This window comes from Cellulomonas sp. NPDC055163 (assembly GCF_053607065.1).
Map to the genome: position 1 here is coordinate 452,653 of NZ_JBSGSU010000001.1, position 57,671 is coordinate 510,323.

The 57,671-nt window shown below is 75.1% G+C and carries 36 protein-coding genes (1 of these 36 running past the window's edge); 15 read left to right on the forward strand and 21 right to left on the reverse strand.

Annotation, left to right across the window (positions count from 1 at the left end):
• Positions 1 to 71: 71 nt before the first annotated feature.
• The 3 genes from ACWFNE_RS01995 to ACWFNE_RS02005 all read right to left on the reverse strand — a co-directional run bounded on the left by ACWFNE_RS01995 (position 72) and on the right by ACWFNE_RS02005 (position 15,099).
• Positions 72 to 4,349, reverse strand: coding sequence for an FG-GAP repeat domain-containing protein (locus tag ACWFNE_RS01995; protein WP_452120782.1), 4,278 nt, complete (start codon positions 4,347 to 4,349; stop codon positions 72 to 74).
• Between the two features lie 582 nt (positions 4,350 to 4,931).
• Positions 4,932 to 12,128, reverse strand: coding sequence for an RHS repeat-associated core domain-containing protein (locus tag ACWFNE_RS02000; protein ID WP_452120783.1), 7,197 nt, complete (start codon positions 12,126 to 12,128; stop codon positions 4,932 to 4,934).
• A 52-nt stretch (positions 12,129 to 12,180) separates the two neighbouring features.
• Positions 12,181 to 15,099, reverse strand: coding sequence for a LamG-like jellyroll fold domain-containing protein (locus tag ACWFNE_RS02005; RefSeq protein WP_452120784.1), 2,919 nt, complete (start codon positions 15,097 to 15,099; stop codon positions 12,181 to 12,183).
• Between the two features lie 449 nt (positions 15,100 to 15,548).
• Between ACWFNE_RS02005 and ACWFNE_RS02010 the strand changes: the two genes are divergently transcribed.
• Positions 15,549 to 17,105, forward strand: coding sequence for a class I SAM-dependent methyltransferase (locus ACWFNE_RS02010; RefSeq protein ID WP_452120785.1), 1,557 nt, complete (start codon positions 15,549 to 15,551; stop codon positions 17,103 to 17,105).
• A gap of 20 nt (positions 17,106 to 17,125) precedes the next feature.
• On the opposite strand, the gene ACWFNE_RS02015 is transcribed toward ACWFNE_RS02010, so the two are convergent.
• Positions 17,126 to 17,851, reverse strand: a complete 726-nt coding sequence (locus tag ACWFNE_RS02015) for an MBL fold metallo-hydrolase (protein WP_452120786.1) — start codon at positions 17,849 to 17,851, stop codon at positions 17,126 to 17,128.
• Positions 17,852 to 17,937: 86 nt separating this feature from the next.
• Here ACWFNE_RS02015 and ACWFNE_RS02020 point away from each other — a divergent pair, with 86 nt between their 5' ends.
• Positions 17,938 to 18,471 carry a TetR/AcrR family transcriptional regulator gene (locus ACWFNE_RS02020; RefSeq protein ID WP_452120787.1) on the forward strand — a complete coding sequence of 178 codons (534 nt, stop codon included), beginning with the start codon at positions 17,938 to 17,940 and terminating at the stop codon, positions 18,469 to 18,471.
• A gap of 95 nt (positions 18,472 to 18,566) precedes the next feature.
• Here ACWFNE_RS02020 and ACWFNE_RS02025 read toward each other — a convergent pair whose 3' ends face one another.
• Positions 18,567 to 24,200, reverse strand: a complete 5,634-nt coding sequence (locus ACWFNE_RS02025) for a DUF4011 domain-containing protein (protein ID WP_452120788.1) — start codon at positions 24,198 to 24,200, stop codon at positions 18,567 to 18,569.
• 410 nt (positions 24,201 to 24,610) lie between these two features.
• Here ACWFNE_RS02025 and ACWFNE_RS02030 point away from each other — a divergent pair, with 410 nt between their 5' ends.
• A complete protein-coding gene (locus ACWFNE_RS02030; RefSeq protein ID WP_452120789.1) occupies positions 24,611 to 24,925 on the forward strand; it encodes a hypothetical protein in 315 nt (104 codons plus the stop codon).
• Positions 24,922 to 25,980: a hypothetical protein gene (locus ACWFNE_RS02035; protein ID WP_452120790.1), complete on the forward strand. Its 1,059-nt coding sequence runs from the start codon at positions 24,922 to 24,924 to the stop codon at positions 25,978 to 25,980. Before ACWFNE_RS02030 ends, ACWFNE_RS02035 begins: the two co-directional genes overlap by 4 nt.
• A 40-nt stretch (positions 25,981 to 26,020) precedes the next feature.
• Here the strand turns inward: ACWFNE_RS02035 and ACWFNE_RS02040 are convergent, their stop codons facing one another.
• Positions 26,021 to 26,728: a M50 family metallopeptidase gene (locus ACWFNE_RS02040; RefSeq protein WP_452120791.1), complete on the reverse strand. Its 708-nt coding sequence runs from the start codon at positions 26,726 to 26,728 to the stop codon at positions 26,021 to 26,023.
• 264 nt (positions 26,729 to 26,992) lie between these two features.
• Between ACWFNE_RS02040 and ACWFNE_RS02045 the strand changes: the two genes are divergently transcribed.
• Positions 26,993 to 28,165: a DUF6310 domain-containing protein gene (locus ACWFNE_RS02045; protein WP_452120792.1), complete on the forward strand. Its 1,173-nt coding sequence runs from the start codon at positions 26,993 to 26,995 to the stop codon at positions 28,163 to 28,165.
• Positions 28,162 to 28,959: a hypothetical protein gene (locus ACWFNE_RS02050; protein ID WP_452120793.1), complete on the forward strand. Its 798-nt coding sequence runs from the start codon at positions 28,162 to 28,164 to the stop codon at positions 28,957 to 28,959. Before ACWFNE_RS02045 ends, ACWFNE_RS02050 begins: the two co-directional genes overlap by 4 nt.
• A gap of 162 nt (positions 28,960 to 29,121) precedes the next feature.
• Here the strand turns inward: ACWFNE_RS02050 and ACWFNE_RS02055 are convergent, their stop codons facing one another.
• The 4 genes from ACWFNE_RS02055 to ACWFNE_RS02070 all read right to left on the reverse strand — a co-directional run bounded on the left by ACWFNE_RS02055 (position 29,122) and on the right by ACWFNE_RS02070 (position 33,148).
• Positions 29,122 to 29,808 carry an LmeA family phospholipid-binding protein gene (locus ACWFNE_RS02055; RefSeq protein ID WP_452120794.1) on the reverse strand — a complete coding sequence of 229 codons (687 nt, stop codon included), beginning with the start codon at positions 29,806 to 29,808 and terminating at the stop codon, positions 29,122 to 29,124.
• An 85-nt stretch (positions 29,809 to 29,893) separates the two neighbouring features.
• Entirely contained in the window at positions 29,894 to 30,790 is an 897-nt protein-coding gene (locus tag ACWFNE_RS02060; RefSeq protein WP_452120795.1) for an aminoglycoside phosphotransferase family protein, read from the reverse strand.
• Between the two features lie 262 nt (positions 30,791 to 31,052).
• The gene (locus tag ACWFNE_RS02065) at positions 31,053 to 32,522 is read right to left on the reverse strand and encodes a flotillin family protein (RefSeq protein WP_452120796.1); all 1,470 of its coding nucleotides are present in this window, start codon (positions 32,520 to 32,522) and stop codon (positions 31,053 to 31,055) included.
• A gap of 158 nt (positions 32,523 to 32,680) precedes the next feature.
• Positions 32,681 to 33,148 (reverse strand): NfeD family protein, encoded by a 468-nt coding sequence (locus tag ACWFNE_RS02070; RefSeq protein WP_452120797.1) that lies wholly within the window; start codon positions 33,146 to 33,148, stop codon positions 32,681 to 32,683.
• Positions 33,149 to 33,375: 227 nt separating this feature from the next.
• Between ACWFNE_RS02070 and ACWFNE_RS02075 the strand changes: the two genes are divergently transcribed.
• Positions 33,376 to 35,070, forward strand: a complete 1,695-nt coding sequence (locus ACWFNE_RS02075; RefSeq protein ID WP_452120798.1) for an MFS transporter — start codon at positions 33,376 to 33,378, stop codon at positions 35,068 to 35,070.
• A 148-nt stretch (positions 35,071 to 35,218) separates the two neighbouring features.
• Here the strand turns inward: ACWFNE_RS02075 and ACWFNE_RS02080 are convergent, their stop codons facing one another.
• From ACWFNE_RS02080 to ACWFNE_RS02105, 6 genes are all read right to left on the reverse strand, one after another.
• Positions 35,219 to 36,181: an ATP-grasp domain-containing protein gene (locus ACWFNE_RS02080; protein WP_452120799.1), complete on the reverse strand. Its 963-nt coding sequence runs from the start codon at positions 36,179 to 36,181 to the stop codon at positions 35,219 to 35,221.
• Positions 36,178 to 36,993 (reverse strand): hypothetical protein, encoded by an 816-nt coding sequence (locus tag ACWFNE_RS02085; RefSeq protein WP_452120800.1) that lies wholly within the window; start codon positions 36,991 to 36,993, stop codon positions 36,178 to 36,180. The genes ACWFNE_RS02080 and ACWFNE_RS02085 overlap by 4 nt, the downstream gene beginning before the upstream one ends.
• A 2-nt stretch (positions 36,994 to 36,995) precedes the next feature.
• Complete coding sequence (locus ACWFNE_RS02090) at positions 36,996 to 37,361, reverse strand: hypothetical protein (protein ID WP_452120801.1); 366 nt, start codon at positions 37,359 to 37,361, stop codon at positions 36,996 to 36,998.
• 217 nt (positions 37,362 to 37,578) lie between these two features.
• Positions 37,579 to 37,893: a hypothetical protein gene (locus ACWFNE_RS02095; RefSeq protein WP_452120802.1), complete on the reverse strand. Its 315-nt coding sequence runs from the start codon at positions 37,891 to 37,893 to the stop codon at positions 37,579 to 37,581.
• Between the two features lie 103 nt (positions 37,894 to 37,996).
• Positions 37,997 to 38,890, reverse strand: coding sequence for a methyltransferase (locus tag ACWFNE_RS02100; RefSeq protein ID WP_452121128.1), 894 nt, complete (start codon positions 38,888 to 38,890; stop codon positions 37,997 to 37,999).
• 212 nt (positions 38,891 to 39,102) lie between these two features.
• Positions 39,103 to 39,717: a putative glycolipid-binding domain-containing protein gene (locus tag ACWFNE_RS02105; protein WP_452120803.1), complete on the reverse strand. Its 615-nt coding sequence runs from the start codon at positions 39,715 to 39,717 to the stop codon at positions 39,103 to 39,105.
• Positions 39,718 to 39,783: 66 nt separating this feature from the next.
• Between ACWFNE_RS02105 and ACWFNE_RS02110 the strand changes: the two genes are divergently transcribed.
• From ACWFNE_RS02110 to ACWFNE_RS02135, 6 genes are all read left to right on the forward strand, one after another.
• Positions 39,784 to 41,130 carry a multidrug effflux MFS transporter gene (locus tag ACWFNE_RS02110; protein WP_452120804.1) on the forward strand — a complete coding sequence of 449 codons (1,347 nt, stop codon included), beginning with the start codon at positions 39,784 to 39,786 and terminating at the stop codon, positions 41,128 to 41,130.
• A 139-nt stretch (positions 41,131 to 41,269) separates the two neighbouring features.
• Positions 41,270 to 41,656: a hypothetical protein gene (locus ACWFNE_RS02115; RefSeq protein ID WP_452120805.1), complete on the forward strand. Its 387-nt coding sequence runs from the start codon at positions 41,270 to 41,272 to the stop codon at positions 41,654 to 41,656.
• 269 nt (positions 41,657 to 41,925) lie between these two features.
• Positions 41,926 to 42,336, forward strand: coding sequence for an ATP-binding protein (locus tag ACWFNE_RS02120; RefSeq protein WP_452120806.1), 411 nt, complete (start codon positions 41,926 to 41,928; stop codon positions 42,334 to 42,336).
• A 72-nt stretch (positions 42,337 to 42,408) separates the two neighbouring features.
• The gene (locus ACWFNE_RS02125) at positions 42,409 to 43,542 is read left to right on the forward strand and encodes a TIGR03885 family FMN-dependent LLM class oxidoreductase (RefSeq protein ID WP_452120807.1); all 1,134 of its coding nucleotides are present in this window, start codon (positions 42,409 to 42,411) and stop codon (positions 43,540 to 43,542) included.
• On the forward strand, positions 43,539 to 45,215 hold the full coding sequence (locus tag ACWFNE_RS02130) for an alpha-amylase family protein (protein ID WP_452120808.1): 1,677 nt from the start codon (positions 43,539 to 43,541) through the stop codon (positions 45,213 to 45,215). Before ACWFNE_RS02125 ends, ACWFNE_RS02130 begins: the two co-directional genes overlap by 4 nt.
• 113 nt (positions 45,216 to 45,328) lie before the next feature.
• Positions 45,329 to 46,030 carry a GAF domain-containing protein gene (locus ACWFNE_RS02135; RefSeq protein ID WP_452120809.1) on the forward strand — a complete coding sequence of 234 codons (702 nt, stop codon included), beginning with the start codon at positions 45,329 to 45,331 and terminating at the stop codon, positions 46,028 to 46,030.
• Between the two features lie 92 nt (positions 46,031 to 46,122).
• Here ACWFNE_RS02135 and ACWFNE_RS02140 read toward each other — a convergent pair whose 3' ends face one another.
• The 3 genes from ACWFNE_RS02140 to ACWFNE_RS02150 all read right to left on the reverse strand — a co-directional run bounded on the left by ACWFNE_RS02140 (position 46,123) and on the right by ACWFNE_RS02150 (position 50,068).
• A complete protein-coding gene (locus tag ACWFNE_RS02140; protein ID WP_452120810.1) occupies positions 46,123 to 46,575 on the reverse strand; it encodes a response regulator in 453 nt (150 codons plus the stop codon).
• 104 nt (positions 46,576 to 46,679) lie between these two features.
• On the reverse strand, positions 46,680 to 49,247 hold the full coding sequence (locus ACWFNE_RS02145; protein ID WP_452120811.1) for an ABC transporter permease: 2,568 nt from the start codon (positions 49,245 to 49,247) through the stop codon (positions 46,680 to 46,682).
• Positions 49,244 to 50,068, reverse strand: coding sequence for an ABC transporter ATP-binding protein (locus tag ACWFNE_RS02150; protein ID WP_452120812.1), 825 nt, complete (start codon positions 50,066 to 50,068; stop codon positions 49,244 to 49,246). Before ACWFNE_RS02150 ends, ACWFNE_RS02145 begins: the two co-directional genes overlap by 4 nt.
• 242 nt (positions 50,069 to 50,310) lie before the next feature.
• Here ACWFNE_RS02150 and ACWFNE_RS02155 point away from each other — a divergent pair, with 242 nt between their 5' ends.
• A complete protein-coding gene (locus ACWFNE_RS02155) occupies positions 50,311 to 50,724 on the forward strand; it encodes a hypothetical protein (RefSeq protein WP_452120813.1) in 414 nt (137 codons plus the stop codon).
• A gap of 183 nt (positions 50,725 to 50,907) precedes the next feature.
• On the forward strand, positions 50,908 to 52,098 hold the full coding sequence (locus tag ACWFNE_RS02160; RefSeq protein ID WP_452120814.1) for a PP2C family protein-serine/threonine phosphatase: 1,191 nt from the start codon (positions 50,908 to 50,910) through the stop codon (positions 52,096 to 52,098).
• A 14-nt stretch (positions 52,099 to 52,112) separates the two neighbouring features.
• On the opposite strand, the gene ACWFNE_RS02165 is transcribed toward ACWFNE_RS02160, so the two are convergent.
• Together ACWFNE_RS02165 and ACWFNE_RS02170 are read right to left on the reverse strand one after the other, a co-directional pair.
• Positions 52,113 to 54,587, reverse strand: a complete 2,475-nt coding sequence (locus tag ACWFNE_RS02165; RefSeq protein ID WP_452120815.1) for a putative bifunctional diguanylate cyclase/phosphodiesterase — start codon at positions 54,585 to 54,587, stop codon at positions 52,113 to 52,115.
• A 202-nt stretch (positions 54,588 to 54,789) separates the two neighbouring features.
• Positions 54,790 to 57,671, reverse strand: partial view of an AAA family ATPase gene (locus ACWFNE_RS02170; protein ID WP_452120816.1) — the 3' portion only. 265 nt of this gene lie beyond the right edge of the window; 2,882 of the gene's 3,147 nt are visible here — the last part of the coding sequence; its start codon lies off the right edge, out of view; the stop codon is at positions 54,790 to 54,792.

The following is a 57,671-nucleotide window of genomic DNA, read 5'->3' on the forward strand; positions in this document are numbered from 1 at the left end:
TGGGGGGGGGGGTGGCGGGGGGGGGGGGGGGGCGGCCGGCCCCTCGGGGGGCCCCCCCCCCCGCGTCCGGGTCAGCCGGGCCAGTTGTGGTCGTTCAGGTACCAGCGGCGTCCGTCGACCGAGCCGGCCGAGGTGCCACCGGAGCCGTCCCAGTTGCCCGTGACCGGGACGTGGGTCGAGCGGCCGAACGTGAAGACGTTCTCGGCGTACCCGTCGAACTGGTCGTTCAGGTGCCACGTCCCCGCACGCCAGACGCCCACGGTGTCCCGCCGGTCGCCGTTCCAGTCACCGACCACCGGGACGTCGGTCGCGGTCCCGTAGAGGAACGCGTGGTCCGGGGCCGAGCCGTCGTGCTGGTCGTTGAGGTACCACTCGCCCGCCCGCCACACCCCGGCGGTGTCGAACCCGTCGGCGTTCCAGTCGCCGACGAGCGGGCGGTCCGTCCCGTTGCCGTACTGGAAGACGTGCTCGGAGGCCGATGCGTCGTTCTGGTCGTTGAGATACCAGTAGCCGCCGCGGAACACGCCGACGGTGTCGATGCCGTCGCCGTTCCAGTCGCCGACGACCGGGACGTCGTCGTGGTTGCCGAACAGGAAGGCGTACTCGACGGGCGAGTCGTCGTTCTGGTCGTTGAGCCAGAACTTCCCGTCGCGGAACACCCCGACCGTGTCGATCCCGTCGCCGTTCCAGTCCCCGGAGAAGCGCACGTCCGTCGTGAGCCCGAAGTCGAGCACCCGGCTCGCGTTCGCCGCGTTCTGGGCCGCGAGCGCGCTGACCCGGTCCTGGACCCGGAGCTGGTCCGCGGGTGTCGAGGCGCTGTTGAGCTGGGCCCACGCCTTCGTCCCGCCCGACGAGAACCGCCACCGGCCGCTCGCGTCGGCGAAGAAGACGTCGGTCTTCTCGTCGCCGTCGACGTCGGCGAGCTGGAGCTGGTCCGTCCGGACGCCCGGCTCGGAGATCAGCGGGTTCCAGCCCGTGACGCCGCCGTGCGAGACGTACCACCGGCCGTCCGCCGGGTTCGACCAGAAGACGTCGGCCTTGCCGTCACCGGTCAGGTCGCCGAGCGCGAGCTGCTCGTTCGGGACGCGGCCGGCCCCGATCTGCGCCCACGCGGAGGTGCCCGCCCAGGAGACGAGCCACCGCCCGTCCGGGTGTGCGTAGAACACGTCGTCCTTGCGGTCCCCGTCGAGGTCGCCGAGCCGCAGGTCGGTCGCCCGGACTCCGGCCGCCGAGTTCAGGCGGACCCAGGACGCCGTGCCTCCGCTCGAGAAGTACCACGTGCTGTCCGCGGGGTTCACCCAGAAGACGTCGTCCTTCTTGTCGCCGTCCATGTCGGCGATCACCAGGTCGCCCGTCGCGGCCTCGGCGTACGCGAGCGGCTGCCACGGCTGGGTCGCGCCGTAGGAGACCTTCCAGCGGCGCTCGGCCGGGTCGGCGAAGAACACGTCGTCCTTGCCGTCGCCGTCGAAGTCACCGAAACGCAGCGCGTCGCCGGGGGCCTCGCGCGCACTGTTGACGCCGACGTACGGCGAGACACCGCCCCACGAGATGCGCCACCGCCCGTCGGCCGGGTCGGACCAGAAGACGTCCGCGGTGCCGTCGCCGTCGAAGTCCGTGCCGTCCGTGTTCCGCTTGGGGACGGTGGGTGTCGTCGTGTCGAGCCCCGGCGCGATCGTCGACGGGTTCGTGCACGAGGTGAACAGCTTCCCGGCGATCAGCTCCGAGGTGTACGTACGCACCTCCGAGACGGCACCGCGCCAGCCGCGCGCGGGGGCACCGGCGACCTTGGCCTGGCCGACGCGGAACGCCCCGGCCGCCTGCCAGGGCGCGGGGGCCCGGACCGGTGTCGCGCCGATCGCGTCCGGCTCCTCGACGGGGTTCTCGGCCGAGCCGATCCGGCACACCGAGAGCTGGAGGTCCCCGGCGGCCGTGCGGCTGCCCGCGAGCTGGACCCACGAGCCCGGCGTCACGGGCTCCTGGGACATGACCGCGACCTCCGGGGCACCGCCGGCGTCGCTCGACGGGACCCAGAACGCCCAGCAGCTCCCGGTGCCCGTCGGGCAGCTCGGGTCCTTGCGGTGGCCGAGCGTGAACCCGCTGACCCGCTGCCCGTCCTGGCTGACCGCGGCGTAGGTGCCGTTGGTGTCGTCGAGCCGGGCGAACGCCATGACGGAGTACGACGACCCGGCCGTGCGGACCACCGGCCGGGAGGAGCTCGCGACCTCCCCGGCGGCGTCGAAGGCCAGTGCCTGGTCGGCCCTGTTCGTGAACCAGCCGAGGCCGGGCGTGCGGGTCACGCCGCCCGAGACCGTGAGCGGCGCGGTGCCGCTCATGCTCACCGCGACCGTCCCGTCGGCGTCGTCGAGCTTCCACGCCTCGCTGAGGGCCGCGGTGTCGACGACGATGCGGTACTCACGCTTGGGGCTCGCCCAGCCGGCCGCGTCGACCGACCGCACGAACAGCCGGTGCGGCCCGCCGGTGGGCGGCGCGTACGAGATGGTCGTCGAGCTCGCCGGGGTCGAGAGGTCGAACGCCTCCGAGTCGAACGAGTACTCGTAGCGGACGACGTCGGCCGAGCCGCCGTTGCCGAACGTGAGCAGGCCGGGGATGCCGGAGCCGCCCGCGAGCGTGTCCTCCTTGTACTGCGCCGGCTGACCTGGGCTCGACTGGACGGTCGGCTGCGCCGGAGCCGTCAGGTCGACCGCGAACTCGCAGACCGTCGTCGGCCCCGTCAGACCGGCCGTGTCGACGCCCGCGACGCGCCACTGGTACAGCCCGCCGTCGTTGAGCGGCCCGGGGAACCGGACCGCGTGCTCGGCCCCCGAACCCTGCGCGGGCGTGAGTCCGCCGTCCCACACGTGGTGCGCCGTGTTGACGGCGCTGAACACGTCGAACGCCGCGTGCACGGCGTCACCCTCGGGGTCGCTGAGCTGTGCGGCGAACGTCGGCGTCGAGGTGCGGATGTACGGGCGGCCCGCTCCGTTGACGCACGCCGCGCCGGGGTCGGTGATCCGCACCGCAGCGGGCGCGTTCGGCGCCCGGTTGTAGGTCACCGAGAAGCTCGCGTCCCAGCCGTACCGCTTCCAGTACGCCATGGACGACTCGTCGACGGCGATGCCGAACGACGCCTGCGCGGTGTTCGCGTCCGCGACCGCGCGGGCCTGCGCCGACGCGTCGAACTCGATGCGACGCGGCTCGGAGCCGCCGCCGCAGCCGGCGCGGTGGGCGATCACGTGCGTCTGCAGCGGGTTCCAGTAGCCGCCGCCCGGGTAGGCGGTGCCCTGGTCGAAGTCGGCGACCGCGTAGAGCGTCACGGGCTGCGGGGTGCAGCTGTAGGAGTGCGTGCCGGTGACCGCGAACGTGGCGCCCGTGATGTCCGACGACGCGACGTTGCCGATGTCCTGGAGGCCCGCGAACTGCCAGAGCAGGCGGGACTGGAACGTCGTCGAGCAGGTCGTCGACGTCGCCCGCGAGCACAGGCCGACGCCCTCGTCACCGGTGAAGTCGTACCTGGTGCCGACGGCGGTCCTGACCGCGGAGCGGCGGTTGAGCGCGCCGCTGACGCCGGGGTCGATGTACACCGGCCACACCGTCTGCGGGTCGGCCAGCATGTCGGCGTCCGGCGTGATCGTGACCTCGTCGGCCGTCACCTCGGCGGGCAGGACCGCGACGTCCTCGCCGCCCACCGGCTCGACGGTCGGGTCTCCCTCGGCGAGCTCCGCACCGACCGCGGCGTCGGGAGCACCCGAGGCCGCCGGCTCGGCGGCCGACGAGTCCCACATGGCCGGGGTCGGGCTCGCGAACACCGTGGCGCCCGCCCCGTCCGTGGCGACGAACCCGCCGTCCTGGGCCTCGACCTCGATGCCGTCCGACGAGACGACGGGGAACGTCAGGTCGGCCAGGTCGGGGTGCGCCGCGGCCTCCGGGGACTCGACCCGGAGGACCTCGGAGAACCCGGTCGCGTCCTCGTTGACCGTGACGACCAGGTCGACACCCGGCAGCACCTCGTCGTACGTGAGCTGCGAGCCGTCGACCGTGGGCTCCGGCAGATCGAACGGCATCCCGAACGCGAGCTCGTGACCATCGCGCTCGATGGCCGCGAACTCCTCACCGTCGCCGCCTGCGCTGAACGACATCGGCGCGACGGCCGACGCGACGGTGAAGCCGCCATCCTCGGCGGGCACCAGCGTGGGGTCGACGTCGGCCCACTCGCCCGACGCCTTCGTGCGGACGGCGCCGGTGGACACCTCGAGGCGCATCGACCCGTCCGGCAGGGCGACAGTGGTGTTCCACTCCGTACGCGCGGAGAGCACCTCGACTTCGGCGCCGCACCGCTGCGCGAGCGCCACGGCCGCGAGTCTCTCGCTCGATTCGCTGACGCACGGCGCACTGACAGCGTTGTCGAGCGGCACGAGCCCCGCCCCGGACGCAGGGATCGCCGTCGTGGTCCCTGCAATCATTATGCCAAAAGCTAGCAGCGCCGGCGGCGCGTTCCTACCGCGTTGGCGCCGCGCAGCCATGAACCGGAAGTGCACGTTAGCCCCCTGAGGGTTAGGAACAACATACGAGATTTTGAGAACGTCGGAGATTGACCCGTGCATAGCGACGACGAAGAGCCAGGTGTATCAGTCCCCGACGACCCAAAGATAGTCGAATCTACCCGCAAGCTGACATAATTCCCTCAGCGCGATCAAGGACTCGCGCTCGCTAGAGCGGAGCTCGTCGGTCAGGAGTGCGTCCACTTCCTCGACAACTCGCTTCATCTGGATATGGTTAAAAACAGTGTCGCCATACAAGTTGATACCCGAGAGCAACGGGAACCGGTCTATGTCGAAGCTCGCGATTGGCGGGTCATACGCCATAGGCGCGCGAGCTTTCAGATCGCGGTTCTCTCCGCGAAGGATCAAAGCGACAGGCATCACATTCCTCCACTAACGCCCAGGAAACAATGTCAACAGATACCCGTCGTACTGGTCGCGAATGACGGTGTAAACGTGCGTCGATTCACCCAAGGGGTTTGAAAGCGACCGATTCGTGACCCCAACAGGTCGAGGGCTCTCAAGGGTGTAGACGATGTTTCCGCTTTTCGGGCTCCGGCGCCCAATCTGCCCGACGGTTGAGGTCGCGAGCGCCTCCAGGTCGACGTCTGGGCCGAAGAGGCTCGAGGTATCGTCTACCTCTGCGCCTCCCGGCGTGTGCCGGCTAGTGGCGTGGGCGATTCCCTCGGCGGCTTCCTCGCATGCATTGTGCACAAGAATCGGTGTTTGACCCGCGTAGTACGTGTGCACATCGATGATCTCGAGGTTGTACGCGGTGAGGAAACGGTGATCCATCGTGCTGGCTGCGACGGTCCTGGGTCCATCGTTGGTCAGGACCTCGTCACCCACGGAGACGTCGATCGCCTTGATGAACGTCCTGTTGCCAGTCGTCCAGACGGGGTGCCCCGCGGTGGCGTCGATTTTCGTCCCGTCGGACAGTGTCAGCTTGACCATGACGTGTAGGCCGGAGTGCCGGATAGCAGTCTTGACCGGACGAGCGACGGTGATACCAGCCTCTGGGTCAGTCGCGATGATCGTGTCGCCGACCTTCACGTCCTCGATCGGCTTCTGCGAGCCGTTCGCCATCAGCACCGGCGTGCCTGCCGTGAAGCTGTTGACGCTGCACGACGACGCCTCGGTCTTTCCACTCGGCGCCGACGGCTTGTCCGGGCCTGCGTTCGCGTTTGGCTTCGCAGCGGGCGGCGAGCTCGACGCGGCCGGGGGCTTCGCCGAAGCGGGCGTTCCACGAGAGGCCGTACTCGCGCGCGCGCTCACCGCCGTCGACGCACGGCTCGACGTAGCCGTCGCCGCCTTGCTCGAGGAGGTCGCGGCCCGGATGGCACCTGGGATCTTCGTCGCCAGCTTTCCCGCACTGCCGCCGACCGCCCCGAGGATCCCGCCGATCGCCGTGTCACGGGCGAGGCTGCCCCACGAGAACTTCTGCGTCTTCTGGACCTTCGTCTTCCACAGGTTCGTCGCCGCGGCCCCAGCGGCACCACCGAGCGCGAGGCACCCGACGCTGCCGACGCCGCCGGTCGCCGCGAGGCACCCAGCCGTGACGAGCCCGCCGGCGACGAACCCGACGATGTCCGCCTGGTACTTCTTGACGAACCCGGCAGCCCCGCTCGCCGCCGACTTGGCGCCCTTCTTGACGGAGTTCCAGACGCTGCCCCACGAGAGCATCCCGGTGGGGTCCCAGTACGTCATCGGGTTGTTGTCCGCGTACGTGTACGCGGCCCACTGCTGCGGCTTGCCGAGGTCCATGACCGGGTCGACGGAGATGAACCTGCCGAGGGTCGCGTCGTAGTACCGCGCCCCCATCTGCGTCAGGCCGGTGGCGTCGACCGGCTTGTTGAGGAAGCCGTGGTCGCCGGGCCACGCCGGGGTGCCGCCGCGGGCGTTGCCGAACGGGTCCATGCGGCGGTTCGTGACCGCGTGCGTGGCGTTGTCGATCGACAGGCTCGCGGTGGCGTGCGGGTCGTTCACGAGGCTCGTGACGTCCGCCATGTCCGGGCCGGTGCGGACGGCGACGGTGTTGCCGCCGAACCCGTAGTACCGGGTCGCCTTGACTGCGCCGGTGCTCACCGTGAGGTTGAGCTCCTGGCCGCCGGGCAGGTAGACGGTCGTCACGCCTCCCTGGCGCCGGACGAGCCGGTCACCCTCGGGCGTGTAGACGTACGAGCCGGCCGTGGTGGTCCCCGACTCGGTGACCGTCGAGAGTCGGCCGTCCGCGTCCCACGTGAGGGTCTGGGCCGGCTTGCCCGCGCGATTGCGCGTCGTGGTGTTGCCCGACGCGTCGTAGCCGTAGGTGTCCGTCGTGACGCCCGTGGGCGCCGTGGTCGTCACCTTGGTCACGCCGTGCGGCCGCGCCTGACCCGGGGCCGGGTAGGTGTACGCCCGCGTCGTGTCGCCCGCGGCGGTGTGCTGGACCTCGCTCGTGCGGTTGCCGACCACGTCGAACGTGTAGTCGGTCCAGTACGGCGCGGGGCCACCGAGTCCGGCGACGCTCGGGGCCGTGGCGCAGCTGGCGTTCGCCGGCGTCCACGCCCGGCTCAGGCGCTGGAGCCCGTCGAACGTGAAGCACTGCGCGTCGACGGGCTTGCCGGTCGGGCGGTCGACGATCGACGTCGGGTTGCCCGCAGCGTCGTACGTGTACGTCGTGTCCGAGTCGTAGCCCGAGACCTTCTCGCGCTGCGTCCACGTCTTGCTGAGCCGGCGCGTGCCGGTCTCGTAGCTGTAGTTGACGAAGTCGACGTACGCGTTGCCGACGCTGTACTGCAGCAGCTCGCCGTACACGTCGTAGAGCGAGCTCGAGACGTACGCACCGAACCCGTTGGCGGCGAGCTTCTCCGGGACGGAGAGTGCGTCGTAGTACGTCGAGACGGTCTCCTCGCCGAGCCCACCGGCGGCCGGGAGCACGACGCGCTTCTGCTGGCCGTCGGGCGTGTAGGTGTACTTGGTCGTGTAGGTGCCGGCGACGGCACCCTCGGCGGCCGGGATGCTGACCGACTGGCCGAGCGGGCGGTACCCGTCGTCGTACGCGGTCACCGCGGTCGTGTACGCGGCGCCCGCGACGTGGCGGGTCGAGGACGTGAGCTGGCCCTTGGCGAGCGTGTCGTACGTCCACGACGCCTGGAGCGCCCCGGTCGCCGAGCCGTCGCGCTGCTCGACCGGACGGCCGAGCCCGTCACGCACCACGACCGAGGTGCGCGAGCGCGCGTCAGTGGTCGAGACGACCTGGCCCGCGTCGTCGTAGGTGGTCGACGACGCGCCCTTGTCGGGGTCGGTCGTCGCGATCTGGCGGCCGCGCAGGTCGTACGTGTACGTCCAGCGGTTGCCCGCAGCGTCGGTGACGGCTGTCTGACGGCCTGCACGGTCGTAGGTGTACGACGTCGCGACGAAGTCGCCCGCGGGCTGCGTGCCCGTGTACTGGCGCAGCTCGACCATCTGCCCGCGGGCGTCGGTGATCGACGTCTCGGGGACGGTGCCGTCGGGCGGGTCGACGCTCACGCGGTCGCCGCCGTAGGTGGTGCTCGTGCGCCACCGCTCCTGCTCGCTGACGTCGAAGATCTCCGCCGTCGGGCGCCCGGCTCCGTCGTAGACGTAGCGCGTGCGCGACGGGACCGCGACGGTCGCCCGGACGAGCGTCGAGCTGGGCTCGCCCGTGGTGAACCACGAGCCGTTCTCGTGGTCGACGAGACCGCGGCTGTCGTACTTGGTGTCCGTGACGATGCGTCCCGGGGTGCCGCGGGCCGCGGACACCGACTGCGTCTGGCGCGGCCGGAGCATGCCGTCGTAGAGCGCGACGGTCGACTGGTACGTCTCGTTCGCGGTCAGTGCCTGGGTCGTGACCGTGTTCGGCCCGGTGGTGGAGACCGTGTACGTGAACTTCATGTTCGGCGTCGCCGTCGCCTGCGGGCGGCCCGGGAGCCAGACCGCGGTGGTGCGGCCGAGCGCGTCGGACGTCGCCGACGTCACCTTGCCGTTCGGGTCGATCGACCGGACGGGCGCGCCCCACGCGGGGTTGACCTCGGTCGTCGACGTCTGCGCCGTGAGCGGGCCCGAGCCGTCGGGGTCGGGGCTCGTCTGGGACGTCGCCGTGAGCGGGCCGCCTGTGGCGGGCGTGTAGCTCGTGGTCGACTTCCGGCCGAGCACGTCGGTCGTGCTGGTCGGGCGGCCGTGCGCGTCGTACGTCGTGGTGCCGTCCGTGACGTAGACCGGCGTCGCGCCCGAGTAGCTGCCGAGGCTCTGGGTGGTCGTGACGAGGCCGCGGGTCGGTGCTGCGCCGACGGCGAGACTGTCGTAGCCGACGCGGGAGTCGCTGATGACGTCCGTGGGACGCGACGGGGCGACACCGCAGCCGACCCCGACGACCTCCGTGCGCGAGGACGTCGCGACGATGTGCGCCGCGGTGCTGCGCGCGTACTCGACGCGGGTGCAGCGGTCGTCCGCGGCGGTCGTCACGTCTCCCTGGTCGTCGACCTGCGTCGTCAGTCCGTACGTGGAGTCGTACGTCGTGGTGATCCGCGTCGTCCGCTTCCCGCCCGGCAGGGCCGGGGCGGCGGTGCGCTCCTCGACCGCACCGATCCCGACGAGCGTCGCCTTCGACCCGTCCGCACCCGTCGCCGTCGGCGCCGAGACCCACGGGGTGTTCACGGTGCCGGAGATCTCCGCGCCGCCGACGCCGTCGTACGCGACCTCCTCGCGCACGAAGCCGTTGAGCCGGTCCTCGTCCGGGATGCCGTCGATGAGCACCGACCGCGTCCCGCCGTTCGGGAGCCGGTCGCCGTGCATGCCGCGGAAGTACCGGGTGCGGCTCAGCGAGCGCTGCGGCGCCGTCGGGGCGCCGGTAACGACGTCGACCGTCGCGTAGCCGCGGAACTCGTTCCACGTGCGCTCCGCGACCGGGACGAGCGGGTTGTCGTCGAAGTGCCAGGCGGCGTCGCCGTGGTACGTGTACGCCGTCTGCACCGACAGCGACCCGTCGTCGTTCGGGTTCTCCACGACCGACGTCACGAGGTACTTGTGGAAGTACTCGCTGATCTGCGGGCCCGTGCCCTCGGGCTGCCACCGCACCGGGAAGCAGCGGCGCGTGTTGGACTCCGGGGACGCGGGCAGGTTCGCCGAGGTGCAGTCCTGCGGCGTGTAGTTGACCGAGACGCGCGCGCCGGTCTCGGTGTCGAGCGCGTTGAGGCGGAAGCGGTTCATCGGCGGGCCGAGGTCACCGAGCTTGTCGACACGGTTGGCCATCTGGACGCCGTAGAAGCGGATGTCCGGCAGCTGGATCGCGGTGCCGACCATGCCCTTGTGCCCGATGCGGTCGAGCCACAGCGCCTTGCTGGTCGAGTCGCCCGGGTCGGGGAACGTGTGCGTGAGCGTCCACGCGTCGACCGACTGGTACGCCGAGCCCGAGCGGACCTGCGTCGTCACGCCGGTGAGGCGCTTGTTCGTGAAGAACGCCGGCGACGTGACCCACGGGCACGACGTCGTCGACGTGCAGATGAGGTCCGCGGGGACGTCGGGCCACGACCCGGCCGTCGACGCGTTGAGCTGCGCCGGGTCGCACGTCACGCCGGAGGTCGGGAGGCAGCGCTCGGCGACGGCGAACTCGACGCGCATCGGCGCCGGGGCGGACGACTCGGTGCCGGCGCGCTGGCCGTACTCGATCGACGTCGGGTAGCCGCCGCGCACGTAGGACGAGACGGCGGTGTTCAGGTTCCGCCCGTAGGTGTTGGTCTCCTTCGCGTACGTCGTCGTCAGCGTGTTGCCCGACGTGTCGACGATGTACTCGAGGTTCCAGCGCCACGTCTGCATGCAGGACGAGGACGCGAACGCCGCGTTGTAGCAGGGCTCACCGGGGTGGTTGCCGAAGACGGGAACGGACCACGCCGAGTTCGTCTTGGTCGTGTCCGTCGCGGACCGCTGGCCGCGCCCGAAGAAGTACTGGGTGCCGTCGGTCGTCGTGACCTTCCAGTACTCGCCGTCGTTGTCGTCGTTGAAGCCGCCGGTCAGGCGCTCGACGCGCGTGCCGTCGTCCTCCTTGAGCCGCCACGCACCGGTCGCGGCGTCCTTGACGAGCTCGCTCGAGTGACCCGCGAGCGCGAGCGTCGCGTTGTCCGACGACCAGCACAGGTCCCCGGTGATCCGCGAGACGTTGTTCGCGCTGCCCGTGGCGTCCTGCCCGCACGAGACGTACTTGCGCTCGAGGAAGCCGGTCTGCAGGTCCCAGCCGTCACCGATCCACGAGGACTGGTTGTTGGTCGAGGCGACCTTGCCGTCGACCGCGCCCGACGAGTAGGACAGCGCCAGGTCCGGCTCGGGGCCGCCGACGCTCGGCGGGACGCGCATCGGGTACGACCAGCTGAACGTGCCGGTCTGCCCGGCGACCTGCCAGGACGACGACGGCGACAGCGACGTCGCACCGAAGTTGCCCGACGACCCGGACCCGCCGGCGGCGACCGCCATGACGCCGACCGACGCGGCCGAGACCTTCGCGGTGACCGTGGAGGACGTCGTGTCGTTCGTGGACTCGAGCGGCGTCTGGACGCGGCACTCGGCGCGGTTCGGGGTGGTCAGCGCGCAGTCGGGCAGGCTGACCAGGCGGAGCCGTGCGGACCAGCCGCCGCCGTAGGCCTCGGCGAACGAGGAGTAGTCGACGGCCACCTCGAGCGGGACGTCGACGGCGGGGGCCGGCTCGGGCTCGGTGGCGTCGGGCTGCGTCGCGTCGGGCTCGGCTGCGTCCGGGGCCGCCTTCTCCGGCTCGGACGTCTCCGGCGCGGCGGGGGCCGCCGGCGCGCCGGGCTGCGGGGTCGCGGGAGCCGACGGCGTCGCGGTCCCGGCTGCGGCGCTCGGGCTCGCCGACGGCGTGGACGCGGGGGTCTCGACCGTCGCGCGCTTCGCCTCGTCGCCGGCCCCGGCGGTGGAGCGCCGGGCGGAGGTCTGCGCGATGACCGCGCCGCCGCGCGGGGACGTCGTCGGGCGGACGACCGCTCCCGGCTTCGTCGGGGTCGCCGTGGGCGTCGCCGTCGGGGTCGCTGCGGGGGCCGGCTCCGCGGGAGCCGCCGCGACCGGGTCGCCGAGGCGGATCAGCACGCCCTCGACGCCGGCCCTCGCGGCGGCGTCCTGGTCGAGCACCTCGACCGGGACCTCGGTGGGCGCAGGGGCCTGCGCCGCAGCACCGGCGCGCGCGGCGGCGTCCGCCGGCGCAGCCGCCTCGGGCGCCCGGCCGACCCGCACGAACTCCGCACCGGCGCCGTCACCGGACTCGGCGGCAGCGTCCGCGCCCTCGCTGGCGACGGACTCGGTGCCCTTCCACGCCTTCGGGAACCGCGGCGGGGCAGGCAGAGCGATCGGCATCGGCTTGCGCGGGAGCTTCGCCGCCGCCGGGACGTTCTTCGCCGGAATCGGCTTGGTGACGTCCTTGCGCTCGGGCGCGATGTCCTCGGCGTGCGCGAACAGCTCGTCGAGCTCCCAGCTCGCGCGCTCCTCGTCGGCGTTCGCCGCCGCCGGCACCGTCGCCCCGAGCGTCGCGAGCAGCGCCGCCGTCACCACGCCGACGATCGTCCGTCGCATCCCGCTGCCTGCAGCCATCCGGCTCGTCCTCATCGTGAGTCGTCTCTCTCGTCGGTCGTACGTCGTCGGGTCAGCCGGCAAGGCAGGCGTTGAAGATCGTGCGCGTGTCGAGCACGCCGTAGGACAGCCGCACGTCGCTCACGGAGCCGGGCCACGCGCGCACGGGCGTCGAACCGGAGCGGGCCTGACCGAGGCGGAGCGGGCCGTCGGCGCTCCAGGTCGTCGTGAACGCGGCCGCTGTACCGGGCACGGGGTCGGGCTCCTCGACCGGTGCGTCCGCAGTGCCGAGCTTGCAGACCGAGACCTGCAGGGTGCGGTCACCCGCGGACTGCGTGCCGGTCAGCTGGTACCAGGCACCGGGCTCGACCGGGACCGACGAGCGCGCGACGACCGCCGCAGCCGTGCCGGAGTCGGTCGCCTGGCGCCAGAACGCGAAGCAGCGGGCCGTCCCGGCCGGGCAGGCGGTGTCCTCGCGCACCCCCAGCTCGAAACCACTGGTCGCGGTCCCGTCCTGGCTCACGGCCGTGGCCGAGCCCGACGTGGCGCCCGGGTCGAGCCGCACGAACGCCATCACGGAGAACGACCCCGTCGCCGAGATCATCGGTCCCGAGCTCGTCGCCACGTCCTGCACCGAGTCGAAGACCAGCGCGCGGTCCGTCGCCCTCCCACCGACCTCGGCCCGCACCCCCGGCCCACGACCGGTCGACGCCGTGACGGTCAGCGCCGCACCCGCGACGTTCGCCGCGGCCGTCGTCGTCCCGTCCGGCTCGTCGAGCATCCACCGCGCGCCGTCCGCCGCGAAGTCGACGGTGAACCGGTACAGCCGCTCGTCGCTCACGTTCCCCGCGGCGTCGACGGAGGTGACACGCAGCGTGTGCGGGCCGGCCGTGTCGGGCATGAACGGGACGACGATGCTCGCGCCGGGGACGACCGGGCCCATGCCCGAGCTGCCGAACGCGTACCGATAGCCCACGACGTCACCCGAGCCGGCGCTGCTGAGCGTGAAGCTCCCCGGGACGCCGATGCCACCGGCCGCACCGTCCTCGACGTACGCGGCGCGTCCGGCCGGGGCGGGCGCCACGGCGGCGACGCCGGGCACGGCGGGACGGGTCACGTCCACGGTGAACTCGCAGAACCCGTACGCGCTGAGCCGGCCGCTGGTGTCCTGGCTGCGGACGCGCCACGAGTACGTCTGCCCGTCCTTGAGCAGCCCGGCGGGCACACGCACCGCCTGGTCCGCCCCCGAGACCTGCGGCGCGCTCCAGCCGGAGCTCCAGAGCTCCGCGAGCGGTGAGGTCACGTGCATCTCGAAGACCGAGCGCAGGTTCTCGCCGTCGGGGTCGGCGAGCGTCGCACGCAGCACGGGCGTCGCGCTGCGGATCGACGGGCGCGCCGCGCCGATCGCGCAGCCGGAGTCCGGCTCGGTGGTCCGCACGCGCGTCGGCGGCGTCGGGGTGCGGTTGAGCTCGATCGAGAGCCTGGCGTCGTAGCGGTACCGCTTCCAGGCCGCCATGGTCGACTCGTCGGCTGCCAGCCCCACCGCGAGCACGGACGCGTCGTACTGCGCGACGGCCTGCGCCGCGCCCGTCGCACCGAACTCGATCCAGCGCACCGGCGAGTCGGCGCAGGCGGCCTTGTGGGCGACGACCTGTGTGCTCTGCGGGTTCCACAGCCCGCCGCCCGGCCACGGCGTCGTCGACGTGAAGTCGGCGGTCCAGTAGAGGGTCACCGGCTGGGGGGTGCAGCTGTAGGAGTGCGTGCCGACCGCGGAGAACGTCGCGGACACGACCTCGGACGGGTCGATCGCACCGATGGCCTCGAGGCCGGCGAAGCGCCAGAGCACGCGGCTCGCGAACGTCGTCGGGCACGTCGTCGAGGTCGCGCGGTTGCACAGGCCGACGCCCTGGTCGGGGTTGAACCCGAAGTCGGGCCCGTAGGCGGACCGCACCGCGGTCCACGAGTTGAGCGACCCGCTGACCGACGGGTCGATGTGCACCGGCCAGACGGTGTCGGGGCTCGTGAGCATCTCGGCGTCCGGGACGACGACGACCTCGTCGCCCGTGACCTCCGCGGGCATCCACGCGACCGACTCGCCGCCGAGCGGCGCGACCGCACGGTCGCCGCCGTCGGTGTCGGGCGCGCGCTGCACCCCGACCGTGCGGGCCGGAGCCGGGCGGCGTCCGCCGGGCAGCGCGAACGCGGGGAGGGTGACCACCGGCGCGTCCGCGGAGTCCCACATCGCCGGCGTGGGGCTCGTGAAGACCTCCTCGCCGCCCGCGTCGCGCGCCGCGAAACCACCGTCGTCCTCGACGACGTCGAGCCCGTCGGACACGACCACGGGGAAGGCGATCTCCTGGAGCCGCGGGTCTGCGGCGGCCTCGGGCGACTCGACGCGCAGCACCTCGGAGAAGCCCGTGGCGTCCGGGTTCACGGTGACCACGAGGTCGACGCCCGGGAGGACCTCGTCGTACGTGAGCTGCGACCCGTCGACCGCCGGCTCGGGCAGGGCGAACGGCACGTCGAAGGTGAGCTCGTGGCCGTCGCGCTCCATGCGCACGAGCGGCTGCCCGTCCGTCCCGTCGCTGAACGTCATGGCGGTGACCGGGGCCGCGACGCGCAACCCGTCGACGCCCGGGACGACCGAGCTGTCGACGTCGACCCACGCGCCGTCCTGCTGGGTGCGGACCGCGGCAGCCGACAGGTCGAGGCGCGTCGTCCCGTCGGGCTGCGCGTAGGTGGTGCTCCACTCGGTGCGCTCGGAGAGGACCTCGACGTCGGTGTCGCACCGCGTCGCGAGGGCCGCCGCGACGGACGCGTCGGCGGTCTCGGCGACCGCGTCGCAGCCGTCGTCCGCGCTCGCCACGGGTGGGTCGCCCAGCGTGCGGGGCGCCGCGGCGCCGGGCACCACGGTGCCGACCGCGAGAGCAGTCCCCAGGACGAGGACGAGGGCGCCACGGACCCCGGTGAACGCGCGCGTCGACCAGCCCACCTGCACCGTCGCCCCCCGGATCCTCCCGGGCACGGCGCCCGAAGTGAGGTCAAGGTAGCGACTGACGGCAGTCACGCGGGCGGGTTTGAGAGGCCAGTTTGGAGCCGCCTGTGAACACCCTGTGAAATGCGCGGATGTTGCCCGGAACCGAGTCACACACCTCGGTTCGTTGGCACCCGAACGGGTGAGACGCACCGCGGCGGGCCGCAGGGCTCGCTCGGGCTCGCTCAGCCGGGTGGGGAGACGACTGCGTCCTCGTCGCGCGCATCGACGGCAGGGTCGTCGACGTCGACGCGCCGAGCGTGTCCCTCCAGCCCGGCGAGCTCGGCGGCACGGCGTGCACCGCGCTGCCGGACGACCTCCGACCGCCGCACTGAGAGGGGGCCGCTGCTCCGCCGTCCGGGCGACGCCCGCCCGGACGGGTGTCCAGGAGTGGCATCCTGCTCGGCATGTCCGCGCGCGTGCGTCACGTCCTGCTCCCCGGCCGGCACCACCTGGTGACCCGGTTCCAGACGGCGTACCTGCACGCGCTGCTCGGTGGGGAGCTCGCCGACTCGGCGGGAGAGCGCGTCGTGTGCGACCTCGACGCGAACGTCGTCTGGGCCGTCACCTCGGCCACCCACAGCGGCACGCGGCGCAACCCCCTCCCGGCGCACCGGCGTGAGGCGATGATCGAGCGGGTCACGGCCGTCGAGGGGCTGCCCTCGGTCGTCGCACCCGTGGCCGACGTCCCGCCGAGCCCGCGGTTCGCGCGCACCGTCCTCGCGAGCGTCGAGCTGACGACGGGCGTGACGGCCACCCCGGTCGACACGGTCGTCGCGTGCTCGACCCCCGAGGTCGCCGCGATGTACGCCGACCTGGGCTTCCGCGTCGTCCCCGTCGAGGACGCGTGCGACGACGCGCCCGACCGGCCCTGGGACGTCCTCGAGCTGCTCGCCACGGGCGACGAGCGCTGGCGGGACCTCGCGCACCCCGAGGTCGTGCACTTCTACGACCGGTACCGGCTCGGCGACGCGATCACGCTCATCCACGAGGACCCGACCGTCTCGACCGAGGGTGACCTCACGACGACGCGCGACTACCGCACGTACACCGCGGCGTTCGACGACGCGTCCGACCGCAAGTGGGACCTCGTCGCACCGTTCGTCGTGCCAGGCCGCGTCGTCGACCTCGGGTGCGCGGCGGGCGGGCTGCTCGAGCGTGCCGCCCGCGACCCGCGGCTCGCCGAGTCGGACCTGTACGGGGTCGACATCTCCCGTCACCTCGTCGCCGAGGCCGAGCACCGGCGCGCGCAGGGCGTCTTCGCGAACCCGAACGTGTTCTTCGCGCAGCGGAACCTGCTGCGCTCCCCCGTCTTCCCGGCGGCCACGGTCAGCACGACCCTCACCGTGGCGCTGACCCACGAGATCTCGAGCTACGGCGCCGGGCGCAGCGACCTCGAGCTGCTCGCGAAGCGGATCTACGAGCACACCGCGCCCGGCGGGGTGTGGGTCTGCTCCGACGTGCTGGGCCCGCAGGGCGGGGACCGGACCGTGCACCTCGCGCTCGACGGCAGCGGCGCCGGGGTCCGGCCCGCCGACCTGGGCGAGCGGCCGCGGGAGGACGTCGCCGCGCACGTCGCCGCACTGTCCCCCGCGGAGCGGCTCGCGCAGTTCGCCCAGGACTTCCCGGCGCTGTCCGGCGGCGAGTGCGACGTGCGGTGGGTCGACGACTCCGTCGCGGAGCTCACGCTGCGGGCCGCCGCGGAGTACCTGTACACGCGCGACTACGTCGACTCCTGGCTGTCCGAGTGCCACGAGCGGTTCTGCGACATGACGTGGCCCGACTGGGTCGAGCTGCTCGAGGGCGTCGGGTTCGTGGTCGACCCCGCGAGCGGGCCGTGGCGCAACGAGTGGCTCGTCGAGAACCGGCTCTCGGTCGGGGCCGAGCTGCGCGACGCCGCGACGGGCGGGCCCGTCGAGTGGCCGGACACGCACGTCACGTTCGTGGCGCGGCGCCCGCTGTAGCCGCGACGGCGCGGCGCCCGTCAGCCCCGCGCGGCAGCGGCTGCCTGCCGGACCTCCTCCTGCACGGCCGCCAGGTCCCCGCGCCACGGGGTGCCGTGACCGGGCAGGACCCACGTCGCGGCCAGGCCGGCGAGTCGCGACAGCGAGTCGAGGGCCTGGTCGGGTCGGTCGGTGAAAGGGGCCGGCTGCAGTCCGGTGCGGCCGGTCAGCACGTGCCGCGTCGTGAGCGCGTCGCCCACGAAGACGGCGTCGGCGACCGGGACGTGCACCGCGATGCTCCCGGGCGAGTGGCCCGGCATCCCGACGACGCGCGGTGACCCGGGCAGCGGCAGCACGTCGCCGTCCTGCACCTCGACCACCTCGGTGAGGTAGGTCGTGCGCAGCCCGCCCTTGCGCAGCGCGTAGGCGAAGAAGCCGACGAGCGCCCTGACCCGGGTGGGGCCGAAGGACGCTGTGGGCTTGTCACCACCGCGAGCGCGCTCGGCGTCGGCGGCATGCACGTAGACGGGCACGCCGTGCTCGCGTCGGAGCCGTTCGGCGAAGCCGATGTGGTCCGTGTCGCCGTGGGTGAGCACGAGCCCGCGCACGTCCGCGGGCGTGCGGCCCATGGCCTCGAGCTCGGCCAGCAGCTCGGACCAGTGCCCGGCGAGGCCGGCATCGACGACGGTGACGCCCTCGTCGGTGTCGACCAGGTACGCGGCGACGACGTCGTTGCCGATGCGGTGCAGGTGCGGCGCGAGCTTCATGGGATGCCCCTCCGGGATCGTCGCGTGATGTAATGGCTACGGTACTTAGCCATCATGGCTAACGTCAATAGCCATGAGAGGCGCGCATGTCTCCGACCCCGGAACGCACCACGCTCGCCGAGATCGTCGCCGCCGGGCGCGACCTCCTCGAGTCCGGCGGGCCGTCGCGCCTCACCATGCAGGCCGTCGCGACGCGCGTCGGGGTCCGCGCACCGTCCCTCTACAAGCGCGTGCGAGACCGCGACGCGCTGCTCGGCCTCGTCGCCGCCGCCACCGTCGAGGAGCTCGGCGAACGGCTCGCCGCAGCCGACGCGACCGTCGCCGGCGCGGCGCGCGCCTTCCGGTCCTTCGCCCACGAGCGACCCGAGGGCTTCCGCCTCGTGCTCTCCGACCGCGGCGACCCCGAGGCGCTCCGGCGCGCGAGCGAACCGGTGCTGCGGATCGCCGCCGAGCTCGTGGGCGAGGCCGACGCGCTGGAGGCCGCCCGGCTGGTCACCGCCTGGGCGACGGGCTTCCTCAGCATGGAGCTCGCGGGCGCGTTCCGGCTCGGCGGCGACCTGGACGACGCCTACGAGTACGGGGTCGCGCGGCTGACGGACGCGCTCGCACGCGACCGCTGAGCACGCGGTCCAGCACGCCGAGCACCGGGTCGGCGAGCACCCGGCTCGCCGGGCGCCCGAACGACGGCCCTCGAGCAGTCGGCCGGCTACAGCCGTCAGCGGAACCTGGCCGGCCCCGGTGCGGCGGCCGTTCCGCCATCGACCCGGGCCGCCCGCTCCACCGCCCCCACGAGGTGGTCCAGCACGTCCCCCGGCGTCGCGAGCCACGCGGGCAGCCACACGCGCTCGACCGCCGGCCAGCGCAGCATCCGCGACAGCACCTCGGTGGGCAGCCCGTCGCGGTCGCCGACCGTGCGGCGCGCGGCCCAGCCCGGCCCGTCGAGGAGGACCGCGACGAGCGGACGCTCCGGCGCCGCGGCGTCGGCCAGCGCGAGGTCGACCCGGAAGTCGGAGAGCCCGACGTCGGTGCGGACCGCGACCCCCCGCTCGCGCAGCGCCTCCGCGACCTGCTCGCGGTGCCGGTCCACAGCGGACGAGCGCCGCGCAGGGACCGTCGTCGCGCGCGACCGGCTCGCCGCGAGGTCGAGGTACGCGCGCAGGTGCTTGATGCCGACGCTCTGGGTCTCCTCGGCGCGCAGCTGCTCCGGGTCGAACGAGGAGAACACCACGACCTGGCGCCGCGCCCGGGTGACCGCGACGTTGAGCCGGCGCTCGCCGCCGTCGCGGTTGAGCGGCCCGAAGTTCAGCGGGAGGTACCCGCGCTCGTTCACCGAGAACGCCGTCGAGAACAGGATCGTGTCGCGCTCGTCGCCCTGGACGTTCTCGAGGTTCTTGACGAACAGGCCCTCGTCGGAGCCGCCCGCGGAGCCGCTGCGCTCGAGCGCGTCGGCGAGCCGCTCGTCGCCCGAGTCCCGGAGCAGCGCCTCGATGAGCGCGCGCTGCGGGGCGTTGAACGTGACGACCCCGATCGACGGCAGGCCGTCCGGCGAGGCGTCGAAGCGGCGGCGGATCTCCTCGACCACCGCCTGGGCCTCGACCGGGTTCGTGCGGAGGAGCCCAGCCGTGGACTCCCCCGGGCCGCCCCGGCGCACCGAGCGGTGGAACGTCCCGTCGACCCGCACGAGGCTCACGCCGTAGCCGCCGGGCCCGGGGTCCGCGGCGCCGGACGTCGGTGCGGGGAACGAGCTGAGCCGGTCCTCGTAGTACTGGTGGTTGCTGAACGCGATGAGCGACTCGTCCTGGCTGCGGTAGTGCCACGACAGCCACCGCCGCGGCACGCGTGCCTGCACGCACTCGGACAGGATGCTCTCCTCGTCCTCGACGGCCAGGGCACCCGTGAGCACGCCCTCCGCGAGCCCGTCCGCGCTCTCGACGTCCGTGCCGCCCTCCGCCGGCTCGTCGTCGCTCCCGCCCGTGACCTCGGCGAACGACGTCGGCGGCATCTGCTTGGAGTCCCCGACCACGACGACCGAGCGCGCCCGGCCCAGGGCCCCGACGGCGTCGGCCACCCGGATCTGGGACGCCTCGTCGAACACCACGAGGTCGAACAGGCCCGCGCGCGCCGGGAAGAACCGAGCGAGCGAGTCGGGGCTCACGAGCACGCACGGCATGACCTGCGTGACGAGCTCGCCGTACGTCGCCATGAGCCCGCGCACGCCGAGCCCGCCGCGCTGCCGGGCCAGCTCGCGCACGAGCCCACCCATGTCACCGTGCGCCGTCGACGCGTCGAACGGGCGCGCCGCCGTGACCTCGCGCGGGAGCGCGGTGCGCTGGTGGTCGCGGACCGCGGCGGCGGAGGAGAGGAAGCGGCCGATCGCACGGCCGTGCGCGACGGGGTCGAAGCCGTCGAGGCCCGTCGCGGTGCGGCGCTCGCGGGCCGACGCGAGCGCGACCCCCCGGTCGAGGGCACGCACGGCGTCCGCCGCGTCGACCGCACCGACGAGGAGGAGCTCGCGCGCCGTGGTGAGCCGGGCGCGGCGCAGCGGCTCGAGCGCCCCGACGAACGCGACCCAGCGCTGCAGCGGGAGCGCGTCGACGGCCCGGGTGGCGACCGGGCGTGCTTCCGGGGCAGGGCCGTCCACATCCGGGTCGTCCCCCGCGGCGCCGGGGCCCCACGCGGCAGCGGACGCCCAGTCCGCGTCGAACCCCGCGCCCGCGCCCCCGACGCGCTCCGCCGCCGTCGCCGTCCAGCGCGCGACGAACCCGTCGGGCGTCGTCCACCGGGCGACCTGCCGCGTCGTGGCCTGCACGGCCGCCGCGAGCGCCGTCGTCGTGCGCGCGACCCGCTCGAGCACCGCCACGTCGGCCGGCAGCAGCGGGAGGCGCGCGACGTCGTCGACGAACGCCCGCAGCGCGCGCACGAACGGGTCGGCCGTCGGGTCGCCGCCGTCGGGGTCGACGGCCTCGCCGGCCCACGTGAGCCACGCGACCTGGCTCTGCACCGTCTCGAGCGCCTCGGGCAGCAGCGGGTTCCAGCCCTCCGGGAGCGTCACGCCGGCGAGCCCCTGCACGCGGAACGCGAGCGTCTGCACGGCGACCTGCACGCGCGCGAGCGACGCCGCGACGTCGAGCACCTGCCCGGCCTTGAGCGTCGTGCCCGGTCGCAGGCCCGGCTGGAGCTGCGCGCCGACCGCGAGCAGCCGGCCGCGCCGGCCCCACCACCCCGACGACGCGGCGGCCTGCGCCTGGCGGGCGAGGTCGGCGAGCGGGAGGTCGAGCACGGTGGGGACGGCGACCGCGAGTCCGTGGTGCTCCGCGGCGGCCGTCGCCGGGAACGCGGTGATCTCCTCGACGAGCCGGGCCGCGGTCGCGCGCCAGCGCTCGGTGCGGGTCTCGTCGAGCGTCTCGACGCGGACCGGCGGGGCGGCGCCGAGGTCGGCGAGCACCTCGAGGTCCTCGTGCGTGCGCGCGGCGGCGAGCACGGTCGCGGTCGAGCCGCTCAGGGCCCGCGCCGGGGCGAGCGCCGCGTCGACGTCGGCGACGACCCGGCCGACGGCGGCCACGTCGAGGCGCTGCGGGTCGGCGAGCCCGACGAAGCCCCACGGGTGGTCGGGGCGCGGGCGCGCCGGGTCGGCGGTGTCGGGCAGCAGCTCGAGCGCGCGCCGCAGCGCGGGGACCTCGGGAGCACGCGTCGTCACGAGCTCGACGGGCACGGGGAGCACCTCGGTCGTCCCGACGGTCGCCGGGCCCGCGATGCCGGCGCCGCCCGTGGCGGTCCCGGTCGCGCGTCGCCGCCCCGCGCCCTCCGTCAGCGCGAGCAGGCTCGTGCGCGCCGAGTAGAACGACAGCCCGACGCCGTTGGCCTCGTGCAGCCGCTCGGCGTACCGGGCGAGAGCGCGGCGGGCCGCGCGCAGCGTCTCCTGCTCGGCGGCCAGCCCCTCGTCGTCGACCTCGACGACGTGCTCCAGCGCGGTGCGGACCTGCGCGCGGACCGCGGAGGGCTTGCTGCCCTTGTCGTGCAGGTCGAGCGAGAACGGGCCCATGCCGACGTCGTCGAGCCGCGCGCGGACCACGTCCAGCGCCGCCCGCTTCTCGGCGACGAACAGCACCCGGCGCCCCTCGGCCACCGCCCGCGTCAGCAGGTTCGTGATGGTCTGCGACTTGCCGGTGCCGGGCGGGCCCTCGAGCACGAACGTCCGGCCGGCGACCGCGTGCGCGACGGCGTCGAGCTGCGAGGCGTCCGCGGGCACCGGGCACGCCGCCGCGAGCTCGTCGAGGTCGACCGCGGCGGGCTCGGGGGCCGGGTCGGCGAACACGGCGGTGGGCGACTCGACGAGGTGCCGGACGAGCGGGTTCTGCGTGAGCACGTCCCAGTGCTCGTCGAGGTCCTTCCACAGCCGGAACTTCGCGAACTGCAGGATCGCGAGGTCGGCGGTCTCCTCGACGCGGTAGCCGAGGCCCTCGGCCGCGAGCGCCGTGCGCAGCGCGAGCAGCGCGGCGTCGACGTCGATCCCCGCGCCGTCGAGCGCGGGCTCCGCGAGGCCCGGGACGGTGAGCCCGTGCACCTGGCGCAGCTTCTCGAGCAGGCAGTAGTTGGGCGTGCTCGCGCCGGTCTCGTCGAGCTCGAGGCGGTACGCGTGCTCGCGCGAGCGCGTCACGAGCCGCACCGGCGTCAGCACGAGCGGCGACCGCAGCTCGCGGCCGTCGAGCGTCCACACCAGCGAGCCCGACGCGAGGTACAGGTTGTTGGCGCCCGTCTCCTCGACGACCGTGCGTGCCTTGTACGCGAGCCCCCGCAGCCGCGTCGCGTACCCGGCGGCGGGCAGGTCGGTGTAGAGCGCCCCGCGCCGGGCGAACAGCTCGGCACGCTGCTCGGGCGGCAGCTCACGGCCGCCCGTGGCACCACGCGCGCGCTGCACCTCGTCGAGCTGGTCGGCGGGCAGCAGGTGCACCGCACGGCCGTCGTGCAGCGCGTCCTCGACCGCACCGAGGCTCCCGGCCGGCACCGCCAGCGGGATGCCGGAGCGGGGCGTGAAGTGGATGAGCCGGTTGCGCAGCGACAGGTCGAGCAGCGCGTTCTTCCACTGCGCGACGCGCGGCGGCACGGGCGCCCGGCCCAGCGTCCCCGCGGCGGCGGGACGCACGTCGCCGTCGGCGGCAACAGGCTGCGGGGCGGTCGTGCGGTCCTCGCCCGGCCGGTACTCGGTGATCGTCACGGTGCCGTCCGCGGCGCGGGTGTGCGCGGGCAGCGGCAGGACGCCCGCGCGCCGGGCGCGCCACACGTCGACCACGCCGAGCACGCGCGCGAGGTCGCCGGTCAGCCAGCGCGCGTACGCGGCGTCGTGCGCCTGCGCGGCCGTCACCGGTCCCGGGCGAGCGGCGCCGGCCCCGCCCTCGCCCGTGCCGCGCGCCGTCACGAGGGTCGTCTCGACGAGCCGGACGAGCCCGAGGTCGACGAGGTTGACCACGGCCGCGACGTCCGGGACCTCGCGCTGCGCGATCGCCGCGAGCGCCGCCTCCTCGCGCCAGTACCCGAGGAACGCGTGCCCCTCGACGAGCCACAGCAGCGGGCGGACCCCGACGTGCTCGAGCGCCGCCGCCATCGTCACGACGGTGTCGAGGCAGGTCCCGACGCGGCCGTCGAGCACCTCCTCGGGCGTGCGGACCTTCTGGCCGACGTCCGACCACGACGCGGGCGGCTCGCTGTACCGGATGCCGCGCGCGGTCGTCGCGTCGAGGACCGCGGCGACGGTCGCGTCCACCCGCTCGGGCCCCTGCTGGTAGCCGGCCGTCGACGCGTCGCCCGTCCGCTCGGCGAGCAGCACGCACGCCTCGTCGACGAGCGTGCGCACCGCCGGGTGGTTCGGCATGACGAACGCCGCGAGCAGCTCCATCGCGAGCACCGGCGGCACCGCGAGCCACTGGCGGGGCGCGAGGAGGTCGACCTGCACGGTCCGCTCCGCGAGCAGGTCGCCCTCGCCCAGCACCTGCACCACGACCTGCGCGGGCCGCTGCTCCTCGATCTGCAGGACCGCCGCCGGGTCGAGCCGCAGGTCCACGTCGGTGAGGACGGTCTGCGCGTCGGTCTCGAGGTCGACGAGCTGCTCCCACGGCGTGCCGACGCGGCCCTCGACGTCGCGCACCTCGACCTGCACGACCGCGCCCCGCACCGCCGGACCCGTGTGGTGCACCGCGATGCGGCTCACGACGGGCAGCCGGTTGTGCGCCATCGGGTAGGAGAGCACGGGCGCGGCGTCGACCTCGACGGTCGTGCCCGCGCGGCGCACCGTCTCGGCCGGGCGGCTCGACGGGGTGGACGGCGGGGTGCTCGGGGAGCTCTCGTCAGGCATCGAGTGCGAGGCTAGCCCGGCGCGGCGACAGCGGCGCAGGCCCGCGCCGGTGGGTGGGTGCGGGCGGGCGGCGTCACTCAGGTCCGTCGCGGCGTGCGCGACGGTGCCGAGCGGGTCCGGGCATGAAGAAGACCCGTTGCGCAGGGGGCAGGCAACGGGCCTTCTGGTTGAAACATTAACCTACTACCGGGCGTCGCGGGCACTTTTCGCCGGGTGATCTGCGAGCGGTCGGCACCACGCCCCGGGGACCCGTGCAGCCACCGCGGTCCGACGCCCGCCGGCCTCGCCCGAGCCGACCGCGCCCCCCGCCACGTCGCTGACGTCCGCCTTTGCTCGCCGACGCGCCGCGCCCTACGGTCGTGGCAGCCGCGGGGGGCCTGCGGCACATGCCACGACGACGAGGTACGAGCATGCACAGCAGACGCACCATCACGACCCTGACCCTGTCCGCCGGCCTGGCGCTCGGCGGGCTCGCCGCCGCGACGCCGGCGCAGGCGTACGACTACCTGCACGACGGGGTCCGCATCCGCACCCAGCCCTACACGTCCGCGGGCGTGGTCGGCGCCGGGTACCCCGGGCAGGGCGCCGAACGCCTCGGCCTCGCCCAGGGCAGCACCTACTCGTACAGCAACCAGTGGGGCACCGGGACGTCGTCGCTCTGGGCGAGGAACCGGAACCTCGTCACGGGCGCGGTCGGGTGGAGCGGGTCGTTCCTGATCTCGTGAGCGGCGGGACACCGGTGCCCGGGCGCACCGTGCGCCGGGCGGTCGTGACCGTGCTGGTCGCGGTCCTCGTGGCCGGGTCGGCCGGGTGCGCCGCGGACCGCGGCGACGCGCACGCGGGCGCTGCGCCGCCGTCGCTCGGGGGCACCCCGGCCGCGGGCGCCACGGAGCGGGCCGCCGGCGAGCCGACCGTGGTCGACGCGGACGCCGACCCGTCGGGCAACCTGCGGCTGCTCGCGGAGCACGGGCCGCCGCCGCTCGACGCATGGGGGTGGAGCGCGACGGAGGCCGCCACCGTGGCGCGCGCCGTCGCGGAGCTGACCGCGCGGTGCATGGCGGAGCGCGGCTTCGCGGTCGAGCGGGAGGCGGACCCCGGCGGCGACGCGGGCGGGCCGGGCGGCGTGCCCGGGGCCGACGGCCGGACCGGCACCGACGGCGTCGTCGGCGAGCCCGTGACCCACTGGGGCGGGTTCCTCGGGCTCGTGAGCCTCGACCGGGCGCGCACGACGGGCTACCAGGTGCTCGACGTCGAGGCCCGCCTCGACGAGCGCGCTCGCCTCGAGCGGGAGGCGGCCCGCACGCCCGACCCGGCCTACCTCGCGGCGCTGACCGGCGAGGGTGCCGCGGGTGCCGCGGGTGCGGCGGGGGCGCAGGACGGCGGCTGCAGCGGCCGGGCGTTCGACCAGGTCACCCCGGCGGACCCCGCCGTCGACCGGCGCATCCAGGAGCGGCTCTACGGCGAGGCGCTCCGGAGCGCGGGGCGGGACCCGGCGGTGGTGCGGGCGCTCGACGGGTGGTTCGCGTGCATGGCGCGCCGCGGGTACGAGCTCGACGCGGTTCCCGTGCCGGCCAGCACCGACCCGGTGACCCCCGAGCTCGTCGAGCAGGCGGTCGCCGACGTGGGGTGCAAGGACCGGACCGACCTCGTCGACACCTACGTCACGGCGCTGTACGACGCCGAGCGCGCGCTCGCCGCGGCGCACCGGGCCGAGCTCGAGTCGTTCGCCGCGTGGGGCCGCGAGCGCGCCCGGCTCGCGGCGCAAGCGCTCGCCGGTTGACGCCGGGCCCGGCGCACGGCGTGTGCGCCGGAGCGCCGGGTCAGCCGACGAGCCAGAACGCCCCGAGGGCCAGCGCGCCGAGCGTCACGACCAGGAAGATCCCGACCCACAGGATCCCCGGCGTCCGGGTGAGGTTCCCGAGGATGTCGGCGTCGGACTGCCCGCGCCCCCGGGCCCGGCGGCGCGAGTGCTGGAGCTCGAGCACCGCGCGCGGGGCGCCGAGCAGCAGGAACCACGTCACGGCGTACGCGAACGTCAGCTGCCACTCCACCGGCGCCCACCACGTCACGCCGACGAGCACGACGCCGCTGACGAGCACCGTCCACAACCCGTACCAGTTGCGGATCTGCAGGAGCAGCAGCGCGAGCGCGAGCACGAGCAGCCACAGCAGCCCGACGGCGTACCCGCGCCCGAGCAGCCACGCGGCCCCGAGCCCGAGGAACGCCGGCCCCACGTACCCCGCGAACGCCGTCGCGACCATGCCCGGCCCGCGCGGCCGCCCGACCGACACCGTCAGCCCGGACGTGTCCGAGTGCAGCCGGATGCCCGCGAGCCGCCGGCCCGTGAGCACGGCCACCGTCGCGTGCGCGCCCTCGTGCACGATCGTCAGCGCGTGCCGCGTCAGGTGCCACAGCCTCGGCAGGGCGAGGCACAGCAGCGCCACCCCTGCCGTGACGAGGACGACGGCCGGGACAGCCGGGTCCTGCGTGCTCGTCGCGCGTTGCCAGATCTCGCTGATCAGGTCCACGGATCACCTCCGGTGCGCAGCCAACCAGATCTTCGGCGACGGCGAGGCACCACCGTCCGGGGGCGAGCCGCCCGGGGACGGCCGGGCGTGCCCCCGCGCCCCGTCCGCCCGGGCAGACCTGCGGCCCCGAAGGCGCCGACGTCGTCCGCGACCCGCCGCGCTCACGGACGGACGGGCTAGCGTTCGACGACGATCCGGGAGCGTGCGATGGACGAGCGACTTGCTGCCACAGCCGCACCGAACCACGCCCCACGGGAGCCGGGCGTGGTGACGACCTGGTCCCAGGCCTCGGGCGCGCAGGCGACGGTGCTCCGCCTGCAGCGGAGCGCAGGCAACGCCGCGACGTGCGCGGCGCTCCGGACGTCCACGGTCGTGCAGCGGTCCGGCCCGAGCGGACGCGACGCTGCCGTCACGCCCGTGGACGTGCCGGTCCAGCGGCAGGACCACCCGGCGACACCTGCGCAGCCAGCGGTGACCGGCCGGCCGCAGGTCCTGGCAGGTCTCGTGGGCGAGTGGCGCGCGGCCGGGCTCCTCGACCCGCCGTTCCGCCCGCCCGACGTCGGGGCGTTCCCCGACCTGGGCCCCGCGCGGCAGGAGCCGGTCGAGGTCGGGGCCCCGGCCGCGGGCGGTGCGATGCCGCTGCCCCAGCAACCCCCTCCTCCGGGGCGTCCGCCGCTCGAGCTCCTGCCCGGCGGCAGAGGCGCGCCCGCCCCGCCACCCACTCTCGCTCCGCGCCCGGTGCCGCCGACCGTGGCCCCCCGCCCGGTGCCGCTGCCTCCGCCCGCGCTCCTCGGCATCGTGATCGTGCTCCTGATCCTCCTGTGGCCGAACAGCACGGCGCCCGCGTGGATGGACTCGGTCAGCCCGATCACCGGGCTCGGTTACGGCAGCCCCGAGGAGTACGAGTGGACCGGCGGGCTGTCCCAGCCGCAGCGCGACTACCTCCGGCACCTCTACCAGGCGCGCGAGCTCCAGCCCGACCCTGCGGCCGACGGCGAGGGCGATCCCATGGCGGTCCCGGCCCCGCAGACGGCGACCGGCGGCGGAGGGCGTCGCGAGGTCTGCTTCGCGACGCCGGTGCCGCGACGGGGCGGGCACGCCCGGCACGACGCCTACGCGACCCGCGTCACCGGCACCCCGCTCGACTACTACGTGCGGACGCCTGCAGGGCTGGGCATCAACTACGACGGGCTCCAGACCGGCACGAGCAACGTGTGGGAGGTCAAGACGGGGTTCGGGTGGTTCCACAACCCCGGCAGCCGCTCGCTGACCACGCTGACGCTGGCCCGGTGGGACGTCCAGAAGAACCTGGGCATGGCGGTCGCGTTCCCGTGCGGGTACACGCACCTGTGGGCGCACCCCGACAGGTACATCGCCGCGATGCTCACGACCCGCTGGGGCGGTGTCCCTCCGGTGCTCGCCCTCCCCGAACGATGAACGCGCACCCGGTCCCCGCGACCTCGCGGCTGGTGCTCGAGCGCCCCGCCGAGAACCTGACCGAGCTGGCCGCGCCACTCGCCGCGCTGGCCGACGCGCTCGCACCCGGTGCCGCCTGGGTCGCCGGTGAGCCACCGGAGGTCCCGGTCCGTCCGGCACCCGCGGCGCTGACGGCCTACCTGGCGGGCGTCGACGCCGCCAGGAGATCGGGTGAACCCCGGGTCTGCCGGCTGCTGTGCGACGACGGCCCCGAGATCGTCCTCGACGTCGAGCCCACCCCGGCCGGGGGCGTCGGGATCGCCTGGCTGTCGGTGACGGGTCTGCCGCCGAGCGAGGTCCCCGTCGTCGCCGCGGCCGGCGCCGTCGCCTTCGAGGCGGACTACGGGCGTGTCGAGGACGAGCAGCTGCTCCTGCGCTACCACGGCCGTCGCGCTCACGAGCGGGCGCTCGCTGCCACGCCACCGGACCTGCGCCGTCACGTCCCGGCCCCGCCCCCGGTCCCCGACGGGCTGGCGCTGCCCGACCTCCTGGTGCCGCAGGAGCTCGACCGCCTGGGCGTCCCCCCGGCGGTCTGGTGGGTCAACGTCTGGGGCCCACGCCAGCTGGCGACCCTGGGCGAGGCGCGCGTCGTCGAGGCCCCGTGGGCGCACATCCGTCCGCTGTCGGGCGGGCGGCTGCTGCTGCTCGCGACGGCCCACCCCGCCGACCCCGACGACCCCGCCGACGTCGCCAGCCTGCGCCGCCTGGTCGACGTGCTGGACCTGCGAGCGGCGCAGGAGGCGCACCGCGGCTAGGTCCCCTCCTCGCGCGCCACCCGCACGGAACTGCGCGCCGCGGGGTCATCGCCCCCGTCCCCGGGCCAGGTGACCTGCACGGGCGACGGCAGGCACCGGCGGCGGGCTCGCGGGCGCGAGCCTCCCGGGTCGGCGGCGCAGCGAAGGCGCTGCGCCGCGGAGTCACGGCGCCTGGAGCGCGACGTCCTGCCCGACGGCGACGATGCGGGCCCCCTCGGGCACCACCTGCACCTCGCTCAGCACGACGCCCTCCGGCAGCCCGTCGAGCGGCACGGGGATGCCGCTGAGCCGGTCCTCGAGGCGTCCGGGCAGGTCGGCGACGTCGACCGAGACGCCGCCCACGCTCACGGTCGTCACCCCGACCTGCAGCGCACCCTCGACGACCGCGGGGGCGAGGCGGGCGGACAGCTCCAGGCCGAGCACCGAGCCCGACGCGACGAGCTCCGCGCCGTCGGTGGCGAGGTCCGCGTCGACCTCGCTGTGGTCGCGTACGAGCTGCTCGAGCGACGCGGTCGGCACCGTCCCCGTGAACCGGACCTGCGCCGCGGTGTACGGCTCCGAGGTCGTCACGCCCGTGGCGGTCGCGTCGACGTCGACCACCTCGGTGCCCTCGAGCACCACGCCGTCGGCGTGCGCGACCACCTCGTCGACCGACCCCGCGAGGAGCTGTGTGAGGAACGGGAAGCCGCCGAGGTCGACCGTGGGGGTGCCCGTGACGTCGAGCCGGGCGGCGAGCTGGTCGACTGCCGTGCGCTCCACCTCGGCCTGCGCGTACCGGTCCACGACGAGGAGACCGCCGGCGAGCACCCCGATCCCGACGACCCCGACGACGACTCCGCGTGCACCCATCGGGCCAGCGTAGGGACCGGCGGGCGCCTCCGTCGGTCGTCGGTCGCCCCGTCACCCGTGCGTGGCGACCGCGCGGCCGGCCCTCCTACCGGCCGGCGGCGTCCGCGAGGACCTCGCCGATCACGTACCGCGCGTTCGCGGCGAGGGGCTTGTTGGTCTCGACGTAGTACGGCAGCTGCAGGCACGCCTGCGACAGCGACCACGCGCGGCTGCGCAGCCACGTCGCCTCGTCGACGTCGAGCGCCGCGCGGAGCACCGGGCGCAGAGCGCGCGGGAGCAGGTTCCACGCCACCTGGAGGTCGACCGCCGGGTCGCCGCGGCTCACCCCCGCGAAGTCGATGAGCCCGGTCAGGCGCCCGCCGCGCACGAGCAGGTTGCCCGGGGCGATGTCGCTGTGGATCCAGACCCCGGGCGGCTCGCACGTCGGCAGGTCGAACGCCGCGTCCCACACGGCGGTGACCGCGTCGGTGTCGATCCCGGGCATGCCGCGCATCGCCGCGATCGACGCACGCGTCACGGCGTCGCGCGCGTCGAAGGTCAGGCCGCGGTGGTTCGGCGGGCCGCCGGGCACGTCGAGCGCGTGCAGCACCGCGAGGCACCCGGCGAGGTCGCGCACCAGGTGCTCGGTCACGTCCCCCGGCCGGGGCGGGGCCCCCTCGAGCCACGTGTAGACCGACCACGGCCACGGGTAGCCGTGGTCCGGGGCGCCGAGCGCGAGCGGCACGGGCGTCTCGACGGGCAGCGCGGGCCCGATCACCGGGAGCCAGCGCTGCTCGTGCTCGACCCCGTCCGCCGCTCCCGGGATGCGCGGCAGGCGCACGGCCAGGTCGTCGCCGAGCCGGAACATCGCGTTGTCCGTCCCGGCCGACGACGCGTGCACCACGGGCAGGTGCGCCCACTGCGGGTGCTGCTCGGCGACGAGCCGCCCCACGAGCGCGGCGTCGACGACCACCTCGTCCGCGTGCATCCTGCCTGCCGCCACGCGTACCTCCGTCCCGACGGGCCGACCGGTGCCGGTGGCGGGAGCACCGGCCCGGTGTCGCTCCCGCGGGTGCCAGCCTCGCCCGACAGCGCCCTCCCGCGCCGCTCCTTTTTCGCGCGTGGCACGGTCCCGCGAGTCGTCACCCCCCGGACGCACCGGTGCCCGGGTGCGGCGGCGAGGAGCCGAGCACCCGGGCACCGGGATCACACGCGGGACAGTCGTCCCCGCCGGCCGGGACGCGACCGGCCCCGACAGCGGTGGGTCAGGAGTGCACGCCGTCCGACGAGCGACCCACGCCGTTGTGGCCGCCCGCCTGGCCACCGACGAGCGCACCGACGTCGAGCCCCGTGAGCGACTTGATGACGTCCTGGCCCTCGCTCAGCACCTGCGCGACCGTCTTGGTGAGCGACGACGCGCCGTCCGTCGAGACCACGGTGAGGTTGTCGATGCCCGAGATCGGCTCGGCGGCGGCGCGGACGATCTCCGGCATCAGTGCGATGACCTGCTGCGCGAGGACGGCGGCACCCTGCTCGCGGAGCGCCTCGGCCTGCGCCTTGGTCGCCTCGGCGGCGGCCAGGCCCTCGGCGCGGGCGGCCTCGGCGCGCGCGAGACCGAGCGCCTCGATGGCCTTCGCCTGCGCGAGCTGACGGTCGCGGTCGGCGTTGCCGGCGCGGATCGTCGCCTCGGCGGCGGCCTCGGCGTCCTGGACCGCGGCGATCTTGTTCGCCTCGGCGATGCGCATGCGCTTGAACGCGTCGGCCTCGGTCGCGGCGTTCGTGGCGTCGCGGTTCGCGTTGGCCTGCTGGACGGCGGCGTACGCGGCGGCCTCGGCCGGCTTGCGGACGTCGATGTCGAGCTGCTCCTCGGTCACCCGCGCCTGCTCGGAGAGCGCCTCGCGCTGCAGCGCCGCGACCAGGCGGTCCTGCTCGGCGCGCGCGAGCTGCCCGGCGGCGTCGGCCTCGGCGTTGGCGCGGTCCGTCTCGGCCTTGATGCCGGCCTGCTTGAGCGACAGGTCGCGCTGGCGGGCGGCGATCTGCTCCATCGCCTGGATCTTGGCGAACTCGGAGACCTGCTGGGCCTCGGCCTCCTTGACCTCGGCGACCTGACGGGCGCGGGCGGCCTCGGCGCGGCCGAGGTTCGCGAGGTAGTCCGAGCCGGGCGTCGAGATGTCGGAGATGTTGAGCAGGTCGACCTGGAGGCCCTGCTCCGCGAGGTCCGTCTTGGTCGAGGCGACGACCGCGTCCTGCAGGGACTTCCGGTCGGAGATGATCTGCTCGATCGTCATGTCGCCGATGATCGCGCGCAGGGAGCCCTCGAGGGACTCCTTGATGACGTCGTTGAGCGTCGCCTGCTGGGACAGGAAGCGCTGGGCCGCACGCCGCACGCCCTCCTCGTCGCCGCGCACCTTGAAGTTGATGGACGCCTTGATCGCGAGCTTGATGCGGTTCTTGTCGACGCCCTCGACCGTGATGCCGATCTGCCGCTGCTCGAGCGAGATCGGGAAGCCCTGTTGGAGCACGGGCCAGATGAACACGCGCCCGCCGACGACGACGCGCTGACCCGAGTCGGTCGCCACGGCGTTCTTGCCGGCGCCGCGCCCGACGATCACGAGCGCCTCGTTCGGGGGCACGCGGCGGATGCGCTTGGTGATGAGGGCGATCAGGGCGACGAACGCGATGATCAGGGCGGCGACCGCAGCGACTACGGCACCCCCGTCGAGAAGCTGGTCCATGGTGGTCCCCGGTTCCCCGGGGCTCCTTTCGTCGGCGTGCGCGGTCTGTGTGCGGACGGTGCGTGCTGCGGGCGGTGCGCGCCGCGGGCGGGTGTGCTGGGGACGGGGCGGGCTCCGGGCCGGGCGCGGGCGGGTCGGGAGGGTGGCGCGGGGTCAGCTCACGCGCGGGTCACCTGGACGCGGGAGCCGGACACCGCGACGACGACGACGCGCGTCCCGGGCTCGATGGGCTCGTCGGCCCACGCGAGGCGGTTCTCGAGGTCGCGCACGCCCTCCAGGCGGACCTCCCCGCCGCTGGGTCCCGTCGTCGCGGTCGTCACGCCGTACGCACCGTCGAGCGGGGGCGGCGGGGCGTCGTCGCTCGCGGCCAGGGCCGTGATGACCCGCTGCGAGACCAGGGCGGCGACCGCCGCGAGCGCCACGGCGATCCCGTACGCCCACCCGGTGCCGAGGTCGTTCGCGACGGCGATCACGCCGGACGCGCCGAACACCACGGCACCGATGCCGATCGCGGAGCCGGACAGCCCGCCCTCGCCGAACCCGACCTCGTCGAACATCTCGCCGAAGACCAGCGACACGACGAGGAGCACGAGCCCGAGCGCTCCGAGGACGGTGAAGACGAGCACGGTGAGACCCTCCAGGCGGTGGTGTGTGCGCCCAGTGTGTCAGCCCGCCGTCGCGCGCCGCAGCCGCCTGGCGGGCGAACCCGGGGTCCGTCCGTGGACCGGGCTGGGGGCGGGCGACGCGCGCGCGGTCTGAGGGAACGCGGTGGCGGCGTGCCGGCGGCGCGCGGCACAGTGGAGCTCGCCGACCGCACGCAGCGTCGTCGGGACCACGAGAGCGCGGGGAGCACGTGACCGACCCAGAGGCGTCCGGCACGCAGACGTCCCGCACGCAGACGTCCGGCGCGGACCCGTCCCGCACGCGGACGTCCGGCACGGACCCGTCCGGCACCGAGGCGTCCGCCACGGCGACGTCGGCGGCTGCGCCCGGCGCGGCCCCTGGGGCGCCGGGGAGCACGAGCCCGTTCGTGCCGGGCCTGCGCGCGACGACCCTCGGGATGCTCGCGCTCATCGCCCTCGGCGCGTTCGAGGCGCTCGCCGTCTCGACCGCGATGCCGAGCGTCGTCACCGACCTCGGCGGGTTCGAGCTGTACGCGACCGCGTTCGCCGGGCCGGTCGCGGCGGGCGTCGTCGGGCTCACGGTCGCGGGCCTGTGGTCCGACCGCCGGTCCCCCGTCGCCCCGCTCCTCACCGGCGTCGCACTGTTCCTCGCCGGGCTCGTCGTGGCGGGGCTCGCCGGCAGCATGCCCGTGCTCGTCGCGGGCCGCGTCGTCCAGGGCGTCGGCTCGGGGCTCTACAGCGTCGTGCTCTACGTCGTCGTCGCACGCGTCTACCCCGAGGCGACGCGCCCGCGCGTGTTCGCGGCGTTCGCGGCCGCGTGGGTGGTCCCGGGGCTGATCGGGCCGTTCCTCGCGGGAGTGATCGTCGAGCAGCTCGGGTGGCGGTGGGTGTTCCTGGGCGTGCCGCTCCTCGCGGTCCCCGCGGTGCTCGCCCTGTGGCCCGCGCTGGCCTCGATCCGGCAGGCTCCCCCGGCGTCCGCGGGCCCGTCGGGCGGCGGCGAGTCCGCAGGCACGACCAGCCCCGACGCCCCGTCCACGGAGAACGCGGGCTCCCGCGACGCGGTGCCCGCGGGAACGACCACCCCCGGGGCCCCCTCCCGCGGTGACGCGACCGGCACCGCGCCGTCCGGCGGCGCCGCCGTGGGTCGCTCCGCACCCGGCCGGTCCGGCGTCCGCACGTCGACGCAGCTCGTCGCTCTCTCGGTCGTCGCCGCCGTCGGCGTCCTCGCGCTGCACCACGCGGGTCAGCAGCGCGGCGCGTCGGCGCTCGTGTGGACCCTCGCGGGCGGGGCGGCCGTCGCGCTGACCCTGCCCCGCATGCTCCCGACCGGCACGCTGCGTGCGGCGCGGGGGCTGCCCTCGGTGATCGCGCTCCGGGGGCTGCTGAGCGCGGCGTTCACCGCGGCCGAGGTCTTCCTGCCGCTCCTGCTCCAGACGCACCGGGGCCTCGGCCCGTCCGCGGCGGGCGCGGTGCTCACGTGCGCGGCGGTGAGCTGGTCGACCGGCTCGTGGCTGCGGGGGCGCGGGTTCGGCGGGTGGTCCGACGTCCGGTGGCTGCGTGCCGGGGGCGGGGCGATGGTCGCCGGGATCACCGTCGTCGCGCTCGTCGTCGCGCCCGCCGTTCCCGTCGCGATCGCCTACGTGGGCTGGACCGTCGCGGGTCTCGGCATGGGTCTCGCGTTCCCGACGACGTCGATCCTGACCCTCCGCCTGTCGCCGCCCGAGAGCCAGGGGGCCAACAGCTCCGCGCTCCAGATCATGGACTCGGTGAGCATCGCGCTCGTCCTCGCGCTGAGCGGGGCGCTGCTCACGGCGCTCGGCGGGCCCGCGGCGCTCGGGGCGTTCGCCGCAGGGTTCGCGCTGGCGGCAGTCGTGGCGGCGGGCTCGGTGGCCGTCGCGCACCGGACCGTCCCGCGGCGCGGCTGACGGTCAGCGGCACGGCTGGCGGCCAGCGGCACGGCTGACGGCGCGCAGCGCGGTCGAGGGTCTGCGCGGCCGCGTCACCCTGCACGGGAAGCGGTGGCGTCACCCGGCCCGGGAAGCCGCCGCGTCACCCGGCCCGGAAGCAGCCGCGTCACCCTGCCCGCGAGCCCGGGAGCGGCGTCCCCGGGCGCACCGTCGCCCCGTCGGCCCCCCTCGACCCGAGCAGGTGCTCCACGAGCGCGTCGCTGATCGCCCCGTGCGCCCGGCGGTCGTAGCCCTGGAAGCACGGCATGACGTTGGCCTCGAGCAGCACCCACGTGCCGTCGCGCGCGTCCACCTTGAAGTCGACGCCGAGCAGCGGCGCCTCGAGGTGCCCGGCCAGGGCCCGGCACGCCGCTGCGACGTGCGGCGGGCACGGGACAGGCGAGAAGACGTTGCTCCCGCCGGGCACGCGGTAGTCGACCTGCGCGGACTCGATCTGCTCCGCGAAGAGCCCGGCGCCCGCGACGTGCACCCGGACGTCCGGCCCCGCGACGGCACGCTGGAGCAGGATCGGGGTGGACCGCGCGAGGTGCAGGCGCCCCGGGTCGGTCACCGGGTCCCACCGGCGCACCCAGGTCTTCGTGGCGCTCACACCCTTCGAGACGACGTCGCCGTGGTGCTCGGCGACGAACGCCGCCGCACTCTCCGGCGAGCTCGTCAGGCAGGACTCGGGCACCGGCAGGCCGACGAGCGCCGCCAGCGACAGCAGGTGCGCGGGCTTGCTGAAGTTCGACGGCTCGACGAGGGGCGGGTTGACCACGGGGACGTCGAGCCCGTGCAGCGCGCACGCGACCGCGTGGTGGACGCCGGCGACGCGGTCCCGGGCCCGGGCGTCCGGCGCGCCGTCCCGCACGTCGGGCAGGCGGACCCACACGCCCTCGACGTCGGCCAGGTGCACGGTCGTCCGACCGGCCCGGAGCCGGCTCGCGCGCACGTCGTCGGGGTCGAGCCGGAACGAGCCGGCCAGCGTCAGGTGCACGAGGTCGACCGCAGTCACCGCGACGTGCCGGCGCAGCGACGCGAGCAGGTGCAGGAACGTCGGGTCGGCGGCGACCCCGAGGGCCAGGATCACGGCTGCCCACCCCCCGCGGCGGCCGCCACCACACGCCGCGCGACGAGCGTGAGCCCGGCGCCGAACGCCCCCGGGTGCGGGACCGGATCGATGTCGAGCACACGCAGCGCCGTCCCGTCGACGATCTCGACGACGACCGTCGCGAGCAGCGGCAGGTCCGGCGCGAGCACGGTCGCGAGCACCGTGGCGTAGGGCTCCGCGAGGGGCGAGGCGCCGTCGGCACCGAGGACGAGGGCTGTACGCCCGGCGACCGCGACCCGCACGACCCGCCCGGGCGTGCACGTCGTCACGTCGAGCACCTCGACGCCCGCGCGCACGTGCGGGGACCGACCTGGACGGCTCCGCGCACCGACAGGGCGGTGCTGCGACGCGGTCCGCGCGACCGGCACCCGGAGGGCCGTCGCGCTCGCGGGCCAGCTCGCACGGAGCACGGCGCCACCGGGCCAGACGTCGGCCGAGCGCCGGGTGCGCAACCGGTCCGGCGTGCACAGCAGACCGTGGCGCGTGGGCCGGTTGACGACCGGGCCGTCGAACCCCGCCAGCAGCCCCCACCAGGCGGCGACGCGCTCGGCGGCGACGAAGGGGTCCAGCTCGGCGGACCACACGCCGCCTCGGTGCACGACACCGCCGACGTCCTCGCCGTCCGACGTCCGGAGCACCGTCCGCGCGCGTCCGTCCTGCGCGACGCGCAGCTCGACGTCGAGCCCGGCGAAGCCGTCCGTCGCCACGACCCGGTGACCGGCGCCCGCTGCGGTCGCAGCGAGCACCGGTCGCCAGGGGTCGCCGGGGTGGGCGACGTGGAGCAGCAGCACGGTCAGCGCCGCGACGCCGACGGTGCCTGCGGAACTTCGAGACCGAGCAGGCTCAGCACGGGCGCGGCCTTCTCGAGGATCGGGCCCCACTCGTCCGTGGCGGGGTCGACCGCCAGGAGCGCACCCATGACCGCGACCCGGTCCTTGTGGATGTCGTCGTCCCCGCCGACCTCGGTCCCGCCCTCGCTCGACTCGCTGGTCTCGCTGGTCTCGCTGGTCTCGCTCGTCTCGCTGGTGCCGCTGCCGCTCGCAGCGAGCACGTCGACGCCGTGGCTCATGTCCTCGGCGACGGCGCCGAGGAACTTCTTCACCTTGACGTCGAGGTCGGCGACCGCCGCCGCCCCTGATGTCGTCTCGTCCATGGTCATGCACGTCCTTCTCGATGCGTTCGCGTCCGTCGCCGGTCGGCGACGGACTGACTGGTGGTGAGGCGCGTGCCCCGCGTCGTGGTGCGGGTGCGCCCGGTCGCCTCGAGCTCGACGAGGCGTCGTCCGACGGCCCACGCCTCGAGCGCGAGGTCCTGCGTGACCGGCGGGCGGCACCCGGCCGGGACGAAGGCCTCGTCCGTGACGGCGGGCCGGGCGCTCACTCCTGCGCCCGCGCCTGCTGGCGGAGCGCCTCGAGCACCGGCGCCGCGGTGCGCAGGATCGCGCCCCACGCCATCGGGTCGGGGTCGCTCGCCCGCAGGTACTTCTCGAGCTGGGCGAACTCGCTCGTCTCGCTCGTCTCGCTCGTCTCGCTCGTCTCGCTGGACTCGCTGGACTCGCTGGACTCGGAGTTGAAGCTGATGCTGAAGCCGGACTTCTCGAAGTCGGTCAGCACACCGCCGAGGAACTGGTCGACCTTGAGGTCGACCCTCTCCCTGAGCGTCGCGGCCGACGGGTCGGCGTTCTCCGTCATGACAGTCCCTTTCCGTGCGTCGTGACCTGCTGTGCAGAACAGACGGACGGGGGCGCCACCGGATACCCGCGAGGGTGCGACGAACCGGGTGATATCGGGCGCGTCAGCGGCGCGAGCCGACGACGACCGTCCCGTCGACGTCGTCGTCGCGCACCACGACCGGCACGAGCCCGGCCCGGGTCATCGCGTCGGCGGTCAGTGGCGCCTGGCGCTCGCTCGTCTCGATGAGCAGGTGGCCGTCCGGCGCGAGCCATCGCGGGGCCGCGGCGGCGAGGCGGCGGTGCACGTCGACCCCGTCCGCACCCCCGTCGAGCGCGACGGGCGCCTCGTGCTCCCGCGCCTCGGGGGGCATGAACGCGATCGCGCCGGTGGGCACGTAGGGGGCGTTCGCGACGAGGACGTCGACGCGGCCGAGCAGCGAGCGCGGCAGCGGCGCGTCGAGGTCGCCCTCGTGCACGCGGCCCCCGACGGGCTCGACGTTCCGGCGCGCGCAGCGGACCGCGGCCGGGTCGAGGTCGGCGGCGTGCAGCTCCGCACCGGGGACGCGCGCGAGCACCGCCACGCCGACCGCACCCGTGCCGCAGCACAGGTCCACGACGACCGGGGGCCGGCGCGCCCGCTCGTCGCCCGGGTGCGCAGCCCGGCCCGCCCCGGCCCGCACGCCGCCCGGGGCGCTCGGGGCGTCCGACCGCCGACCCCGGTTCGCGACGTCCGGCCCCGCGCCGCCGCGCCCGAGCCGGTGCACGGCCTCGCGCACGAGCCGGTGCACGGCCTCGCGCACGAGCAGCTCGGACCGCCGTCGCGGCACGAACACGCCGGGTTCGACGACGACGCGCAGCCCCGCGAACTCCGCCCAGCCGAGCACCTGCTCGAGGGGCAGCCCGGCGACGCGGCGCGCGACGAGGTCGGCGAGCTCCGCGGGGGTGCGCGCCTCCGCCAGCAGCAGGTCGGCCTCGTCCTCGGCGAAGACGCACCCCGCGGCGCGCAGCACGCGCACGACCTCCGCGTGGGACGGCGTGCTCGGGTCGAGCGGCTCGCGCGGGCCGGGAGCGTCGGGCGCTGTGGTCACGAGGGTCCTTCCGGGTCGACCGCCCGACGGTAGCGCCGTCGCGCCGCCCGACGAACGGCCGCGCCACCCGTCGTCCGGTCGAGCGGTGGCCACGACGCCATGCCGGGCGCGACGACGGTCCCGGGCGGACGACGGCGCCGTCAGATCCGGCGCACAGCGATCCCCGGGTACTCCAGCACGAGCCCCGCGGCGTCGACCTGGAGCTCGCACGCCGTGCCGAACGCGGGCGCGGTGTACGCGAACCGCCGCCCCGGACCGTCGTGCTCGACGCGCGCGTACGTCTGCTCCAGGCGCTCCACACCCAGCCCGACGGCCCGGACGTAGGCGGCCGGCGCCGGCCCGCCGTCGCCGGCAGCGAGCCGCATGCGGTGCACGGGCAGCGTGTTGGTGACGGCAGAGGACTCGAGGTCGACGTCGAGGCAGCCGTCGAGGCGCGGATCGGGCTCGCCGTCGACGCGCCAGCCGCCCGAGCCGTCGGCGTCGAGAACGAGCGTGCGCTCCCCGGCCGGCGACAGCCCCCGGACGCGGGCCCGCCGCGTCGTCCACGTCGCGTCGACGTCGATCACCGCGTCGACGACCCAGGGCTCGCCGTCCTCGACCGCGGTCGTGCACGTGGTGATCCGCCACCCGTCCCCGAGCCGGCCGTCCCCGAGCCGGACGCGCTCGAGCCTCGTGAGGTGCACGACCTCGAAGCCCTCCCGCGCCGTCCGGTGGTCCCACGCGGCGAACGGCGGCGGGTCGGCGAACGGGGTCATCGCCCGAGTCTTCTCGCGGACCGGACACCGCGGAAGAGGCAGCGCCGTGCCGGTGTTGCGCCAGTCATGCCACCAGCGACGAGCGCGCCGACCACCACCACCGGCCCGGGCGCGACCCCCACGAGCACGACCCCCACCAGCACGACCCCTACCAGCACGATCCCCACGAGCACCGCCCCCACCGGCACCCCCGCGGCGCTGCCCGCGCGCACCCGCCTCGGCGTCGGCCTCGTGCTGCTGCTCTCGGCGCTGACCGCGATCGGCCCCCTCACGTTCGACACCTACCTCGCCGCGTTCCCCGAGATCGGCGCCGACCTCGGCGCCTCGACCGCCGCCGTGCAGCTCACGCTCACCGCGTCGCTGGCCGGGCTCGCGCTGGGGCAGCTCTTCATCGGGTCGCTCTCGGACGCGTACGGGCGCCGGCGGCCGCTGCTCGGGGCGCTCGTGCTCTACGTGCTGGTCTCGGCGTCGATCGCGCTCGTCGAGTCGGTCGCGATGCTCACGGCCCTGCGCGTCGTCCAGGGCTTCGCCGCGGCGGCCGGGATGGTGCTGTCGATGGCCACGATCCGCGACCGGTTCGAGGGTGTCGCCGTGTCGAAGATGATGGCGCGGCTCATGCTCGTCGTCGGCGTCGCGCCGGTGCTCGCACCGACGATCGGCGCGCAGCTGCTGCGCTTCGGGTCGTGGCGGCTCGTGTTCGGGTTCCTCGCGGTGGTCGGCCTCGTGCTGCTCGTGATCGCCTCGGTGTCGCTGCGCGAGTCGCTGCCGGTCGAAAAGCGGCGGACCGGCGGCACGCGCGCGGCCCTCGGCTCCTACCGCGTGCTGCTGACCAGCCGCACGTTCCTCGGGCTGGCGTTCCTCTCCGCGACGTACATGGGCGCGATGTTCACGTACGTCTCGGCGGCCACGTTCGTGTTCCAGGACGGCTTCAGCCTCTCCGCGCAGGAGTTCGGCTGGGTGTTCGCGGCGGGTGCAGCCGGCATCACCGCCGGCTCGCAGGTGTACGGGGCGCTCGTCGGGCGGTTCGAGCCCGAGCGCATCCTGGCGTGGGCGGTCGCGGTGGGCGTGGTCCTCGTGGTGGCGCTGCTCGTCGTGACGGCCGCGGGCGGCGGGTTCTGGCCCGTGACGACGCTCCTGGTCCTGGTCCTGACGACCGCAGGCTTCGTGATGCCGTCGGCCCCGGCGATCGCGCTCGCGGCGAACCCGCAGCGCGCCGGGACCGCCGCGGCGCTGCTCGGGGCGCTGCAGTTCGGGCTCGGCGCCGTGATCGCGCCGCTGACCAGCGTCGGCGGGCAGCCGACGGCGCTCCGCATGGCGGTCGTGATGACGGCGACGATCCTCGTCTCGGCGGTCCTCCTCCTCGTGACGCGGGTCGGCCTGCCCGCACGCCGGGTCCGCGCCGTCGCCGCCTGACCTCGGGGCGCCCCGGCCGACCCCGCACCACCTTCCCACCGGGTTCCTGCCTGACGTTCACCTGCCGTTCAGGCGCCTCGGCGACAGTGGGTCGCGGACAGGGCCGGCGCCGCGCCGGTCCGCCGGGAGGCCGACCACCATGACCACGACCCTGCTCGACCAGCGCGCCGCCGGGTTCCCGCCGCCGGAGCTCCCCGCCGCGGCGGACTGGCTGACGGCGACACTGCGCCCCACGGGTGTGCTCGGCCGTGAGGACGCCGTCCGGCTCGCGGACGTGCTCGGCCCGCTCTCGGCGTCCGCGTCGCTCGTCATCCTCGACCTCGGCGCGGCACGGATCGGGAGCCGACGGGTCACCGCGGTGCTCGACGAGGCCGCCGCACACCTCGAGCGGCGGGGCGGCGGTCTCATCTGCGTGAACGTCGACCCGGACGACCGCACACACCTCGCCTCGGCCGGGGGGCACGCCGTCGTGGTCGACGCCCCCGCACCCACGGCCCCGGACGGGCTCGACGACCAGGACGCCTGACGGCCGAGGCGATCGGCCCCGTCCCACCCGACGATCACCCGCCGCACGCCACGAGCGGCCCCGCGCGGGTGGATACGATGGCGCGCGCTCGCCCGTACCCCGGGCTCGTCCGTCGGAGGGAGGGTCGTGGCTCGCACGCTCGACCCCGCACCCGCGACCGGCGGACGGGGCTCGACGACGGCGCGACCCGCAGCGTCGACCCTCGCGGGCCGGCCCGACGACCCGCGCACGGCACCGCGGGCACCGCGCACCCGCGAGGGAGCGTCGTGATGGCGCCCTCGGCGCAGGGCGGCCGGGGTGTCAGCGCGCGGCTGCGCGTCGCCGCCGTGCCCGCCGCGGCGCGCGAGACGCGGCACTGGGCCGTCGGCCTGGTGAAGGAGCACGGCGCGAAGGCGTCCGCGGCGCGCACGGTCGAGCTGCTCGTGAGCGAGGTCGTGACGAACGCGGTGAAGTACGGCGCGGTCGCCGACGCGATCGCCGTCTCCCTGCGCTGCACCGACGGCTCCGTGACGATCCGGGTGAGCGACGACAGCACCGTGCGTCCCGTCGTGCGGCGCGCCCGCCCGAGCGACCTCGGGGGGCGCGGCATGGAGCTCGTCGAGCGCCTCGCGGACGCCTGGGGCGTCGACGTGGACGCCCGCCGCGGCAAGACGGTGTGGTTCCGGGTCGCGCTGCGCTGACCCCGCGCCGCACGGTCCCCCGACCGTGGCTCGCCGCGCGCCGGCGCTGCCCGGCCGGTAGGAATGGGCGGCATGACAGTCGTCGGACTCCACGCCTCGCACGAGCAGGTCCACCCCGCCGCGCTGCTGCGCGCGGTCCAGCAGGCGCAAGCGGCGGGCTTCGGCGCCGCGATGTGCTCGGACCACCTCGCGCCCTGGAGCGAGCGGCAGGGCCAGTCGGGCTTCGCGTGGTCCTGGCTCGGCGCCGCCCTGGCCACGACCGACCTGCCGATGGGGTGTGTCAACGCGCCCGGGCAGCGCTACCACCCCGTGATCGTCGCCCAGGCGTCGGCGACGCTCGCGGCGATGTTCCCCGGGCGGTTCTGGGTCGCGCTCGGCTCCGGTGAGAACGCCAACGAGCACGTCACCGGCGACCCGTGGCCGCCCAAGGCCGAGCGCGACGCCCGGCTGCGTGAGTGCGTCGACATCATCCGCGCGCTGCACGCGGGCGAGACGGTCACGCACCGCGGCCTCGTGACCGTCGACGAGGCGCGCGTCTGGACCCTCCCGGACACCCCGCCCAAGCTCGTCGGCCCGGCGGTCACGTCCGCGACCGCCCGCGCGCACGCCGACTGGGCCGACGGGCTCATCACCACCAACCAGCCCGTCGAGAAGCTCCGGGAGATCGTCGCCGAGTACCGCGGTGCGGGCGGGCGCGGCGACCTCGCGCTCCAGGTGCACCTGTCCTGGGCGCACACCGAGGAGCAGGCGCTCGCGATCGCGCACGACCAGTGGCGCACCAACATCTACGCCCCGCCGGTGTGCTGGGACCTCGCGACGCCGCAGCACTTCGACGTGGTCGCGGCCGACGTCGCGCCCGAGCAGGTCCGCGGGACCGTGCTGGTCTCCGCGGACGTCTCGCGGCTCGTCGACCAGATCGGCGAGCTCGTGGATGTCGGGTTCGACCAGGTGTACCTGCACCACGTGGGCCAGGAGCTCGAGGAGTTCGTCGACGTGTTCGGCGAGCGCGTCGTCCCGCAGCTCGCGGGCACGTCGTCGTCCGGCGCGTCGTCGTCCGGCGCGTCTTCGTCCGGCGCGGCGTCGTCCGGCACGGCGTCGGGCACCCCGGCCCCGGCCGGCGGCGGCCACGCCGACCCTCACGACCCGCACCTCTACGCGCCCGAGCACCAGCAGCCGGGCGCCGAGGCGGAGGTGGGCCACGCGTGAGGATCACCGACACCGCGGACCTGTGGTGGAAGAACGCCGTTGTCTACTGCCTCGACGTCCAGAAGTTCATGGACTGGGACGGGGACGGCACGGGCGACTTCACGGGGCTCGCGCAGCGCATCGACCACCTCGCCGACCTGGGCGTGACGTGCCTGTGGCTCATGCCGTTCTACCCGACGGCCGACCGTGACGACGGCTACGACATCACCGACTTCTACGGCGTCGACCCCCGCCTGGGCACGCACGGGGACGTCGTCGAGATCATCCGCACGGCGCGCGACCGCGGCATGCGCGTCATCGCGGACCTCGTCGTCAACCACACGTCGGACAAGCACCCGTGGTTCAAGGCGGCGCGGTCGAGCAAGGACAACCCGTACCGCGACTACTACGTGTGGCGCTCCGACCCGCCGCCGAAGGGCACCAAGAAGGACGTCGTCTTCCCCGACAAGGAGGACAGCATCTGGGAGCTCGACGAGAAGACCGGCGAGTGGTACCTGCACCGGTTCTACAAGCACCAGCCCGACCTCAACGTCGCGAACCCGCAGGTGCGCGACGAGATCGCGAAGGTGATGGGCTTCTGGATGGAGCTCGGGCTCTCGGGCTTCCGGGTCGACGCGGTGCCGTTCCTGCTCGACGGCGCCGAGGCGAACCCGCGCGACGACCTCGTCGACCCGCACGCGTACCTGCGCTCGCTGCGCTCGTTCATGAACCGGCGCTCCGGGGACGCGATCCTGCTCGGCGAGGTCAACCTGCCGTACGAGCAGGCCGTGGAGTTCCTCGGCGGCAGCGACGGCGACGAGCTCACGATGATCTTCGACTTCCCCGGGATGCAGGCGATCTACCTCGCGCTCGCCCGGGGCGACGCCGCGCCGGTCGTCGACGCGCTGAAGGCCCGGCCCCCGCTGCCGAAGGACGCGCAGTGGGCGACGTTCGTGCGCAACCACGACGAGCTCACGCTCGACAAGCTGACCGACGACGAGCGCGCCGAGGTCTTCGCGGCGTTCGGGCCCGACGAGGACATGCAGGTCTTCGGTCGCGGCCTGCGCCGCCGGCTCCCCCCGATGCTCGACGGCGACCCCCGGCGCGTCCGGATGGTGTACTCGCTGCTCTTCTCGCTGCCCGGCACCCCGACGCTGTTCTACGGCGAGGAGATCGGCATGGGCGAGAACCTCGCGGTCGAGGGCCGGCTCGCGGTGCGGACCCCCATGCAGTGGAACGCGGGCCCGAACGGCGGCTTCTCGAGCGCCCCGGCGTCGCGACTGACCGCCCCCGTCGTCGAGGGCGGGTTCGCCCCCGAGCACGTCAACGTCGCCGACCAGCGCCGCGACCCCGACTCGATGCTCACGTTCATGAGCCTGCTCGTGCGCCGGTACCGCGAGTGCCCCGAGCTCGGCTGGGCCACCGTCGACGTGCTCGACCAGCCGCACGCGCACGTGCTCGCGCACCGCAGCTCGTGGGGCGACGGCTCGCTCCTCGCCGTGCACAACCTCGCCGCCGAGCCGGTCACGGTGCCGCTGCACCTGCCGGACCTCGACGCGGACGTCCAGTTCGTCGACCTGCTCGAGGACGGGACGACCCCGTGCGGCGAGGACGGGCACGTGGAGATCGCGCTGCCCGGGTACGGGTACCGGTGGCTGCGGGTCGTCCGGCCGGGGTCGCGCCGGCTCGTGTAGCCGGTGTGGCCCGGCTCCGCCGTCCGTGCCGTCCGTGCCGCGCGTGCCCGTGCTGCGCGTCCCCGCGGTTAGAGTGCGTCGTCGCTCTGATCGCGACGGGAGCGGAGCGCACGATGACGCAGGACCACCCCGCGCAGCCGCGGGACCCACGCACGGACGCGCACGCGGCCGGGCCGGACGACGGCCTCCCGGACCTCCCGCCGGACGAGCAGCTCGAGACGTTCGTGCTCGAGGCCCGCACCGTGCGCGACCACCTCGACGACCTCGCGTCGCGCGCCGGGACCCAGCTCCTCGCGGGCACCGAGATCAGCATCTCGGTGCGCCACCGCGGGCACGACCGCCTCGTGGCGACCAGCACCGCGCGCGCGGGCCTGTGCGACCAGACGGAGTACGACACCGGGGCGGGGCCGTGCGTCACCGCGATGGACCTGCTCCAGGTCGTGCTCGTCCCGGACATCCTGGAGGACACCCGCTGGGCGTCGTGGCGCCGGGTCGCGCTCGACAACGGCTTCCGCTCCTGCGCCGGGATCCCCGCGCACGTCGCGGAGGGTGTCGAGCTGTCCGTGAACCTCTACTCCGAGGAGCTCGACCCCTGGGACGGCGACGTGCTCGTGCGCGGCGACGCGTTCGCGCAGCAGGTGGCCCAGACGGTGCGCCTGTGCCTCGAGGTCGCGCGCCTCACGACGGCACACGCCGACGCGGTCGCTGCGGCAGAGGCGCGCGAGGCGATCAACGAGACCATCAGCCGCACGATCGCGGAGAAGCAGGGCACCGTCGCGGACGTGCTGGGCCGGCTCGCCGAGCGCGAGGCCTGAGCGACCGACCCGGTCCGCGGGCACCCGGACCGCCGAGGGGCGAGGCGCCGGACGCGCAGGCGCCCGACGTCCCCGGCACCTGGCCGGACCCGCTACGCGGCGTGGTCGGGGAGCCGCGCGACCTCGGAGTAGAAGCGGTCGATCTGGTGGATCGCCGCCACGAACTCCTCGAAGTCCACGGGCTTCGTGACGTACGAGCTCGCGTGCCCCGTGTACGCGTTGACGATGTCCTCCTCGCCCGACGACGTCGTCAGCACGACCACCGGGATGTGGCTCAGGTCCGGGTCGGTCTTGAGCGCGTGCAGCACCTCGCGCCCGCTCATCCGCGGCAGGTTGAGGTCGAGCAGGATGAGGTCCGGGCGCGGCGCCTCGGCGAACGCACCCTCGCGGCGGACGTGCTCGAGCGCCTCGACGCCGTCGTTGACGACCATGAGGTCGTCGCTGCGACCGAGGTCCGCGTACGCCTCCTCGATCATCAGGACGTCGCCCGGGTCGTCCTCCACGAGCAGGACGCGAGGGCGGCGGCGCGGGACGGCGGTGCTCACGGAGCGGCGTTCGGGTGAGAGGTCACGCTGAAGGATCCCACGCCGGGCGCCCACCCGCTCCGGGACGGGCCCCGGTATGAACCGGACCGGCCGGGGCGCCGGGCTCACTCGTAGCTGATCGCCTCGAGCACCGGCAGCCGCGCCGCACGGGCGCCGGGCCACACCGCGGCGAGCACCCCGACGACGACGGCCAGCGCGAGCATCGCCGCGAGGCTCGCCCAGGGCACGACGAGCGTCGCCAGGCCCTCGTCGGCGAACACCGTGGGCATCGCGGAGGCGAGCGCGACGCCGACCGCGAGCCCGACGACAGTCCCGAACACCGCGGTCAGCACCGACTCGATCGTGACGGTCCCGGCGAGCTGGAGCCGGCCGAGCCCGACCGCGCGCAGCAGCCCGATCTCCCGGGTCCGCTCGATCACGGAGAGCGCGAGCGTGTTGACGATCCCGAGCACCGCGATCACGACCGAGAGGCCGAGCAGCGCGTAGAGGATCACGAGCACCTGGTCGATCTGCGCGGCGATCTGCGAGACGTACTCCTCGGAGTCGAGCACGGCGACCACGACGTACGGCTGCACGGCTCGGGTCACGCCGGCCCGGACGTCGCCGCCGTCGGCCCCGCCGTCGAACGTCACGAACGCGGTCGACAGGAGCGTCTGCTGCTCCGGGACGAGCGTGCGGAACAGGTCGGCGGGCAGCACGACCGAGGTCCCGATGGCCCGTGAGTCGATCACGGCGCCGATCTCCACGGTGCGCGTCCCGCCCGCCCCGACGACCGTGAGCTCGTCCCCGACGGCCCAGCCCTCGTCGTCGGCGGCCGACTCCTGCACGGCGAGCCGTCCGGCGGCGAGCGCGTCGCCGAACGAGCCGTCGACCGCCTCGACGTCGAGGCTGCGCCCGACCGCGTCGGGCTCGATGCCCGCGACGAGCCCCGCGTCCTCGGGTCCGGGCGCCCGCCCGGGAGGTGCGACGAGGACCGACCCGGCGAGGAACGGGTCGACGGCGTCGACCCCGGGCACCGCCCGCACGTCGTCGACCGCGCCCGCCGGGATCGAGCTCGACCCGGCCGACTGGAGGATGAGGTCCGCGTTCGCCTCGGCCTCGACGATCGCGCTGGTCGACGCCTGCGCCGAGGCCGCGAGGACCGCCGACGCGCCGACGAGCGCCATCCCGATCATGAGCGCGCCCGCGGTGTTCGCGGTGCGGCGCGGGTTGCGCACGACGTTGCCGCGCGCCAGGCGGCCGAGCGGGCGGACGGTCGCGACGAGCGGGAGCGCGAGCACGCCGACCGACCAGCGCGCGATCACCGGCGAGAGCAGGAGCGTGCCGATCACGACCGCCCCGGCGCCGACGCCGAGCACGAGCCCCGCGTCGGCGCCCTCGGGCGACCGGAGCGACGACACGACGGCCGCGACCCCGGCGACGACCGCGAGCGACCCGAGCACGGCCCGGACCCGCAGCGAGCGCTCGGGCACCGCGACGTCGTCGCGCATCGCCTCGACGGGCGGCACGAGGGCGGCGCGGCGGGCCGGGAGCGCCGCGGCGAGCACGCTCACGACCGTCCCGACGAGGATCGAGACGACGACCGTGAACCCGTCGAGCGGGATCTCGCCCGAGAGCGCCATGCCCATGCGCTCGAACACGACCTTGAGCACCTGGACGAGGCCGACACCGCCCGCGACGCCGAGCGCCGAGCCGAGCACGCCGACGGCGGCGGCCTGCACGAGGATCGACGCGAGCACCTGCGCGGGCGACGCCCCGACGGCGCGCAGCAGCGCGAACTCCCGCATCCTCTGACGCACGGACATCGCGAACGTGTTGGCGATGATGAAGCCGCCGACGAACAGCGAGATCCCCGCGAAGACGAGCAGGAACGTCGTGACGAACCCGAGCTGGCTGTCGATCTCGTCGCGGGTGTCCGCGCGGAGCGAGTCCCCCGTGACCACGTCCGTCTGCGCCGCCTCGGGGACGCCGGCGAGCGCCTCCTCGACCCGCTCCACGAGCTCCGCCTCCGGCACGCCGTCCTCGGCGTAGACGCCGTGCAGCGGGACGAGCCCGTCGGCGGCGAACGCGGCGGTCGCCACGTCGGCGTCGAGCAGGACGATCGTGGCGCCCGCGAACGGCGTCCCGCCCGTCGCCTCCCCGACGACCTCGACGGTCCGCAGCTCGTCGCCGAGCACGACCGTCGTCGTGTCCCCGAGCGCGAGCCCCGAGCTCTCGAGCGTCGCTGCCTCGACCGCGATCTCGCCCTCACCCTCGGGCGCGCGGCCGTCGGTGAGGTCGAGGGTGTCGTCGAGCGGGTCGTAGGCGAACGCGAACGACGGCGCCTGGGTGCTCTGCACCGCGGTGCCGTCGGCCCCGACGAGCACGATCGGGCCCTGCACCGCCGGGATCACGTGGTCGACGCCCGCGACACCCGCGAGCGTCCCGGCGAGCGCGAGCGGCACGGGGTTGAGCCCGGACGCGCCGGGCTGGGCCCCGCCGACCTGCTCGGAGCCCTGCACGTACACGTCGGCGGTCGTGGTGCTCTCGACGATCCCGGTGAAGGTCGCCGAGAGCATCGTGCGCAGCGAGAACGTGCCTGCGACGAACGCGACGCCGAGCGCCACGGCGAGCACCGACAGCACGAAGCGGACGAGGTGCGCGCGGATCCCCCGCAGCGCGACGCGCCTCATCGCCCGGGCCGGGCGGCGGCGGACCGGTCCGCCGCGGACTGCGCGGCGGCGGCGAGCGCGTCGAGCACCGACGCGGGCGTCGGGTCGAGCAGCTCGCCGACGAGCAGCCCGTCGGCGAGGAAGAGCACGCGGTGCGCGTAGGACGCGGCGGTCGGGTCGTGCGTGACCATGACGATCGTCTGCCCGAGCTCCTCGACGGAGCGGCGCAGGAACCCGAGCACCTCGGCCGACGACGCGGAGTCGAGGTTGCCGGTCGGCTCGTCGGCGAAGACCACGGCCGGCCGTGACACGAGCGCCCGCGCGCACGCGACGCGCTGCTGCTGACCGCCGGAGAGCTCGCTCGGCTTGTGGTGCAGGCGGTCCTGGAGCCCGACGGCGGCGACCACGGCGTCGAGGTGCGCGCGGTCGACGGGGCGCCGGGCGATGTCGAGCGGCAGCGTGATGTTCTCGAGCGCGGTCAGGGTGGGCACGAGGTTGAACGCCTGGAAGACGAACCCGAGGCGCGTGCGGCGCAGCCGCGTGAGCCGGCGCTCGTTCATCCGGCTGACCTCGTCGCCGTCGACGACGACCGTGCCCGACGTGGGCCGGTCGAGGCCCGCCATGCAGTGCATGAGCGTCGACTTGCCCGAGCCGGACGGGCCCATGATCGCGGTGAGCTCGCCCCGCCGGAAGTCGACGTCGACTCCCGCGAGCGCGTGCACCGCGGTGTCGCCGTCGCCGTACGTCTTGCGCAGCTCGCGCGCGTACGCGATCGCGGACGCGGTGGGGGCGGTCGGGGTGCTCGTGGTGGCCGGGCTCGTCGGGCTGGCGGTGCTGCTCATGCGGGTGGTCCCTCGGTGGGTCGGACTGCTGCCGTCCCTCATCGTGGCCCGGGTGGGCGGTGCGGGCGATGGGGGAACCCCCTGGTCAGGCCCCTGCCCACCCCTGAGCGCACCCCCGGGGGCGGCCCTGCGGGCGGCCTCGGCGGTGCTCGCCGGACCGTCCTGCGAGTCCCCCGTCCTGCTGTGGCGCACGTCACATCATGCGCCTAGCCTGGCGTCAGGCGCAGGGACGGGGGCCGACGATGATGTGGTCGTTGCTGGTGGTGTTCGTCGGCCCCGCCCTGCTCTTCGGCGCCCTCATGGCGCTCTTCCCGACACCCGACGAGCCGGCCCCGTGGCGCGTGCGCATGGCCCGGGCGCTCGAGCGCACCGCCGACCGGCTGCGGCGGGACCAGCCCGGACCGCCCGACCCGTTCGTCGCGCTGCGCCTGCAGACCCGGCTCGGCGTCGTCGCCGACCACGCGCGTGCGCTCGAGGGCCAGCCCCGGACGTTCGCGCTCGCCGAGCGCGTCATCGCCACCCAGCTCGCGTACGACCAGCTGCTCGCCGAGGCGTGCCGGCTCGCGGGCGTCGAGGTCCTGCAGCGCGCCAAGGGCGACCCGCAGGAGCGGTTCCGCGAGGAGGTCGAGCTCTCCGCTCGCGGCTGGAGCTGGTGACCCCGCGGGGCACGTCCGTCCGGCGACCGGACGTCCGTCCCGGTTCGTGGCACGGGCTGACGCGATGTCGGCATTCTCACCCGTCGCGTTCGCCCCGGTTCGTCCACGACCGTCCCGGGTCACGCCGGCCCGCGGCCGTGGAGCCCGCTTACCTCCGCGCGTTTCCCGGCCTACGGTCGGGTCATGAGCGTGACCCGGGCGCAGGACGCGGAGGACACCCGCGTCGACGTCGTGCGCCGGCTCGGCGTGCTCGACACCCCGCGCGAGGAGCGGTTCGAGCGCGTGGTGCGCCTCGCGCAGAGCCTGTTCGGCGTCGAGAAGGTCGCCGTCGCGCTCGTCGACCGCGACCGCGTCTTCCACAAGGCCGGCGTCGGCATCGACACGCGGGAGCACCCGCGCGAGGCCTCGCTGTCCGCGATCGCGATCGAGCACCCCGACCTGCTCGTCATCGAGGACGCACGCGCGGACCCACGGTTCCGCGACAACCCCTACGTGACCGGCCCGATGGGCGTCCGCTTCTTCGCGGGCCAGCCCCTGCACGGCCAGGCCGGGTACCGCGTCGGCACGCTCTGCCTCGCCGACTCCACGCCCCGCACCTTCGGGGAGGAGGACGCGCGGCTGCTGCGCGACCTCGCGCTGTGGGTTGAGAAGGAGCTCCTGGTCCACGAGGACCTCGAGCGCGCGTCCCAGGTGCAGGCCGGTCTCCTGCCCCGCACCATGCCCCACCTCCCCGGCTACGAGGTGTCGGGGCGCTGCCTGCCCGCACGCGCCGTCGGCGGGGACTTCTACGACTGGCACCCCGTCACCAGCGGCGTCGCGCTCACGCTCGCGGACGTCATGGGCAAGGGCGGCGGCGCGGCGATCATCGCGGCGACCGTGCGCGCGGTGCTGCGCAGCTCGGCGCGGCGCGGGGACGTCGCCGCCTCGCTCGCGGACGCCGAGGCCGCACTCGAGGCCGACCTCCTGCGGACCGGCAGCTTCGTGACCGCGTTCCACGGCAAGATCGACCCCGACGCGCACGTCCTGACCTGGACCGACGCCGGCCACGGGCTCACGCTGCTGCTCCGCGCCGACGGCACCTCCGAGCGGCTCGCGTCGCAGGGCCCGCCGCTCGGCGCGGTCCCCGGCACCGAGCGGGTCGCGGCCCAGGTGGCGCTCGAGCCCGGTGACCTCGTGCTCACGCTGAGCGACGGCGTGCTCGACGCGCTCGACACGCCCGGCGGGACCCTCGAGGCGCTCGCCGTCGTCGAGCGCGCGGTGCGGGGCGCGGCGTCCGCGCACGAGGCCGTCGCGCAGGTGCTGTGGGCGCTCGGGGCGAACGACCGGCCCGACGACCTGACGATCCTGGCGCTGCGCCGCGACGCGGTGGGCTGAGCGGTCGGAGCCGGTCAGGCCGGCTCGGCGACGGGGAACGGCAGCTCGCTCGCGGCCGGCGGGCTGCGCAGGAGCTCGTCGACCGGCAGCGCGCGGCTCCACCAGAATCCCTGCCCTGAGTCGCAGCCCATCGCCAGCAGCAGGTCGACCTGCTCGCGGGTCTCGACGCCCTCCGCGACCGTCGCCATCCCCATGTCCCTCGCGAGCCGCACGACCGACGTGACGATGGCCCGGTCCTCGACGGTCTCGGCGATGCCCCGCGTGAAGCTCCGGTCGATCTTGACCTTGCCGACCGGAAAGCGCCGCAGGTAGGCCAACGACGAGTAGCCGGTGCCGAAGTCGTCGAGCGCGATCGTCACCCCGAGGTCACGCAGGGCACGCAGCACCTCGATCGAGCGGTCGCTGTCCGCCATCAGCGCGCTCTCGGTCACCTCCAGCACGAGCCGCGGGTACGTCAGCCCCGACCCCTCGACGCAGTCCCGCACGAGGTCCACCAGCCCGGGGTCCCCGGCGTCGTGCGCCGAGAGGTTGACCGCGACCCGGCCCTGCGGCGGCAGGACCCCCGCCGCGAACGCCCGGGCGCCGTCGGTGCACGCGCGTCGCAGCGCCCAGCGCGTCAGGTCCCCGACGAACCCGCCCTCCTCGGCGAGCGGCACGAACTGCTCCGGCGGGACCCAGCCGCGCACCGGGTGCGGCCACCGCGCGAGGGCCTCGACCGACACGAGCCGGCCCGTGCGGAGCGAGACGATCGGCTGGTAGTGCAGCTCGAGCCGGTCGTGCGCGAGGGCGTCGCGCAGGTCCGCCCCGAGCGTGAGGCGCCCCTCGACGGCGGTCGCCATGCTCGCGTCGAAAAGCTGGACCCGACCCCGACCCCGGGCCTTCGCCGCGTACATCGCGGCGTCCGCGTGGCGCAGCAGCGTCGCCGCGTCGCCCGGCCCGGTCGCCACGCCGAGCGACGCCGAGACGTAGACGCGCTGGCCGTCGAGCACGATCGGGCCGTCCAGGGCGTGCAGCAGCTTCTCCGCGAGGCCCACCGCCGTCGCCGCGTCCGTGCCCTCGCACAGCACCACGAACTCGTCCCCGCCGAACCGCGCGACGAGGTCCGCGGGCCGCACCGCCGCCCGGAGCCGCTCCGCGACGAGGACGAGCAGCCGGTCGCCCGCGAGGTGCCCCGAGGCGTCGTTCACGACCTTGAACTGGTCGAGGTCGAGGAACATCACCGCGACCGGGTGCGCGCCGCCCGCCGACGCGAGCGCACGCTCGACCCGGTCCACCAGGACCGCGCGGTTCGGCAGTCCGGTGAGCGCGTCGTGCCGGGCCTGGTGCTCGAGCGCGCTCTGCATCTCGTGGCGCTCGGTCGTGTCGCGGCCGATCACCGAGATGCCGACCGGGCGCCCCGCGTCGAGCACCGGCGACACCGTGAGCGCGACGTGGACGGTCGAGCCGTCCCGGCGCCGGACCGTCGACTCGACGTCGCTGACCCGCTCGCCCGCCCCGACCGTGGCGACGACGTCCGGGCACACCGCGACGTCGACCCCCGCGAGCAGCAGCTCGATCCCCTGCCCGACCGCCTCGCGCTCCGTGCGGTCGTACAGCCGCGCCGCCGCCCGGTTCCAGCTGACGATCGTGCCGTCGAGCGACGCCCCCACGATCGCGTCGGTGCTCGACTCGACGAGCTGCTGGTAGCGCTCCGCGCCCGCCTCGAGCGCGTGCTGCTGCCGCTCGACCTCGTCGACGAGCTCCTGCTCGGGCGCGAAGAACAGCTCCTGCAGGCGCAGCGGCTCCTCACGCCCCTCGGCCAGGCGGCGACGGAACGTCGCGACGAACAGCAGCAGCGGGACCGTGTACGCGAGGGCCAGCGCGAGCTTCGCCTGCACGCCCGTCGCGACGAGCGTCCCGAGGGCCGGTGACGTCGGCCACGCGAGCACCGGGAACGCCACGCCGTCGAGGCACAGGACCCCGACGAACAGCACCACGTACACCGCGGCGAGCGGGCCCAGGCCGTGCACGCGCGTCTTCGCGGCCTCGAACAGCACGACGAGCAGGATCAGCTCGCTGACGATGAGCAGCCCGCCGACGAGCACGAGCCCGATCGACACCGAGAACACCTCGGACGACGTGCCGAACGGGTTGACGGCGTCCGGGCTGCGCAGCGCGCTCCCCGCGAGGGCGAACGCCGCGAGCTTGAACAGGTTGACCGCGATGACGACCTTGACGACGTTGCGGACCACGCGGGCGTCCCGGCCGACGAGCACGAGCATGAACACCGTGAGCATGAGTGCGCCGTAGAGGACGCTGCCCGCGCTCAGGGTCACGCCCTCGCGGACCTCGACGACGTACACCGCCCCGAAGAACCCGCCGAGCACGAGCACCACGGCGATGTAGACGTAGAACAGCACGAGGCGTGCGGGCCGCGCGAAGAACGCGAACGCGAACGGGAACGCGGCGTACAGGAGGACCTGCAGGGCGAGCAGCGCGCTCGACGACATCGACACCTCCCCCGTGTGGGAGTCAAGCCTGGCACGGATGCCCCGGGACGGAGCGGCGGCGGGCGGACGTCACCCGCGTGCGGAGGTGGGCGACGTCACCGCGTACGGAGGTGGGCCGACGCGGTGGTCAGCCCGCGCCGACGAGCGGTGGCCAGGCCGCGCGGACCGAGCGGCAGCCAGCCCCGCAGGGCGAGCGCGGCGGTCAGCCCGCGCGGACCGCGAGCGTGCTCGACCCGTCCGGCAGGTGCCGGACCTCGATGCGGTCCGCGATCGACTGCTTGAGCGTCTCGACGTGCGACACGACGCCGATGACCCGGCCCCCGGCGCGCAGCCGGCCGAGCTCGGCGAGCACCACGTCGAGCGTGTGGGGGTCGAGCGAGCCGAAGCCCTCGTCGACGAACAGGGTCCCCAGGTCCATGCCGCCGGCCTCGGCGGTGACCACGTCGGCCATGCCCAGCGCGAGGCACAGCGACACGTAGAACGTCTCGCCGCCCGAGAGGGTCCGCGGGTCGCGCTCCAGGCCCGTCGAGTGGTCGACGACCCGCATCGACAGCCCGGTGCGGCGCGTGCGCACGTCCTCGCGCTCGTCGCTGCGCACGAGCTCGTAGCGCCCGTCGGACATGAGGAGCAGGCGGTCGTTGGCGGCCGCGACGACGTCCTCGAAGCGGCGGACCAGCACGTACGTCGCGAGCGTGAGCGCCCGGGCGTTGTCCGAGCCGCTCGCCGTCGCGAGGTTCGCCATCCGCAGGACCGGCCCGGCGTCGGCGTGCGCGCGGGCCAGGCTCCCGACGGCGGCCTCGACCTGGGCGAGCGCGGAGCCGGCGAGCGCGGCCTGCTGCTCGGCGACGGCGGCGGCGCCGGCCGCGGCCGACGCGGCGGTGCGGCACCCCTCACGTGCCTCCCGGGCCCCGTCGACCTCGCACTGTGCCTCCGCGGCGGCCGACGCGTCCTCGGGCAGGCCGGCGAGCGGGGGGTCGGCGAGCGCGTCGCGCACCCGCAGCACCGCCGCCTCGTGCCGCTGGACACGCGCGTCGAGTGCGGCGAGCTCGTCGGCCCGGAGCAGCGCCGAGCGCACGTCGTCGGTGTCCAGGAAGCCCTGCTCGGTCACGGCGTCCGCGAGCTCGGCGCGCCGCCGGCCCAGGTCGGCGCCGGCCCGGGCGACGGCCGCGAGCGCGTCGAGCACGGTGGTCGCCGCCTCGACGCGCACGAGCAGCGCGGCGCGCCGCGCGGCCACCGTCGGGTGGTCCGCCCGGGCGTCGAGCACCTCGCGCTCGTCGCGGGCGACCTCCTGCTCGCGTGCCGTGAGGCGCTCGGCCTCCGACGCGCACAGCGTCTCGAGCTCGGCCCGGGCGGTCCGCGCACGCTCGGTCTCGTCGTCGTGCGCGACGAGGGCCGCCTCGGCACGCCCGAGCGCCGCGACGCCGTCGTGGGCCATGGTGACGAGCAGCCGGGCCTCGTCGAGCCGGTCCTGCGCCTCGGCGGGCGTGAGGTCACCCGCCTGCTCGCGCAGGCCCGCGAGCCGCTCGGTGAGGGTCGCGACGTCGGCCGCGCGCTCGTCGAGCAGCCTGGTCGCCTCGACGCGTGCCCGCTCGGCGACCTCGACCTCCTCGGCGCTCGCGTGGTCGGCGCTCAGCGCGGCCTTGGCCGGGTGCTCGGTCCCGCCGCACACCGGGCAGGGCTCGTGGGCGGCGAGCGTCGCGGCGAGCTCGCCGGCGATGCCCGCGATCCGGGCGGCGCGCACGGCTGCCTCGCGCTCCACGGCGGTCCGGGCGGCCTGCGCGGCGGTGTCGCGGGCGTGCGTGGCCGACTCGAGCCCGGTGCGCGTCCGCTCGCTCGTCAGCACCGCAGCGAGGACCTGCTCGGCGGCGGTGAGCTGCGCGCGCCGGCCGGGCAGCTCGGCGACGAGCCCGCGCGCACCCTCGACGGCCGCGACGATCTCGGCGCGCTCGACCGGTCGGGTCGCGAGCTCCTGGGTCAGCCGCGCGCGCTCGGCGCGGGACGCCGCGAGCGTCGTCCGGAGGTCCTCGACGGCCCGGCGGCGGCCGGGCAGCCCGGACTCGAGGTCCGCGAGCCGCGCGAGCGTCGCCGCGAGGTCGGCGGCGCGGGCACGCTCGGCCTCGAGCTCGTGGGTCAGTGCAGGGCCGGCGTGGCCGTGCGCGTCCTCCGCGTCGCCCGGGAGCGTCGGGGCGCGGTGGCCGAGCAGCCCGAACGCGCGGGAGTGCTGCGGCACGAGGCCCGCCGGGGCGGCGTCGACCGCGGCGTGCACGGCCTTCTCGGCGCTCGCGACCTCGGTGAGCGCGGCGTCGACGCCCACGAGCAGCGCCCGGACCACCGCGGCACGGCGCGCCCGGTCCCGCCGCGCGACGTCCTCGGTGTGCTCGTCCGCCCGGGCGGCGAGCGCGTCCTGCTCGGTGCGGAGCGCGGCGCGGCGCGTGAGCAGCTCGACCGCCCGTTCCGCCGCGGCGACCCGGGCCTCGGCGTCGGTGAGCGCGCGGCGCGCACCGGCGTCCCGTGCCGACGCCTCGAGCGACCCGGCCTCGAGCAGCGCGGCGCACCGGCGGGCAGCGTCGGCGGTCTCGGGGGCCGCGTCGTCGGCGAGCGAGCGCAGCTCGTCGGCGTGCTCGCCGTCGAGCCCGGCCGCGCCGACGAAGTGCGCGGTCGCCGTCACGAGCTGCGCGCGCGCGTCACCGGTCGCGCGCAGCGCCTCACGGCGCAGCTCCTCGAGCCGGCGCTGCAGGCGCTCGTAGACCTCGGTGCCGAAGATCTTCTGCAGCAGGCCCCGGCGGTGCTCCGGGTCGGCGCGCAGGAAGCTCGCGAACTCGCCCTGCGGCAGCACGATGGTCTGGACGAACTGCGCACGGTCGAGGCCCACGACCCGCTGCAGCTCGGCGCCGGCCTCGTCGAGCCGGGTCGAGACGATCTCCCCCTCGGGGGCGTCGCCCACGGCGCCCGGGCCGTCGCCGCCCGCCTCCGCGGGGCTCTCGGCCGGCAGCCGCCACAGCTTCACGGTCGCCTGCTGGCGTGCGGTGCCCGTGCCGCGCTTCTTCGGCCGGTCGTACGCGGGGGTGCGCCGCACGCGGAAGA

What these genes read in the sequence shown, in the direction of transcription:
- ACWFNE_RS02145 (WP_452120811.1), bottom strand. Translation starts at nt 49,247, where the DNA reads ATGAGGCGCGTCGCGCTGCGGGGGATCCGCGCGCACCTCGTCCGCTTC.
- ACWFNE_RS02105 (WP_452120803.1), bottom strand. Translation starts at nt 39,717, where the DNA reads ATGACCCCGTTCGCCGACCCGCCGCCGTTCGCCGCGTGGGACCACCGG.
- ACWFNE_RS02110 (WP_452120804.1), top strand. Translation starts at nt 39,784, where the DNA reads ATGCCACCAGCGACGAGCGCGCCGACCACCACCACCGGCCCGGGCGCG.
- ACWFNE_RS02030 (WP_452120789.1), top strand. Translation starts at nt 24,611, where the DNA reads ATGCACAGCAGACGCACCATCACGACCCTGACCCTGTCCGCCGGCCTG.
- ACWFNE_RS02010 (WP_452120785.1), top strand. Translation starts at nt 15,549, where the DNA reads ATGTCCGCGCGCGTGCGTCACGTCCTGCTCCCCGGCCGGCACCACCTG.
- ACWFNE_RS02025 (WP_452120788.1), bottom strand. Translation starts at nt 24,200, where the DNA reads ATGCCTGACGAGAGCTCCCCGAGCACCCCGCCGTCCACCCCGTCGAGC.
- ACWFNE_RS02120 (WP_452120806.1), top strand. Translation starts at nt 41,926, where the DNA reads ATGGCGCCCTCGGCGCAGGGCGGCCGGGGTGTCAGCGCGCGGCTGCGC.
- ACWFNE_RS02090 (WP_452120801.1), bottom strand. Translation starts at nt 37,361, where the DNA reads ATGACCATGGACGAGACGACATCAGGGGCGGCGGCGGTCGCCGACCTC.
- ACWFNE_RS02115 (WP_452120805.1), top strand. Translation starts at nt 41,270, where the DNA reads ATGACCACGACCCTGCTCGACCAGCGCGCCGCCGGGTTCCCGCCGCCG.
- ACWFNE_RS02135 (WP_452120809.1), top strand. Translation starts at nt 45,329, where the DNA reads ATGACGCAGGACCACCCCGCGCAGCCGCGGGACCCACGCACGGACGCG.
- ACWFNE_RS02055 (WP_452120794.1), bottom strand. Translation starts at nt 29,808, where the DNA reads ATGGGTGCACGCGGAGTCGTCGTCGGGGTCGTCGGGATCGGGGTGCTC.
- ACWFNE_RS02160 (WP_452120814.1), top strand. Translation starts at nt 50,908, where the DNA reads ATGAGCGTGACCCGGGCGCAGGACGCGGAGGACACCCGCGTCGACGTC.
- ACWFNE_RS02020 (WP_452120787.1), top strand. Translation starts at nt 17,938, where the DNA reads ATGTCTCCGACCCCGGAACGCACCACGCTCGCCGAGATCGTCGCCGCC.
- ACWFNE_RS02150 (WP_452120812.1), bottom strand. Translation starts at nt 50,068, where the DNA reads ATGAGCAGCACCGCCAGCCCGACGAGCCCGGCCACCACGAGCACCCCG.
- ACWFNE_RS02065 (WP_452120796.1), bottom strand. Translation starts at nt 32,522, where the DNA reads ATGGACCAGCTTCTCGACGGGGGTGCCGTAGTCGCTGCGGTCGCCGCC.
- ACWFNE_RS02095 (WP_452120802.1), bottom strand. Translation starts at nt 37,893, where the DNA reads ATGACGGAGAACGCCGACCCGTCGGCCGCGACGCTCAGGGAGAGGGTC.
- ACWFNE_RS02015 (WP_452120786.1), bottom strand. Translation starts at nt 17,851, where the DNA reads ATGAAGCTCGCGCCGCACCTGCACCGCATCGGCAACGACGTCGTCGCC.
- ACWFNE_RS02155 (WP_452120813.1), top strand. Translation starts at nt 50,311, where the DNA reads ATGATGTGGTCGTTGCTGGTGGTGTTCGTCGGCCCCGCCCTGCTCTTC.
- ACWFNE_RS02165 (WP_452120815.1), bottom strand. Translation starts at nt 54,587, where the DNA reads ATGTCGTCGAGCGCGCTGCTCGCCCTGCAGGTCCTCCTGTACGCCGCG.
- ACWFNE_RS02050 (WP_452120793.1), top strand. Translation starts at nt 28,162, where the DNA reads ATGAACGCGCACCCGGTCCCCGCGACCTCGCGGCTGGTGCTCGAGCGC.
- ACWFNE_RS02000 (WP_452120783.1), bottom strand. Translation starts at nt 12,128, where the DNA reads ATGGCTGCAGGCAGCGGGATGCGACGGACGATCGTCGGCGTGGTGACG.
- ACWFNE_RS02125 (WP_452120807.1), top strand. Translation starts at nt 42,409, where the DNA reads ATGACAGTCGTCGGACTCCACGCCTCGCACGAGCAGGTCCACCCCGCC.